This is a genomic window from Thermosynechococcus sp. PP555, assembly GCF_031583225.1.
Lineage (GTDB): Bacteria > Cyanobacteriota > Cyanobacteriia > Thermosynechococcales > Thermosynechococcaceae > Thermosynechococcus.
The window spans coordinates 2,016,559-2,073,623 of the sequence record NZ_CP134168.1; the positions used below are offsets into that span (position 1 = coordinate 2,016,559).

At 52.8% G+C, this 57,065-nt stretch carries 55 protein-coding genes (2 of these 55 only partly in view); 32 read left to right on the top strand and 23 right to left on the bottom strand.

Annotated features, from left to right (window positions below; genetic code table 11):
* Positions 1 to 700, top strand: partial view of a DICT sensory domain-containing protein gene (locus tag RHH27_RS09940; protein WP_302678183.1) — the end only. It extends 1,226 nt beyond the left edge of the window; the window shows 700 of its 1,926 coding nt (coding positions 1,227–1,926); its start codon lies beyond the left edge, outside the window; the stop codon is at positions 698 to 700.
* Positions 701 to 748: 48 nt separating this feature from the next.
* A complete protein-coding gene (locus tag RHH27_RS09945; RefSeq protein ID WP_302678184.1) occupies positions 749 to 1,474 on the top strand; it encodes a segregation/condensation protein A in 726 nt (241 codons plus the stop codon).
* On the opposite strand, the gene RHH27_RS09950 is transcribed toward RHH27_RS09945, so the two are convergent.
* Both RHH27_RS09950 and RHH27_RS09955 read right to left on the bottom strand, forming a co-directional pair.
* On the bottom strand, positions 1,471 to 2,322 hold the full coding sequence (locus tag RHH27_RS09950; RefSeq protein ID WP_302678185.1) for an inositol monophosphatase family protein: 852 nt from the start codon (positions 2,320 to 2,322) through the stop codon (positions 1,471 to 1,473). The two genes, RHH27_RS09945 and RHH27_RS09950, sit on opposite strands and share 4 nt — an antisense overlap.
* Positions 2,323 to 2,328: 6 nt before the next feature.
* The gene (locus tag RHH27_RS09955; RefSeq protein WP_225901556.1) at positions 2,329 to 2,721 is read right to left on the bottom strand and encodes a 2Fe-2S iron-sulfur cluster binding domain-containing protein; all 393 of its coding nucleotides are present in this window, start codon (positions 2,719 to 2,721) and stop codon (positions 2,329 to 2,331) included.
* A 141-nt stretch (positions 2,722 to 2,862) separates the two neighbouring features.
* On the opposite strand from RHH27_RS09955, the gene RHH27_RS09960 reads away from it, so the two are divergent.
* Positions 2,863 to 3,411: a DUF1269 domain-containing protein gene (locus RHH27_RS09960; protein ID WP_206200010.1), complete on the top strand. Its 549-nt coding sequence runs from the start codon at positions 2,863 to 2,865 to the stop codon at positions 3,409 to 3,411.
* Between the two features lie 231 nt (positions 3,412 to 3,642).
* On the top strand, positions 3,643 to 5,415 hold the full coding sequence (locus RHH27_RS09965; RefSeq protein ID WP_302678186.1) for a hypothetical protein: 1,773 nt from the start codon (positions 3,643 to 3,645) through the stop codon (positions 5,413 to 5,415).
* Between the two features lie 6 nt (positions 5,416 to 5,421).
* On the opposite strand, the gene RHH27_RS09970 is transcribed toward RHH27_RS09965, so the two are convergent.
* Positions 5,422 to 6,255 carry a fatty acid desaturase gene (locus RHH27_RS09970; RefSeq protein ID WP_302678187.1) on the bottom strand — a complete coding sequence of 278 codons (834 nt, stop codon included), beginning with the start codon at positions 6,253 to 6,255 and terminating at the stop codon, positions 5,422 to 5,424.
* 701 nt (positions 6,256 to 6,956) lie between these two features.
* Between RHH27_RS09970 and RHH27_RS09975 the strand changes: the two genes are divergently transcribed.
* From RHH27_RS09975 to ntcA, 4 genes are all read left to right on the top strand, one after another.
* Positions 6,957 to 9,683, top strand: coding sequence for an MGH1-like glycoside hydrolase domain-containing protein (locus RHH27_RS09975; RefSeq protein ID WP_302678188.1), 2,727 nt, complete (start codon positions 6,957 to 6,959; stop codon positions 9,681 to 9,683).
* A gap of 373 nt (positions 9,684 to 10,056) precedes the next feature.
* Positions 10,057 to 10,716 carry a hypothetical protein gene (locus RHH27_RS09980; RefSeq protein ID WP_302678189.1) on the top strand — a complete coding sequence of 220 codons (660 nt, stop codon included), beginning with the start codon at positions 10,057 to 10,059 and terminating at the stop codon, positions 10,714 to 10,716.
* 6 nt (positions 10,717 to 10,722) lie between these two features.
* Complete coding sequence (locus RHH27_RS09985; RefSeq protein WP_302678190.1) at positions 10,723 to 11,367, top strand: DUF2834 domain-containing protein; 645 nt, start codon at positions 10,723 to 10,725, stop codon at positions 11,365 to 11,367.
* Positions 11,368 to 11,541: 174 nt separating this feature from the next.
* A complete protein-coding gene (gene ntcA, locus RHH27_RS09990; protein ID WP_190278317.1) occupies positions 11,542 to 12,207 on the top strand; it encodes a global nitrogen regulator NtcA in 666 nt (221 codons plus the stop codon).
* On the opposite strand, the gene RHH27_RS09995 is transcribed toward ntcA, so the two are convergent.
* The gene (locus tag RHH27_RS09995; RefSeq protein WP_302678191.1) at positions 12,204 to 13,820 is read right to left on the bottom strand and encodes a cyclic peptide export ABC transporter; all 1,617 of its coding nucleotides are present in this window, start codon (positions 13,818 to 13,820) and stop codon (positions 12,204 to 12,206) included. The two genes, ntcA and RHH27_RS09995, sit on opposite strands and share 4 nt — an antisense overlap.
* Entirely contained in the window at positions 13,817 to 14,062 is a 246-nt protein-coding gene (psb35, locus tag RHH27_RS10000) for a photosystem II assembly protein Psb35 (RefSeq protein WP_315862889.1), read from the bottom strand. Before psb35 ends, RHH27_RS09995 begins: the two co-directional genes overlap by 4 nt.
* A 144-nt stretch (positions 14,063 to 14,206) precedes the next feature.
* Here psb35 and RHH27_RS10005 point away from each other — a divergent pair, with 144 nt between their 5' ends.
* Both RHH27_RS10005 and hemC read left to right on the top strand, forming a co-directional pair.
* Complete coding sequence (locus RHH27_RS10005) at positions 14,207 to 15,550, top strand: TIGR03279 family radical SAM protein (RefSeq protein ID WP_302678192.1); 1,344 nt, start codon at positions 14,207 to 14,209, stop codon at positions 15,548 to 15,550.
* Between the two features lie 64 nt (positions 15,551 to 15,614).
* Positions 15,615 to 16,577, top strand: coding sequence for a hydroxymethylbilane synthase (hemC, locus tag RHH27_RS10010; RefSeq protein ID WP_302678193.1), 963 nt, complete (start codon positions 15,615 to 15,617; stop codon positions 16,575 to 16,577).
* A gap of 7 nt (positions 16,578 to 16,584) precedes the next feature.
* On the opposite strand, the gene RHH27_RS10015 is transcribed toward hemC, so the two are convergent.
* The 3 genes from RHH27_RS10015 to accD all read right to left on the bottom strand — a co-directional run bounded on the left by RHH27_RS10015 (position 16,585) and on the right by accD (position 23,866).
* Positions 16,585 to 20,796, bottom strand: a complete 4,212-nt coding sequence (locus RHH27_RS10015; protein ID WP_302678194.1) for a CHAT domain-containing protein — start codon at positions 20,794 to 20,796, stop codon at positions 16,585 to 16,587.
* A gap of 167 nt (positions 20,797 to 20,963) precedes the next feature.
* Complete coding sequence (locus RHH27_RS10020) at positions 20,964 to 22,823, bottom strand: serine/threonine phosphatase (RefSeq protein ID WP_206200020.1); 1,860 nt, start codon at positions 22,821 to 22,823, stop codon at positions 20,964 to 20,966.
* Between the two features lie 119 nt (positions 22,824 to 22,942).
* The gene (gene accD, locus RHH27_RS10025) at positions 22,943 to 23,866 is read right to left on the bottom strand and encodes an acetyl-CoA carboxylase, carboxyltransferase subunit beta (protein ID WP_206200021.1); all 924 of its coding nucleotides are present in this window, start codon (positions 23,864 to 23,866) and stop codon (positions 22,943 to 22,945) included.
* A gap of 235 nt (positions 23,867 to 24,101) precedes the next feature.
* Between accD and rseP the strand changes: the two genes are divergently transcribed.
* The 5 genes from rseP to RHH27_RS10050 all read left to right on the top strand — a co-directional run bounded on the left by rseP (position 24,102) and on the right by RHH27_RS10050 (position 28,656).
* Complete coding sequence (gene rseP, locus RHH27_RS10030; protein WP_206200022.1) at positions 24,102 to 25,208, top strand: RIP metalloprotease RseP; 1,107 nt, start codon at positions 24,102 to 24,104, stop codon at positions 25,206 to 25,208.
* Between the two features lie 8 nt (positions 25,209 to 25,216).
* Complete coding sequence (gene nth, locus RHH27_RS10035; protein ID WP_206200023.1) at positions 25,217 to 25,885, top strand: endonuclease III; 669 nt, start codon at positions 25,217 to 25,219, stop codon at positions 25,883 to 25,885.
* A gap of 10 nt (positions 25,886 to 25,895) precedes the next feature.
* Positions 25,896 to 26,525 (top strand): Uma2 family endonuclease, encoded by a 630-nt coding sequence (locus RHH27_RS10040; RefSeq protein WP_302678195.1) that lies wholly within the window; start codon positions 25,896 to 25,898, stop codon positions 26,523 to 26,525.
* Positions 26,522 to 27,280 (top strand): hydroxyacylglutathione hydrolase, encoded by a 759-nt coding sequence (gene gloB / locus RHH27_RS10045; RefSeq protein WP_302679161.1) that lies wholly within the window; start codon positions 26,522 to 26,524, stop codon positions 27,278 to 27,280. Before RHH27_RS10040 ends, gloB begins: the two co-directional genes overlap by 4 nt.
* Positions 27,281 to 27,342: 62 nt before the next feature.
* Positions 27,343 to 28,656: a hypothetical protein gene (locus tag RHH27_RS10050; RefSeq protein ID WP_302678196.1), complete on the top strand. Its 1,314-nt coding sequence runs from the start codon at positions 27,343 to 27,345 to the stop codon at positions 28,654 to 28,656.
* Here RHH27_RS10050 and RHH27_RS10055 read toward each other — a convergent pair.
* Genes RHH27_RS10055 through RHH27_RS10070 form a run of 4 tightly spaced genes read right to left on the bottom strand, consistent with a single transcriptional unit; the run spans position 28,653 to position 33,119 of the window.
* Complete coding sequence (locus tag RHH27_RS10055) at positions 28,653 to 30,221, bottom strand: serine protease (RefSeq protein WP_302678197.1); 1,569 nt, start codon at positions 30,219 to 30,221, stop codon at positions 28,653 to 28,655. The genes RHH27_RS10050 and RHH27_RS10055 overlap by 4 nt on opposite strands.
* A gap of 53 nt (positions 30,222 to 30,274) precedes the next feature.
* Entirely contained in the window at positions 30,275 to 31,156 is an 882-nt protein-coding gene (locus RHH27_RS10060) for a 3'(2'),5'-bisphosphate nucleotidase CysQ (RefSeq protein ID WP_225901558.1), read from the bottom strand.
* Complete coding sequence (locus RHH27_RS10065; protein ID WP_206200028.1) at positions 31,153 to 31,686, bottom strand: GIY-YIG nuclease family protein; 534 nt, start codon at positions 31,684 to 31,686, stop codon at positions 31,153 to 31,155. The genes RHH27_RS10060 and RHH27_RS10065 overlap by 4 nt, the downstream gene beginning before the upstream one ends.
* On the bottom strand, positions 31,683 to 33,119 hold the full coding sequence (locus RHH27_RS10070) for a cache domain-containing protein (RefSeq protein ID WP_302678198.1): 1,437 nt from the start codon (positions 33,117 to 33,119) through the stop codon (positions 31,683 to 31,685). The genes RHH27_RS10065 and RHH27_RS10070 overlap by 4 nt, the downstream gene beginning before the upstream one ends.
* 78 nt (positions 33,120 to 33,197) lie before the next feature.
* On the opposite strand from RHH27_RS10070, the gene rodA reads away from it, so the two are divergent.
* The 4 genes from rodA (at position 33,198) to RHH27_RS10090 (ending at position 35,784) form a co-directional block, all read left to right on the top strand.
* Positions 33,198 to 34,472, top strand: coding sequence for a rod shape-determining protein RodA (rodA, locus tag RHH27_RS10075; RefSeq protein WP_302678199.1), 1,275 nt, complete (start codon positions 33,198 to 33,200; stop codon positions 34,470 to 34,472).
* Between the two features lie 54 nt (positions 34,473 to 34,526).
* On the top strand, positions 34,527 to 34,694 hold the full coding sequence (locus RHH27_RS10080; protein ID WP_302677708.1) for a DUF3285 domain-containing protein: 168 nt from the start codon (positions 34,527 to 34,529) through the stop codon (positions 34,692 to 34,694).
* A 20-nt stretch (positions 34,695 to 34,714) separates the two neighbouring features.
* On the top strand, positions 34,715 to 35,203 hold the full coding sequence (gene ybeY / locus RHH27_RS10085) for an rRNA maturation RNase YbeY (RefSeq protein WP_206200032.1): 489 nt from the start codon (positions 34,715 to 34,717) through the stop codon (positions 35,201 to 35,203).
* A 128-nt stretch (positions 35,204 to 35,331) separates the two neighbouring features.
* Complete coding sequence (locus tag RHH27_RS10090; protein WP_302678200.1) at positions 35,332 to 35,784, top strand: diacylglycerol kinase family protein; 453 nt, start codon at positions 35,332 to 35,334, stop codon at positions 35,782 to 35,784.
* A 23-nt stretch (positions 35,785 to 35,807) separates the two neighbouring features.
* Here the strand turns inward: RHH27_RS10090 and ychF are convergent, their stop codons facing one another.
* The 5 genes from ychF to RHH27_RS10115 form a co-directional block, all read right to left on the bottom strand.
* The gene (gene ychF, locus RHH27_RS10095) at positions 35,808 to 36,899 is read right to left on the bottom strand and encodes a redox-regulated ATPase YchF (protein ID WP_206200034.1); all 1,092 of its coding nucleotides are present in this window, start codon (positions 36,897 to 36,899) and stop codon (positions 35,808 to 35,810) included.
* Positions 36,900 to 37,134: 235 nt separating this feature from the next.
* Positions 37,135 to 38,550: a type I glutamate--ammonia ligase gene (gene glnA / locus RHH27_RS10100; RefSeq protein WP_206200035.1), complete on the bottom strand. Its 1,416-nt coding sequence runs from the start codon at positions 38,548 to 38,550 to the stop codon at positions 37,135 to 37,137.
* Positions 38,551 to 38,659: 109 nt separating this feature from the next.
* Entirely contained in the window at positions 38,660 to 39,157 is a 498-nt protein-coding gene (locus RHH27_RS10105) for a DUF2085 domain-containing protein (protein ID WP_206200036.1), read from the bottom strand.
* A gap of 168 nt (positions 39,158 to 39,325) precedes the next feature.
* Entirely contained in the window at positions 39,326 to 40,684 is a 1,359-nt protein-coding gene (locus tag RHH27_RS10110; RefSeq protein WP_206200037.1) for a glycosyltransferase family 1 protein, read from the bottom strand.
* Positions 40,685 to 40,743: 59 nt separating this feature from the next.
* The gene (locus RHH27_RS10115; RefSeq protein ID WP_149819063.1) at positions 40,744 to 41,820 is read right to left on the bottom strand and encodes a glycosyltransferase family 4 protein; all 1,077 of its coding nucleotides are present in this window, start codon (positions 41,818 to 41,820) and stop codon (positions 40,744 to 40,746) included.
* A gap of 343 nt (positions 41,821 to 42,163) precedes the next feature.
* Here RHH27_RS10115 and RHH27_RS10120 point away from each other — a divergent pair, with 343 nt between their 5' ends.
* Genes RHH27_RS10120 through RHH27_RS10150 form a run of 7 tightly spaced genes read left to right on the top strand, consistent with a single transcriptional unit; the run spans position 42,164 to position 45,396 of the window.
* Positions 42,164 to 43,033: a branched-chain amino acid ABC transporter permease gene (locus tag RHH27_RS10120; protein ID WP_206200038.1), complete on the top strand. Its 870-nt coding sequence runs from the start codon at positions 42,164 to 42,166 to the stop codon at positions 43,031 to 43,033.
* Positions 43,017 to 43,562, top strand: coding sequence for a D-glycero-beta-D-manno-heptose 1-phosphate adenylyltransferase (gene rfaE2, locus RHH27_RS10125; RefSeq protein WP_302678201.1), 546 nt, complete (start codon positions 43,017 to 43,019; stop codon positions 43,560 to 43,562). Before RHH27_RS10120 ends, rfaE2 begins: the two co-directional genes overlap by 17 nt.
* Positions 43,538 to 44,245 (top strand): GUN4 domain-containing protein, encoded by a 708-nt coding sequence (locus tag RHH27_RS10130; protein ID WP_206200039.1) that lies wholly within the window; start codon positions 43,538 to 43,540, stop codon positions 44,243 to 44,245. The genes rfaE2 and RHH27_RS10130 overlap by 25 nt, the downstream gene beginning before the upstream one ends.
* Positions 44,246 to 44,290: 45 nt before the next feature.
* A complete protein-coding gene (locus tag RHH27_RS10135) occupies positions 44,291 to 44,686 on the top strand; it encodes a Spy/CpxP family protein refolding chaperone (protein WP_302678202.1) in 396 nt (131 codons plus the stop codon).
* Between the two features lie 4 nt (positions 44,687 to 44,690).
* Entirely contained in the window at positions 44,691 to 44,849 is a 159-nt protein-coding gene (locus RHH27_RS10140) for a hypothetical protein (RefSeq protein WP_302677699.1), read from the top strand.
* On the top strand, positions 44,803 to 44,970 hold the full coding sequence (locus RHH27_RS10145) for a hypothetical protein (RefSeq protein ID WP_302677698.1): 168 nt from the start codon (positions 44,803 to 44,805) through the stop codon (positions 44,968 to 44,970). Before RHH27_RS10140 ends, RHH27_RS10145 begins: the two co-directional genes overlap by 47 nt.
* A complete protein-coding gene (locus RHH27_RS10150; RefSeq protein ID WP_206200042.1) occupies positions 44,971 to 45,396 on the top strand; it encodes a hypothetical protein in 426 nt (141 codons plus the stop codon).
* Here RHH27_RS10150 and RHH27_RS10155 read toward each other — a convergent pair.
* Positions 45,314 to 45,616, bottom strand: coding sequence for a carbon dioxide-concentrating mechanism protein CcmK (locus RHH27_RS10155; RefSeq protein ID WP_206201682.1), 303 nt, complete (start codon positions 45,614 to 45,616; stop codon positions 45,314 to 45,316). The two genes, RHH27_RS10150 and RHH27_RS10155, sit on opposite strands and share 83 nt — an antisense overlap.
* A 96-nt stretch (positions 45,617 to 45,712) precedes the next feature.
* Here RHH27_RS10155 and cofH point away from each other — a divergent pair, with 96 nt between their 5' ends.
* From cofH to RHH27_RS10180, 5 genes are all read left to right on the top strand, one after another.
* On the top strand, positions 45,713 to 46,894 hold the full coding sequence (gene cofH / locus RHH27_RS10160) for a 7,8-didemethyl-8-hydroxy-5-deazariboflavin synthase subunit CofH (RefSeq protein WP_302678203.1): 1,182 nt from the start codon (positions 45,713 to 45,715) through the stop codon (positions 46,892 to 46,894).
* Positions 46,891 to 48,519 carry a DUF3352 domain-containing protein gene (locus RHH27_RS10165; protein WP_302678204.1) on the top strand — a complete coding sequence of 543 codons (1,629 nt, stop codon included), beginning with the start codon at positions 46,891 to 46,893 and terminating at the stop codon, positions 48,517 to 48,519. The genes cofH and RHH27_RS10165 overlap by 4 nt, the downstream gene beginning before the upstream one ends.
* 58 nt (positions 48,520 to 48,577) lie before the next feature.
* Positions 48,578 to 49,492 carry a pentapeptide repeat-containing protein gene (locus tag RHH27_RS10170; RefSeq protein WP_302677693.1) on the top strand — a complete coding sequence of 305 codons (915 nt, stop codon included), beginning with the start codon at positions 48,578 to 48,580 and terminating at the stop codon, positions 49,490 to 49,492.
* A 57-nt stretch (positions 49,493 to 49,549) separates the two neighbouring features.
* Positions 49,550 to 50,635: a 3-isopropylmalate dehydrogenase gene (gene leuB, locus RHH27_RS10175; protein WP_206200046.1), complete on the top strand. Its 1,086-nt coding sequence runs from the start codon at positions 49,550 to 49,552 to the stop codon at positions 50,633 to 50,635.
* Positions 50,636 to 50,761: 126 nt separating this feature from the next.
* Positions 50,762 to 51,292, top strand: a complete 531-nt coding sequence (locus RHH27_RS10180; protein WP_149819084.1) for a YqhA family protein — start codon at positions 50,762 to 50,764, stop codon at positions 51,290 to 51,292.
* A gap of 29 nt (positions 51,293 to 51,321) precedes the next feature.
* On the opposite strand, the gene RHH27_RS10185 is transcribed toward RHH27_RS10180, so the two are convergent.
* The 3 genes from RHH27_RS10185 to RHH27_RS10195 all read right to left on the bottom strand — a co-directional run bounded on the left by RHH27_RS10185 (position 51,322) and on the right by RHH27_RS10195 (position 54,358).
* Positions 51,322 to 53,460 carry an EAL domain-containing protein gene (locus tag RHH27_RS10185; RefSeq protein WP_310742731.1) on the bottom strand — a complete coding sequence of 713 codons (2,139 nt, stop codon included), beginning with the start codon at positions 53,458 to 53,460 and terminating at the stop codon, positions 51,322 to 51,324.
* Positions 53,461 to 53,600: 140 nt separating this feature from the next.
* Entirely contained in the window at positions 53,601 to 53,915 is a 315-nt protein-coding gene (locus RHH27_RS10190; protein WP_310742732.1) for a hypothetical protein, read from the bottom strand.
* 311 nt (positions 53,916 to 54,226) lie between these two features.
* Positions 54,227 to 54,358: a hypothetical protein gene (locus RHH27_RS10195; protein ID WP_310742733.1), complete on the bottom strand. Its 132-nt coding sequence runs from the start codon at positions 54,356 to 54,358 to the stop codon at positions 54,227 to 54,229.
* Positions 54,359 to 54,477: 119 nt separating this feature from the next.
* Between RHH27_RS10195 and nrdR the strand changes: the two genes are divergently transcribed.
* Complete coding sequence (gene nrdR / locus RHH27_RS10200) at positions 54,478 to 54,966, top strand: transcriptional regulator NrdR (RefSeq protein ID WP_206200049.1); 489 nt, start codon at positions 54,478 to 54,480, stop codon at positions 54,964 to 54,966.
* Here the strand turns inward: nrdR and RHH27_RS10205 are convergent.
* Together RHH27_RS10205 and RHH27_RS10210 are read right to left on the bottom strand one after the other, a co-directional pair.
* Positions 54,963 to 56,159, bottom strand: coding sequence for a GNAT family N-acetyltransferase (locus tag RHH27_RS10205; protein ID WP_310742734.1), 1,197 nt, complete (start codon positions 56,157 to 56,159; stop codon positions 54,963 to 54,965). The two genes, nrdR and RHH27_RS10205, sit on opposite strands and share 4 nt — an antisense overlap.
* Positions 56,160 to 56,203: 44 nt before the next feature.
* Positions 56,204 to 57,065 carry the 3' portion of a pentapeptide repeat-containing protein gene (locus RHH27_RS10210; protein WP_206200051.1) on the bottom strand. 131 nt of this gene lie beyond the right edge of the window, so only the last 862 of its 993 coding nucleotides appear in the window; its start codon lies beyond the right edge, outside the window; its stop codon occupies positions 56,204 to 56,206.

The window sequence follows — 57,065 nt, forward strand, 5'->3', positions numbered from 1 at the left end:
TCGCACCCGCAGTAATCTGATTGCAATTACGGGTCATGAACTGCGCACGCCCCTTTCGACTATTCAAGTCTGCCTCGAAAGTCTAGCGAGTGAACCCGATATGGATTCAGAACTGCGGCAGGTGATGTTGAGTACGGCTCTCGCTGATGCTGAACGCATGCGGAAACTGATTCAGGACTTCCTTACCCTCTCGCAGTTGGAAAGTGGCCGGGTGCAGTGGCGACCGGAACCCCTCCCCCTCCAAGAACTGGTGGATCTAGCCCTCAGTAGTCTGCGCACCCCCAAGGATCAACTACCGACCATTCGCACAGTCTTGCCCAAGGAATTGCCCTTGATCCGAGCAGATGGCGAATGGCTAGTGGAGGTGCTCTCGAAGCTACTCGATAATGCCTGCAAGTTTACGGAACAGTCGGGTCAGGTTTCCATTGCTGCCAAGCCTCGTCCCGATGGTCTATTGGAAGTGACGGTTGCCGATACGGGGCGCGGTATTGAGCCGGATCGCTTGGAAACGATTTTTGATCGCTTTTATCAGGAGGAGGGAGCACTGCGGCGCTCTACGGGTGGGACGGGCTTGGGTCTCGCGATCTGTCGCCAGATCATTACCAATTTGGGGGGGCAAATTTGGGCGGAGTCGGCGGGGCGCGATCGCGGTAGTGAGTTTCACTTTACGATTCCCATTGCTGAGCCTTTTTCTGGATAGGGGCTGCCAAGCCTCCTAAGATAGACAACAACGAGTGGTCAGCCAACCATGAGCCAATCCTTTGCCGATACCGCGATTGACATTTTGATTGACTTGGCTGAGCGGGGGGAAATTGACCCTTGGGATATTCAAGTGATTGAGGTCTTCGATCGCTGTTTGGCGGAGTTGACACGGCGGGGGGAACCCAATCTCAGTGAATCAGGGCAGGCCTTTTTGTATGCAGCGATGCTGGTGCTCCTGAAGAGCGATCGCCTAGTTGCAGTTGCTGAACCGATGCCCGAGGAAACAGAATTCGCAGAACCGCCAGAGATCAGTGAAAACCAGTCCTTTGTGGTCTTGCCCCATGCCCTAGAGCAGCATTTGCATCGTCGCCCCGTGGCTCCCCCCCAACAACGGCGCCGCGTCACCCTTGAGGAATTGATTGCCCACCTGAAAACCATGGCAGTTCAGAACGACCGTGCAAAGGTGCTGCGGCCGCATCAACCGCGGCGGCGTCGCCGTCCCACAACCCTCAAGGCAATTACCCAACTGGCGCACCAAGAAAACCTGACGGAGATAGCTAACGAAGTAGAAAGTCTCCTCGGAGAAATGGCTCCCGAAGGGACATGGCTAGACTTCCAAGAGCTACTGCGGCGCAAACCCGATCCTGTGGGGGTCTTTTGGGCGCTGCTATTCCTCACTGCCCAGTCTAAGGTGGATCTCCAACAAACCAATTTCTATCAACCCCTACAGGTACGGACGTGTTTAGCTGAAGCGATACGCCTAGAGGCCTAACCTCCCTTTGGCAGAAACGAAAAGCCCAAGGGTTTTACCCGCAGGAGTGCCTCACTCAGGGCAGTGTGGAGATACCCATTCGTCGCTAAAATCCGCCCTGATGTCAGTTGAAAAGGGGATTGATCGTAGGCAGTGACGACGCCCCCAGCTTCACGAACCAGAACCACACCAGCCGCTAAGTCCCAAGGGGACAGACCCCGTTCCCAATAACCATCAAGGCGACCACAGGCAATGTAGGCCAAGTCAATGGCTGCCGCGCCACCCCGCCGTACCCCTTGGCTGAGATGGGTCAGGTAGCAAAATTCCGCATAGTTGTTGTCTTCGGTTTCACGGCGATCGTAGGCAAAGCCCGTGACCAAAAGGCTATGACTCAGTTCTGCGGTGGTGGAAACCTGAATGGGCTGGCGATCGCGGGTGGCACCGAGGCCTGTAGCAGCGCGAAACAGTTCGCGATGAAAGGGATCATAGACGACACCAATGTGGGGTTCTCCCTCTACTAAGAGAGCTACTGACACCGCACTAAAAGGGTATTGATGGGCATAGTTGGTGGTGCCATCCAGAGGATCAATCGCCCACAGAAATGGATTATCCTTCAGTCCCAAAAGACCCGATTCCTCCGCGAGCACCGCATGGTCTGGACAATGGCGATGAATGACATCCAGTACCGCTGCTTCTGACTGGCGATCGGCCACCGTGACGAGGTCACCAGAGCGCCCCTTTTCCTCAATCTCACTCAGTTTGCCCCAATAGTGCTGCAGGACAGCGCCCCCCGCCAAGGCTGCCTCCGTGGCAATTTCTAAATAGCGCTGCCGCTCACTCGCCGGCAGTGGGCAACTCACAGCTGTCATGGATCACTAGTCCTCATCGAGGGGTAGCCCCAGCTGTACCCGTCCCTTGCCAAAGTAGCGGCCAAATTGCAGCTCATAGACCTCATCTTCATCTTGGGTTTCTACCTCAAGGTCAGAGCGGGCATAGCTGACACACAAGAGGGCATAGCCTTGGGCTTGCAGGGCGGGGGAGAGTCCCATGGCTTCAGGTTGATAGACATGGCCAGAGAGAATGCGCACGGCACAGGTAGTACAGGCACCGTTACGACAGGAAAAGGGCAACTCAAGGCCTTGGCTCTCAGCGTATTGCAGGATATAGCGATCGCTCGGAACAGTAATTGTGTACGTCCGCGTGGGGGGATCCCCCGGCTTGAGGGGACGCACGTGAATGGTCACAGTGTAGGTTTGTGGCGTGCTCATGGTCTCGCTATCTTACCGTGAAAAGGGCTGTCAAAGACCTTGCTTCGTCCCTTAGCTACAATACCGCAATCCCAACCTGCTAATGACAATGCTAGGGTAGGAGCGGTTCTATGACCCACATTCGTAGGGAGACCTAAAGTTATGAGTACCTTAGTGGTCATTGCGTTTGATGATGAGTACAAGGCGAACGAAGTATTAATCCAGCTATTAAAACTCCAGCGTGAGCATCTCATTGACCTTGAGGACGCGGCTGTTGTCGTGCGCACCAAAGATGGCAAGGTTAAAATCAACCAGACTCAGGATTTGACCCTCCAGGGGGCCCTTGGCGGTGGCTTTTGGGGGCTGCTCATTGGTCTATTGTTCTTCAATCCCCTCTTGGGCTGGGCTGCGGGTCTTGTGGCCGGGGCGATTTCCGGCAAATTTACCGATATTGGCATTGACGATAATTTCATCAAGGAATTGGGACAAACCATTGCCCCCGGCAGCTCGGCCATCTTTACGTTGGTGCGTCAAGCCACACCCGACAAAGTCCTTGAGGAAATTGCTCCCTTTGGCGGTAAAGTCCTGCGCACCTCCCTGTCAAAAGAGGATGAAGCCAAGTTGCAAGAAGCCCTTAACCGAGGCAATCTGGCCTCCCAATCGCCTGCCCCGAGCGAAGCGACAACCCCCAGTGAAACGGCGAACAGTTAGTTTGTTGAGTTTGTCTTGGGTCTAGCTCTCGCTCTAAATTGATTAGGATAATTTTGAAAGGCTCGGCCATTCCCTAGGTACAGCCCTTTTCCCAAGGATGGAACCTAGGCAACACTGCGCAAGTGAGTGTCGGGAACATTTCAGTTCCTTAACGCCTAAGAAAAGGGCTGTCACTGGGCATTGTGCTCACAGTTAGGGATGCCAATAGGGAGTGTTGGGGAGTGGGAGACGGTGCAGGATCAAACTAAATCAACCGCAGTGATCGCGATCTTAAAACGCTTTGGTGGGCGATCGCGCCAACTCAATCGTCTAGTCCCCCTTGTCCAAAAGCAGTGGTATGCCTGCTTACCTTGGTTGCAACACTGGCAAGTGGTGGCCAGCCTCTCCCTCCTCACCTCCGTCGGGATTTCCGGGCTATCCCTGTGGCTGCTGCTGCGGCAACCGACGACTCCCGGCAATTGTGATTTTGTCCTTTGGCCTTTGGCATCGGCCTCCTTTCGCCTCTACTGCGCCCAACAAGCGGCGGAGCGACACACCCTTGAAGATTTGCTCCATGCCATTGATCTCATTGATGACTTGCCTCGCGATCATCCCCTTGCCCCTGAGATTAATCGCCGCCTAGAAGCGTGGTCAGATCAGGTTTTGGCCTTGGCAGAGGTAGCCTTTCATGAGGGGCAATTACATCGGGCGATCGCCTTTGCGCGGTGGATTCCTCGGGATGTCCAAGCCTATACCAAGGTGGAAGAACGCATTCAACGCTGGCAGGAAATTTGGCAAGAGGGGGAGAGCATCTACCAGCGCGCCGAAGCCGCCCTAAAAAACCTCGAATGGCGAGAAGCTTTTCAAATCTCGCTCCAGTTGCAATTTGTTGCCTGTCGTTATTGGGCACAGGATCAGTTTGGCGCCTTTAATGAGCGGATTATCCGTGCCCAACGGGAAGATCGGCAGTTGGATGAAGCCCGTGCCCTCGTGGCACAGGGGGGAGCCGATAACTTGGCCGCTGCCATTGCAATTGTGCGGCGAATTCCCCCCACCAGTGATATTTATCCCGGTGCGCGGCGATTGCTCAATGAGTTGGGTGAACAGTTACTTGCATCAGCAGTGGCGGCTCTGAATCGCTATGACCCCCAAGAGGCAAGGCGCATTGCTGGTTTAATTCCCCGTGATGTCAGGAGTGCCCGCAGCGCTGAGGATGTAGCCAAGCTAGCCGCAGCGGAAGAATTTGCTCAAGCGGGGATGGGACAGGACATTGATCGAGCCATTGCCCAAGCGCGGACGATTACGGCAGAACGCCCCCTCTACTTTGAAGCCCAGCAGGCCATTCGGCGCTGGCAAACAGATTTGCAGGTACTGCGAACCCTCGCAGAAGCGCAAGCCATTGCCCGTGGCGGCACGCTGGATCACCTCTACCTTGCCCTCAACCGCCTCAACATTCCTTTGGCGGACGCGAGTCCCTACCGCCAAGACCAAATCCGCGATCAGCGACGGCTGTGGCAACGTCAAATCGAGATTGCTGAGGATCAACCCCTGATCGATCAGGCCAACGCCCTTGCCCGCCAAGGCACCCCTGAAGCCCTGCTGCAAGCCCGCCAACTCCTTGAGCGAATTCGTCCCCAGCGTGCCCTCTATGAAACGGCTCAAAATCGCCTCAAAGAACTCTTTCCCCCCGTGGCAACTGCAGCAGTGAGCTGGCAGCTTGATCCGGAGATGGCTCGCCTGAATGAAGCCCAGCGCCGTGCTCGAGGGGGGCGCGATCGCGACTTTGCTGCTGCCATTGCCATTGCCCAAGAAATCTCCCCCAACTCCAGTGTCTATGCCACCGCCAACCAGTTGATTGTGCAGTGGGGCAATAATATCTTGGAGCAGGCGCGCTATTGGGTGGGGCGGGACAACCAGCAGGCGATCGCCACCGCCGAACTCATCCCCCCCACGCATCCCCTCTACCCAGAGGCGAGGGAATTGATCCGCATTTGGCAAGAGGCGGAACTCCAGTACCCCTTTTAAGGGCTGTTACTGATTCGTGGGGACTTCCACGAGCCGCACCTTTTGAGCCAGACCAATCGCTTGCAATGCCCGAATCGTGATCCACGTAATATCAAATTCCCACCATTGCAGACCGTGACGTGCCGAATGGGGGTAGGTGTGGTGATTGTTGTGCCAGCCTTCGCCAAACGTCAGCAGGGCAACCCACCAACAATTTGTGGAGCGATCGCCCGATTCAAAGGTGTGGTAGCCAAATTTATGGGTGGCACTATTGACAAACCACGTGAGGTGATACACCAGCACAAGGCGGACAAAGATACCCCAGACCACAAAGGGCAGTCCCCCCCACAGATACAGCAAGACCCCTAAAACCACTTGAATGGGCACAAAGTACTGATTCAAAAAGCGATACACCGGATCAGTGTTAATGTCCTTGGTGAGGCGTTCTACCTCTGCCTTGGCGGGCACTTCTTGGAGCATCCAACCCATGTGCGACCACCAAAACCCCTTTTGGGAATTGTGCTGATCCAGTTCTTGATCGGAGTGGAGGTGGTGATTACGGTGCAGGCCAACCCATTCAATAATTCCACCCTCACAGGCCAAGCTGCCGCAAAAGCCAAAAAAGTATTCCAGCCATTTCGGGCACTGGAAACTGCGATGGGTGATCAGGCGATGCCAGCCTAGGGTGATGCCAAGGCCTCCAGACACCCAATAGAGAACAACACACAACAGCACAGCCGGCCAGGAAAACAGCCCCGGTACCAATGCCAGCAACGCTCCCAAATGCACAATGCCCATAAAAAAAATCACCCCCCAATTGGGACGCAGGGGGCGCGCAGGCAACGAAGAAACAGATGTCATAAAACTCTCGAACACATTGACAAACTCAAAGTGGAGTTGAGCCCTGTAGGCTGCTCCCTTAGAGCAAAGATGGTTACGACTGCTTTTTACCTAGATGCCTAGAGAAATGGCTTCCTAAACAATCTACGTTTAACGAGCAAACAACTAACCCTTACTTTCATCATAGCAGAGATTGGAGAAGACTTGACCTCCTCCCCGGCCTGAAAGCCGCAGATTCCTACAACGGGGATGACTGCGCAATCGTTTCGGCGGGTTCTAACCGCTGCTTGTATCTTGCCGGCATGCCCTGCCGTAGGCCACCTTGGGTTTCAGTGGCAATACCATGATTAGGATGCCGCCGCCATCCGCACTATCCTTCGCCGCCGGCATAAATACCGGGGCTTGCCGCGCATCAGGTCAAGCAAAATCTGGGTCGGGTACTACCTCTTTCACGAAGACGCTCAACACTGCGACAACTCCTACTGTAGCGGATTGGATTCCTAGATGTCCCCCTAGTTCAGGAAAGGGCTATATCTGCCCTAGCAGATTACTAAACCTTAATGTTTCCTTTCTTGGAATTTAGGATATTTTGCTTATACTCAAAATCTATGAGCTTAAGCTCTTTATTTCTTTTCATTTTTTTATTTATAAGAGTTTTCGCTTAAGTTCATATAAGTTTGTAAGCCTTTATGGAATTTTTGAGATAACAAGCGAGGTTAAAAATGGTTTCTCCTGTCAATCCTGAACTGGAACGACTCAATCAAGTTCATGGCCAAGCCAACCCTTGGAAATTTTGGGGACCTTACTTGAGCGAGCGGCAGTGGGGCACTGTACGGGAAGACTATTCCACCGACGGCAATGCTTGGGAGTATTTTTCCCATGATCAAGCGCGATCGCGCGCCTACCGTTGGGGTGAAGATGGCCTCGGTGGCATTTGTGATGCACAGCAACGGCTTTGTTTTGCCTTGGCTCTTTGGAATGGCAACGATCCAATTCTCAAGGAACGGCTTTTTGGCTTAACCAACAATGAAGGCAATCATGGGGAGGACGTTAAAGAGTATTACTTTTACCTCGACAGTACGCCCACCCATTCCTACATGAAATACCTCTACAAGTATCCCCAAGCTGCCTATCCCTACATTGATCTGGTGATGACCAACCGCCACCGCAGCCGCTTTGAAATGGAGTATGAACTCTTGGATACAGGGGTCTTTGAGGGCGATCGCTACTTTGATGTCTTCATCGAATATGCCAAAGCGGCTCCCAATGACATTTTGATTCAAATCAGCATTCACAATCGCGGCAACGAAGCTGCCCATTTGCACGTTCTGCCCACCCTCTGGTACCGCAATACGTGGAGTTGGACACCGGACAAGGTTCTCGCCAAACCAGAACTGAAGCAAATGGATGCGACACTGGTACGGGCACGCCATGGGGAGCTAGGAGAGTATGAATTTGTGAGCGATCGCCCGGTGCCCTTCCTCTTCACCGAGAATGAAACCAACTTTGAGCGGCTCTTTGGCCAGCCCAATGCCTCGCCCTACGTTAAGGATGCCTTTCACCGCTACCTGATCAATGGTGAGCAAAATGCCGTCAACCCCGACAAAGTCGGCACCAAGGTGGCTGCCCACTATCAAGTCACAGTTGCCGCCCAAGGGGTTGAGATCATTCAACTACGCCTAGCATCTGCCAAAAGTAGCCCCCTCAGCTTTGGCAATGCCTTTAGCGATCGCCTCAACCAAGCCCGCACCGAAGCGGATCTCTTCTTTGATCACCTCATCCCCAGTGACTGCACGGCTGATCAGCGCAATGTGGTTCGTCAAGCCTTTGCCGGCATGATGTGGACAAAGCAGTACTACTACTACCCTGTCAAGCAGTGGCTGGAAGATAAAGCGCTGCCCCCCGATGTGGAAGAGCGCATCGTTACCCGCAACAAATCGTGGTTCCACCTTGAAAGCGCCGACATTATCTCCATGCCCGACAAGTGGGAATATCCTTGGTTTGCCGCTTGGGACTTGGCCTTCCACTGCTCGCCCTTAGCTCTGATGGATATCGACTTCGCCAAAGAGCAGCTTAAGCTGATGGTGAATGAACTGTATCTGCACCCCAACGGTCAAATTCCCGCCTACGAATGGAACTTTGGTGATGTGAATCCGCCTGTGCATGGGATTGCCACGTGGCAAATCTATCTCTTGGACAAAGCCATGAAAAAAGGCGAAGGCGATTTGGCTTTCCTTGAGAGTGTCTTCCACAAGCTCATGCTCAACTTTACGTGGTGGGTCAACCGCAAAGATTCCCTCGGCAACAACGTCATGGAGGGTGGCTTCCTTGGTTTAGACAATATTGGCGTCTTTGATCGCAGTGCGCCCCTACCCACGGGTGGTGTTCTTGAGCAGGCGGATGGTACGGCTTGGGTGGCAATGTTTGCCCTCGATATGCTCTCTATGGCGCTGGAGCTAGCACAGCACAATCCCGTTTATGAGGATATTGCCTGCAAATTCTATGAGCACTTCGTTTACATTGCCGGAGCGATGGATCGCATTGGTGTCCAGAAAGATGAACTCTGGGATGACAAAGATGGCTTTTACTATGACCTGCTGCGGCTGCCCGATGGTCGTGCCCAGCGCCTGAAGGTACGCTCGATGGTGGGATTGCTGCCCCTGTGTGCCACTGCCATTTTCTCGGAAGAGTTGCTGGACTCCCTACCCACCTTTAGGGAACGCATTGCTGCCTTTAATGCCCGCCACCCTGAGCTTTTGGCCAACATTAACCCCATCGATCGCCCGGGTGTAAAAAAACGGCGGTTGCTCTCGCCCGTCAACGAGGCCAAACTACGGCGGATTCTCACCCGCATGTTGGATGAGAGTGAATTCCTCAGTGACTATGGCATCCGTGCCCTCTCCCGCTACCACTACGATCACCCCTATATTTTCCAACTCGGCCGCGAGGCCTATCGCGTTAGCTATGAACCCGGTGAATCCACCACCGGCCTCTTTGGCGGTAACTCCAACTGGCGTGGCCCCATTTGGATGCCCGTGAATGCCCTTTTGGTGCAAGCCCTCCGCAAAATGTATGGCTATTACGGCAACGAGTTTACGGTGGAATGCCCCACCGGTTCAGGCCGCTGGCTCAACCTCTGGGAGGTCTCGGCAGAAATTGCCCGCCGCTTGGCCAGTATCTTCCTCAAGGATGAATCGGGGCGGCGACCGGTCTATGGTGGCACCGAAAAATTCCAAAGCAATCCCCACTGGTGTGATCTAATTCTGTTTTATGAATACTTCCATGGGGATAATGGCGCAGGACTAGGTGCGAGTCACCAAACCGGCTGGACGGGTCTGATTGCACGGATCATCATGGCACTCAATGTTCTCGACGCCGATGAGGTACTGGAGAAAGGACACTTGGCTGTGGTCTCGAAACGCTTAGCGGAGTTGGTCAGCGCCAGCTAGCATCTGATTAAGGCTGAAGCGTATTGTGATAGGGGGGCGATCGCCCCGCCCTTTTTTAGGTCAAGACTTGGCCACCCCCACAAAAATCTAAAACTCGGTAATCCTAGCTGATTTTAGTTCTATTAAATTTGCCAACGCACAAGTAAATTTCCGTGAAATTACTGGCAAAAAAGTACCCCTTGTCTCCTACCTTGATAAATAGACAGGAGGAATGAACTGACTTTTGTCTGAAGTGAGTTTTTACTGCTGCTAAAATTTGCTGCAGTAAGTGTAATGTTTACATTTTGCAATACAGCAGGAGACATGTTAAGCTGATTTACAAAAGTTTACATTCCGCCTGTGTTCCACATTGGCTGCATTTGAGGTTCAGACTATGTCGCTCACACCCATGACCCGCTATTACATTCGCCGTCTCCTTGCAAAGCGTGCTGAATCCCTTGGGTTGACCGTAAGTGGTGCCGAAAGTGACAGTCAAGCCTTTGCCGATCAATTGGCACGCCTAGAATCCTTGGCGGCAACTAAGTTGGCAGAAATTGATCTCATTGTGCGGATGCACCAAACCCTGAGCCGCAACGGCCAAACCTACAATAGCTACCTCGCCAATCTGGAACAAAAACTCTTTGCCCTCATGGGTCTGGGGGGACAGCCTCGCGAAGAACTGACAGACATTACCCTGCCGCAGCTTGAAGAAACAAAAGGCGCCGCAGCAAAAGTCCTCACCTTGGCGGAAGTGCTAGAACACTTTAACAAAATTGGCGATATCGCCCAGAAATACCTTGGCAAGATGATTGTGGCCAACTATTGGCGGGGGACTCGTCCCTACAGCAGTTGGTTTGCTGACTTTACAGTGACTAATGATGGTCGTGTGGTTTGTCAATCCTACCAGTCCAGCCGCGATGTGTTTCTCAGTGAGGAGCAGCTAGAGCACTTGCAAGGTTGGCTAGAGGCCTTTATCCGCCAGTGCCAGCGAGTGCTGCCGCAATTTACGAAGCAACTGCAAAAAGCGGGGGTACCCGAAACGGTTTTAGCTTAGGGCGGTATGCGGATTTTCTTTGCGGCTCTGTGGCTGGGATTGATTGTCTATAGCTTTGGTTTTGCCCCCCCCGATCAACCGCAAACACTGACACTTATTCAACGGCTAGCAACGGGAGACTGGCAAGGCATTAACCCCCTCATTGTCAGTCTTTTTAATTTGATGGGCGTCTGGCCACTGATTTATACCGCATTACTGGTGGTGGATGGTCAAGAACAGCGATTTCCCGCGTGGCCATTTGCGGCTTTTAGTTTTGCCGTGGGTGCGTTTGCCCTGTTACCTTACTTCATCCTGCGCCAGCCAGCACCGATCTTTAGCGGAGAACTCAATCGGGGGGTACGCCTTTGGGAATCACGGCTCACTGCCGTTGTCATTGGTTTATTGGCTGTGGGCTTTCTTGGCTATGGCTTGGTTGGCGGTAATTGGCCAGACTTTTGGCAGCAGTGGCAAACCAGCCGCTTTATTCATGTGATGAGCCTAGACTTTTGCCTCCTGTCGTTGCTCTTGCCGGTGCTACTAGTGGATGACTGGCAACGGCGAGGACTGGAAAAGTCACCGTGGCGCTGGTGGAGCCTTGTCCCCCTCTTGGGAGCATTAGGGTACTTGCTTTTGCGTCCGCCCTTAATTCTCTCGAAAAAAAGTGTGGCATGATACAAAAAAATGCCCCTGAATTGGTTTTACTAATCTGTCAATGCTGAACTCTTCACCCAGAGCAAGATTCGCTGGCGTTGAGAGAGTTGCATTGTTGGGGGGATATCAATGCCGACAGCACCCTATGCGATCGCCACACCACCAGTTAAACCACCTTGGATTGACACACGACTCATGAATAAAGATCAACCCTTAGCACCCGTCTTTCGCCACATGGCCAGTGGCCTGTTTCCATCCACCACTGAAACTTACGAACGCGGCAAAACCATTTTCTTTCCGGGAGATCCAGCGGAAAAGGTCTATTTTCTCCTCAAGGGGGCAGTGAAGCTCTCACGGGTGTATGAAGCGGGCGAGGAAATTACGGTGGCACTGCTGCGGGAAAATACCGTATTTGGGGTGCTGTCCCTGATTACGGGCACCCGCTCCGATCGCTTTTACCATGCGGTGGCGTTTACGAATGTGGAGCTATTGGCCGTTCCCATCGAACAGGTGGAAAAGGCGATGCACGAGGATCCCGATTTGCCGATGTTTATGATTCAGGGGCTGTCATCGCGGATCCTGCAAACGGAGATGATGATCGAGACCCTTGCCCACCGCGATATGGGATCCCGCTTGGTGAGCTTTTTGCTGATTCTTTGCCGTGATTTTGGGATTCCCACGAGTGCGGGAGTCACTGTGGATTTGAAGCTTTCCCATCAGGCGATCGCCGAGGCCATTGGTTCGACACGGGTAACCGTAACTCGCCTTCTCGGGGAACTTCGGGATCAAAAAATGATCTCAATTCACAAAAAGAAAATCACGGTGCATAACCCCTTGATGCTCAGTCAGCAGTTTACCTAGGTCACGAGTTGGCCATAGTCGAGTTTGATCAGGCGATCGGCCACGTCAAAGTAGCGATCGTCATGGCTAATCACAAACACCGTTTTGCCCTGAGCCTTTAGCTCGGGTAGGAGTTGGCGGTAGAAAATCTCCCGAAACACAGGATCTTGATCCGCTGCCCATTCATCAAAGAGGTAGGCGGGGCGATCGTCGAGATAGGCCATCAACAACCCCAAACGCTTGCGCTCCCCTTGGGAAAGAGATGTCGTAGAGAAGCGGTTACCTTCTAGGCAAACTTTGTGGCTCAAGCGCAATTTTTCGAGGTAACTTGGCACTTCTGCAAGGCGTTCGGGGCACTCAATGCCCAACAGTGACTCAAAAAGATAAAAGTCACTAAAAACAGTGGCAAAGTGTTGGCGATACCATTCGTAGTCCTCAGGCTGCAAACAGTGATCATCCACCCAAATTTCTCCCTGATCGGGAATGTACAGGCCAGTAATAATTTTTGCTAGGGTGGATTTACCGCTGCCATTGCCACCGACAATAAAAAGGAGTTCCCCAGCCTGCACGGTCAAACTCAAAGGGCCGAGGGTAAAGGTCGCAGGTTCATCCTCGTGGCCACTGCGGTACTGATGACAGATCTGCCGCAGAGAGAGGGTTTTCCAGCCAAGGGGAGGGAGTTCGCCTGTATCGTTGAGGTTTTGGTGCGGATCTCCAAGGCTGAGTTGCAAAGATTCCACTTTTTTCAGGGCAACCCTAGCACGGCTAAAGACAGGAATCGCATCAATCAGCTGCTGCATCGGCAGCATGAGGTAAATGATCGTCAGAACATACCCTGAGAGAACTGTGGGTGTGGCTCCTAGCAAATGGGGCAGCGTAAAGAGAAAGAAGCCAATGGTGACAAACAGCAGCAACTGCCCCCAACTGGCAGCAATGGCAAAGACCATGTACCCTAGCTCGTTTTGCTGCCGGGTTTTCTGAGCCGTGGGTTCCAATTCCCGATAAAAGAAGGCCAACCGCCGTTGCCGATTGAGCTTGAGTTCTTTGTTGCCCTCGGTGAGTGTCCGAAAGTGTTGAAAAAGGTGATCCTGTTGCTGCCGTGCCCGCTCTAGGAATTTGCGTGCTCTGCCCGCTAGAAACAAGTAGCTGCCAGTACCAACGACAATCAAGCCCACAAGGGCAAAAAAGAGGGGCGGCGACAACCAACCCATGTAAATCAGGCAGCCAATAACAATGGCAATGGCATTAAAAAGATTGGGCAGGACGGAAAAGGAACGGGAAACGGCATCCACGTCCTCTGTCAGCGTCGCAAGGAGTTGCGGATTGCCAATGGCTTCTAACTGGCGTAGGGGTGAAGCGAGAATCTGGCGGCTGAGGAAGAGGCGCATTTCATAAACCGCCTGTTGGGCAGCCCGCACCAGGAGCACTTGAGAGCTAAAGTGGGTCAGCAGTAGGAGGGTTCCGAGGAGAATAAATCCCCAAGGTAAGAGGCGCTGGAGGGCAGGGGTTTTCTGCAGGGCGGCATTCATCAGGGCAATGAGCGCAGCCGTACTGCCACCGTTGAGAAGTCCAGCGATCGCTGCCGCAACAATCGTCGGCCAAGCTGCCCGTAAAAGAATCCGAAAGAGCTTCACGAATCTGTTGTCTCATCAGGGGTGGGATTGGACTCAGACTCTTCGAGATTCAACTTGGGAATAAAACTGGGGCGATCGGCATTTTCCCAACCGGGGGGACGCTTCGAGTTGTACCATGCAATGAGGCCAATGCTCACGGCCGCCACAAGACCCAGCAGCAATACCCCATAAAAGGGGACAAAGTTACCTGCACCAACGGTAAAGCTAATCCCCAATGACCCCATCATCGTCCTCGTTAACATTTTTTAGAAATATGTAGAACACCACTATATCAACCCTATGGTTGCTTTGAGAATCCTGAGAGTTGGAAGCGGCTGTGCTGCCTAAGGTACAGTACAAGATAAAGAAGTTTTGCTGACTGTCCCCCCTCTTTTCAACAATCAACCATGAGCGATCGCGCCCTTCGCCCGGCTGTTGTGGCTGCTGTGGAACCCGGCTCCATTGCCGCTGAGTTGGGATTTGAACCCGGTGATGCGTTGGTGGCCATTAATGGCGATCGCCCCCGCGATTTGATTGATTATCGGTTTCTCTGTGCCGAGGAATACCTCACCCTAGAAGTGCTAGGGAAAGACGGCCAAACCTATGTTCTCGAAATTGAAAAAGACATTGATCAAGATTTAGGACTGGAGTTTACCACCGCCCTCTTCGATGGGTTGATGCAGTGCAACAATCGCTGCCCCTTTTGTTTTATTGATCAGCAGCCCCCCGGCAAACGGGAAAGCCTCTACGCCAAAGATGACGACTACCGCCTCAGTTTCCTCTACGGCAGCTACATTACCCTGACGAACCTGCTTCCCTCAGAATGGCAGCGCATTGCCCGCTTGCGCCTTTCCCCCCTCTATGTCTCTGTCCATGCCACAGTAGCCAGTGTTCGCCAACGCCTACTGAAAAATCCACGGGCGGGGGAAATTCTGCAACAGATGCGCTGGTTTCAAGAGCAACGGCTGCAACTCCATGCCCAAGTGGTTGTCTGTCCGGGGATTAATGACGGCGAGTGCCTCGAGCAAACACTGCGGGATTTAGCCCAGTTCTATGATCCTGAATGGCCAACCGTGCTTTCAGTGGCAGTGGTGCCGGTGGGGCTGACTCGCTTTCGCCCTGCTGAGGATGAACTGATTCCCGTCACCCCTGATCACGCCCAAGCGGTGATTCAACGGGTACAGGCACTCCAACAGCGGTTTGAACAGCAGTGGCAAACCCCCTTTGCTTGGCTAGCAGATGAATGGTTCTTGATTGCCGGATCGCCCTTACCCCCCGCCGCCCACTATCAGGACTATCCGCAACTCAGTAATGGTGTGGGAACGATTCGCCTGTTTTTAGAAGAGTTTGAGCTTCACGCCCAACAGCTTCCCCAACGCTTACCGCAGCCGCGTCATCTGAGTTGGGTGGTGGGTAATACCGTGGAACAGGCCTTTGCACCCTTGGTGGCTCGCCTTAACCAAATTGAGAACCTGCGCCTTGATCTCTATGCCCTTGCTAGCGACTATTGGGGACAGCAGATGTCCGTGACAGGGCTATTAACCGGCCATGATTTGATCTATCACCTGAAGGGCAAACCCTTGGGCGATCGCCTGCTTCTGCCCAGTCTGATGCTCAAGCACGATGAACCCGTTTTTCTCGATGATGTGTCTTTAGCCACTGTAGAGGAAGCGCTAGGGGTCCCCATTCAAGTGGTCTCTGGTGGCGCGGCAGCGATTATTGCTGCTTGTACTCACCCCGAAAATGCCTGATCTTGCCCCTTGGGATCCCCGCAACCTATAATGGCTGGATGCTGTCCGCTGCACACTCAACCCTATGATTGCCACCTCCTCCCGCCCGGTTCGCATTGGTTCCCGCAAAAGTCAACTGGCGCTTGTGCAAACGGAATGGGTACAGGCGCAGTTACAAGCCCATCATCGCGATCGCGCCTTTGAGGTGGTGACCATGACCACCCAAGGAGACAATATCCTTGATGTCGCCCTTGCCAAAATTGGCGATAAAGGCCTCTTTACCAAAGAGCTAGAACTTTCAATGCTGCGGGGTGAGACCGATTTGGCCGTTCACTCCCTCAAGGACTTACCCACCAAGTTGCCCGCTGGTTTAGTTTTAGGCGCGATTACTGAGCGGGAAGACCCAGCAGATGCCCTTGTTTTAGGTGCAAAATGGACAGGACACACCATTGATACCCTACCTGAAGGCACGGTCATTGGTACTTCGTCACTGCGTCGCTTGGCACAGTTGCGCCACCACTACCCCCATCTCACGTTTAAGGATGTGCGGGGCAATCTAAATACTCGCTTGGCCAAATTAGATGCTGGGGAATACGATGCCTTGATTTTGGCGGTAGCTGGCCTGCGGCGTTTGGGCTTTGGCGATCGCATTAGCCAAGTCTTACCCGCAACAGTGTCCCTCTATGCTGTCGGTCAGGGTGCCTTGGGCATTGAATGCCGCGCCGACGATCCCGACATTTTAGCCTTGGTCAAGACCCTTGAACATCCAGAAACAGCAGCCCGTTGCTTAGCAGAGCGAGCCTTCCTGCGGCAATTGGAAGGGGGCTGTCAAGTGCCCATTGGGGTGCATACGGTGATTGAAAATGGTCAACTCACCCTCACAGGATTGGTCGCCAGTCTCGATGGCCAACGCCTTGTCAAAGACAGTCTTACAGGGGAGCCTGCCAGTGCAGAAGAACTAGGGACGCGCCTTGCTTTGAAGCTGCGGGAACAGGGAGCCTCAGAGATTTTGGAAGAGATTTTTGCTACTGCCCGTCTCGAGCGTTAGTTTATCCCTACCATGGAACCCCTACCATGGTAAAGGCAGCCCAGTAGTAGGGATGATCGAGGGAACGACGACCAGCCCCTTGGTTAACTTCTGGGGGTAACGGAATGCGGCCACGAATTGTTTGCAGTTCATTGTCTTGGATGCGAATATTGCCGCCCAGCATTGCTAGCTGCGCTTGCCGTAGCGCCTCGGCCTTAATGGGTACCGTATTTAACAAATCGTAGAAAGTAGTCATCAGCGCCAACGTCCCCTCATCGCTGACATACCACAAACTGGCCAGCACCGACTTCGCCCCCGCCTGTACCGCCAGACCTGCAAACCCCAGTTCTGCATCCAAATCTCCAACCGCCGTGCGGCAGGCACTGAGGGTCAACAATTCTGCTTGGGGACGGTTAAGCTGTAAGCCTTGGAACTGCAAAAGATTCAATCGCCCATCCCTAAAAGCAATGTAGGAATTTTCTGCAGCCCCCGGTTGAAACTCAGCGTGAGTGGCCAAATGGATCACAGGATAGATTCCTTGACGGCGCTGTTGTCTAAAATTAGCAATTGTAAAGGCCTCATTGAGAAAGGCTTGGCCTCCTCCTAGGTTTTTAACAATCTGCGCCACCTCTAGGGTCGCCATCGGCAAGGGGGACTGATCTGGGAATTCCGATGCCCCCATTGCTAAGATGGGTTCCCGTTGAATACTGCGGTAGCGAATATCTATGAGCCTTATACTGGGAACCAGCGCCGTACTAAATTGCTCTACAAGAAAGTTTTGACCATCATGGAGCGCTGCCAAGGGAAGGCTACGCATACCACTGTCTAGAACAAAGACCAGTGTATCAATGCCCTGGGCATTCAAGTTAGCACGCAAGGGGGCAATCAACCATTGGTAAAGCTGTTGTGCCGCCGGTAGATAAGTACGGGTATTGATCAGGCGTGGATCACGCACCCTGTTAGTCAAAGTATCCACTGTTTTCAATAACTGTTCACGTCCCACGTTCTGTAGGGGTGTATAAAGCGGCTTCCCCTCTGGGGTAACCAAGATGAGATCAAATTGGTCAGGCCGGGCTAGGGTATAAATGACCGCTGGCTTTTTACCTGTTTGCTTGGCAATTTCATTGAGGGCTGCCTGTAAATCCTCAAGGGAGAAATCTTGCCTATCACAAGTACGTTGTAGGTAACTGCTGACTTCTTGACAGCCCCGTAGATCGAGTAACGCCAGCGCACCCTCAATGTTATTGCTAGCTAGGGCAGTCTCGATATCTCTAGTCAAGAGAATTTCAGGGGGAGCGGTAGGTACTTTAAGGGGATCGGAGATGGCTGGTGTAGGGGGTTCTAAGAGAGGATTGATTTTTTCAGAAGGAACGAAGCTCCTATCGGCAAGATTTTTACCTGTATTTTCAAAACGAATATTTCCGACCTCCACAAGACCTAAAAGTGTTGTGGGTACAGGAATAATCGATCCCTCGGCTTGAATTGCCCCTGCAGTTCCATTCTTTTCGGAATTGCCCACTAAAAATGGAGTAGCATTGTTGATAAGGATATTCACTGAGTCACCCCATATCGTGGTAGGTACACCATTGGAAACAAACGTACCCAAGCCACGCAGTGAATTTTGCGCATAAATATCAACACTGCCCGCCCCAGCATTAATCCAGTTGAAAACTAGATTGCCGCCCCTTAGGTTGACATCCCCACCACCAGTCGTCAAATGGCCCAGCGTTAAGTTGCCGCTGGGTATTGTCTGGAGGTTAGTGAATAGATCAGGCAGTGTTAAATCATCATCATCATCCGGAATTGGATCAATCGTACCTCTAGAGGTTGGAATAGGGAAATCACCAGTCCAAGCTAAGAAGTTACCACCGTTGGTGAAGATATCACCCGTCGTAATCGTAGGCGCAAACAGTGTAACATTGCCACCACTGCCAGCTGTATTGATATTACCTATTGTTAAAGCACCCCTGTAGGCAACAGCAGCCAAATCACCGCCGTGAGTCGTAATATTGCCAGTTGTTATGTCAGTTATGGAATCAAGATAAACAAAACCACCGTTGCTGTTGATATTGCCAGTTGAAATACCCCCGCTTCTTGAAAAGACTGCGATCGCTCCGCCTGCACTGATTAGGTTGCCGAGAGTGATGTCATTAAAAGCAACTACGCCGATAGTACCACTACTTTGAGTTACTTGCAAATTACCAGCAGTAATATTAAGTACAGAGTCTAGACTAATATCTGAACTAGTGGTGACATTGTTCAGCTGAATATCACCAAGAGCATTGATGCTTAGACTTGCAGTGTTGATTGTTCCTAAAACTACGGTTTGACCTGTTGAGTCAATATTCAAAGAATGATTGCCGTTGATATTGCCATTGAATGTAATATTTTTCCCTGAAAAGCTCGTTGAGTTCAGTAGAGCTGTGTTACCACTGAATTGAATGCTGCCTGCAGATGCATTAACTAAACCTCCAAGGGAAATCGTACCCCCACTACTCTGTAGATTAATACTTCCACCTGATGTACTGAGAACATTGCCACTAGAAGGAAGGAATATATTGCCACTAGCTTGGAGGGTGATATTGGCGCCATTAGTTTGTATGGGAGCATTGGCACTAATGTTTGCTGCACTGATATTAATTGGATTATTGAAGGATGATTGATTTTGAATCACTCCCTCTGCTTGTAATACCAAGCTCCCCTGAAGCGAGATGGGGTAGCCGATGATGATATCATTATCAGCCTGTAGCGTGAGTGAGTTTGTCGAGCTGCTGGAAATTGAGGTTTCTACATAGATATTCCCAGTAGTTAGCGCCGTACTGTCTGTTGTTATGACAACGTCTGTGGAATTGAGTGCTGATAACAGCGTTCCTATAGTTAACACAGAAATTGGATAAGAGTTTGATAGTGCTTTAAAGGGCGAAGAGGAAGTAATGTTGACATCATACATGCTGTCAGTGATGTATATGTTTGTCGGATCAAGTAATAATGTTCCTGTGTTACCATTTAGGGCAGTGGTATCGACTGTGCCTTGAAAATCTAGAAACTGTTTGCCAGAAACTTCGACAAAGCCGCCATCTCCCCCAAGCGCACCGCCACGGCTACTGATCTGGCCATAGAAACGTGTGTTGTGCTCTGCCCAATTGATAATTGTGCCCCCGTTACCCTGATGGGTGGCATCAGCATTCAAAAGAGTACCGGCATTAACAAAAAGGTTTTGCGCATTGAAGCTACTGCCTAGCCGGCCAGTTCCTGTTGTTCCCCCTAAATAGTCACCACCAATGAGAATTGTGCCGCCCCCTGTATTACCCGCAGCATTCAGTTGGGCATTAATCAGAGCAATATTACTGCCTTGGCCAGCAATGGTGATTTTACCCCCGGCGCTGGTGGTATGACTCACATCAATCGTGCCGCCAATGACTGCTGTATTTGTGGTTAGGGGAATCTTGGTACTGTCGTGAACCAAATGAATCGTGCCATCTGGATTTTGAATCACGCTATTGACGGCAGGATAGCCATTACCCCCTGTGAGTAACGTCGGGAGATCAATTGGCTGAATAATGCCTGCGGCGGGTAATCGCTCTTTGGGAATCTCTAGACTGAGGAGCATGCCCTCTTGGGAAATGCGCACCAGACCTGATTCAGGTACCGCCACAACATTGACCGTGCCCCCTGCTGCGCCAAGGGTACCTGTATTGATCACCTGATGCGCCATCAGGGTCAGGGATTGACCAGCATTGACCCTAAGATTGCCTTCATTAATTAGGATGCCTCTATTGGCAAATTCAAAGCCAATCGGGGAGCCATTGAGTTGGCTGTAGGTGTTTGAACCATTGAGATCAAAGAGGCCATTGCCAAAGTGAACGCGCTGGGCTGTCGAGGCATGGAATGCCGCTGGTAGATTCAACTGCGCATTCGGACCAAAAACAATACCTGCAGGATTCAGGAGGTAGAGATGACTGTTTCCGCCTGTAACTTGCAGCACGCCGTTGATATAACTAGCACTGCCACCATTGACGCCAGCAAGAATGTTGCGAATTTGCGGGGTAGAAAGAAAGTTGGCGGTTTGCCCCTGCTGGACATTGAAATCACGAAACAGGTGAAAGAGGTTTTGGCCATCGGCAGAACGTTGTCCGCCACCAATGTTGAACTGATGGTTGACGGTTTCTACGGTGGTGCCAGTGGCATTGGGAGCGGGGGTAATTTCAGCAAGGGCGGGTGTACCAAGAAAAGAGGTCAAGCTAGTCAGGATCACCCAGCTGTAGGGCAACACTTTTGTTAAGCATCGAGAATTCATATGACGTTATGTAAAAAACTTGCTAATGAGGATAGTTTTATCCTCAGGGACTATTTTAAGTGCGATCAAGGCAATGTACCACTTGGTAAAGTGTCTGCTGGAGATACTGTCTAAAATAGGGCGTTAAGAACAGAGCGCAATTTGAAGCGGAGGGCGATCGCCGTCAAGTTATCGTGGCCATTGACTTGATTTCCAATATCAATGAGTTTATGAAGCGACTGATTGAGGGGGAGACTAAAATCCAGCATTGGCAGCAAATGGCTAATAATGTGGGTTTCGAGGCAGCGGTTATCGGAAAGGCCATCGGAGCAAAGCAGAATCAGGGTGTCTTCTTCGATGTCCAAGTCTATAACCTCAGGGGCAATGGCTTCATTGCTGCGGGGGCCAAGGGCTTGGGTGAGTTGATAGGCATCGGGACGACCGTAGGCAATTTCAGGCTCTACCCCTTGTTGAATCAGGCGTTGACCGACTTCGTGATCAATGGTGAGTTGTTGCAGTCCTTGGCGTTTGGTGAAGCGGTAAATGCGACTATCACCGACATGGCCAAGGCGTAGGTGGTAGTTATGCAGTAGAGCCATGACAAGCGTGGTCCCCATGCGACCACTGCCGGTTTTCCCTTTTTGATCATTAGTGGCAAAAATGACTTCATTGGCACGGTAAATAGCGTTGCGTACTTCCTCCGCACTCGGCAGTTCTCCCTGCCACGGCCAAGTCTGCTCGAAGTATTCATGAACAGTTTTAGTGGCAAGGGAACTGGCAATTTCACCTTCTGCATGCCCCCCCATGCCGTCACAGAGCACGTATAGTCCCTGAACATCCAACTGCTGCCCCTGGGGGGTGAGACGCACTTGCTGCCGATGATCAATCAGGTAAAAATCCTCGTTGTGGTGGCGATCGCGCCCGGTGTCTGTCTGGGCAGCAACATCCACTTGAACCAGTTGCCGCGGTAAGAGGGCAGTGGGTGCATCCTCAATAGCGGTATGGTCCTCTTCTGGTGATTCTGATGAGAGGGTGATGTCTGGCAGTTCATTAATCAAGTCACCCGTACTTTCACCTGTCTCCTCCTCAAAGTCTGGCAGGGGTTCACTGCGCAGGGTGGAGGCGAGAGAGTCGAGCAACATCTGAATTTCTGAGATTTTCTCCAGAGGAGCCGTGCTCAAGGAGACCAAGAGCGGCATAAAAACGGCTTGACGACGACTAGAGGCATGGCGAAATAACTCTTCCCAAACAGTAACGAGGCTGGGGGGTGGCGTGGGTCGCTCAAAGGTTTTCACTAAGGGAAAGGTGAAGTCCAGTTGATGCAGCCGCAATTGATCGTCAGGGTTGACGGCTAAATTCCTAACTGTGAGCAAGGAATAATGGCAGTGCCACGGTTCTAGAGTCTTCCACAGCTCAATCATGTCCTCTAGGTACTGGAAAATTTGCTCATCGGAAATGTTGTCGTCTTGCCAGACATCTTGCAGAGGGCGCGCTGTGTGATTGTAGTCGAGAATAATGCCGTGGCAGTAGTTGGCCGGTAAGTTGCTTGTGGAAACGGTATCTAGCCACGCATCGTGAATGGCTGGAATGGTTTCGGGATAGACAAGGTGCAAGGCAAGGTAGGCGATCGCCACCGCACTGAGGTCAGGGTATTGAGCTTGCAAATGGGGAATGACCACACTGGGGTCAAGAATATTTAGCCCCTGTGCCCAATCCTGAGCCGTTTCGCGGAGGGCTTCTAAGAGCGTCGGTTTCTCAGGCTGTAGATCCTGCACCAGTTGGGGCAAATCACAGGCGTAACGGTGATCCCAGCGTTGGTAGCGGTGCTGGGGGTCAAAAAAGACAGCGGCATTGGGAGGATTGGTGTCCTGCTCAAACACAGTTCCCTCAGAGTTACGGTTGGAGACAGCCAAAATGGGGTGATCGGTATAGGCAGGATAGAGAACGCCCCACCAAAGTTTGAGGTTTTGATCAGTTTGAGCGGTAGGCATTAGAGCAGGTGAGCCAGCAAAGACAGCACAGTGACGACCACCCCTTGTGGTGTGGGAGCGGTATCCCCTATTGTATAGCGATCGCCCTAGGACAACCCTTGATCTGGGGGTTGCTGCTGTTATTCCTCAGCCATTGCCATCACAGGAAATGATTTGGGCAGCAGGGTCGAGGAAACATGACGCGTCACCGGTTGATGTAAACGAATTAACTGTGCCAAAGTTGACTTCAGGTGAGTCCGCGGCACAATCACATCCACAAAGCCGCATTTCTGGACAAATTCGGCGGTTTGGAAGTCATCGGGGAGTTTTTCCCGCAGCGTTTGCTCAATAACCCGCCGCCCCGCAAAGGCGATCGTTGCTTTTGGCTCGGCAATAATAATATCCCCTAACATGGCAAAGCTAGCCGTCACGCCCCCAGCAGTGGGATGGGTCAAGACGGGGATATATAGCAGACCTGCACTGCGATGCCGTTCGAGAGCAGCAGCTGTTTTCGCCATTTGCACCAAGCTGAGCATTCCTTCTTGCATGCGGGCACCGCCAGAGGCACAGACAATCACAAGGGGAATCTGCTCCCAAGTGGCCCGTTCAATCAGGCGGGTGATTTTCTCGCCGACCACGCTGCCCATGCTACCGCCCATGAAGGCAAAGTCCATCACCCCCAAGGCAACTGGCAGACCCTCGAGTTGGCCGAGGCCGGTTTGCACGGCATCCTTGAGACCGGTTTTCTCTTGATATTCCCGCAGGCGATCGCTATAGGGCTTGCGATCCTTGAATTGTAAGGGGTCACAACTGACCAAATTTTCATCGAGGGGGCGCCATGTGTGGGGGTCAATCAGTTGTTGGATACGCTCACTACTGCTGACGCGATGGTGATGGCCGCACTCTGGGCACACCAGTTGATGGCTATGCAGATCCTTGCTGTAGATCATGACGCCACAGGCTTCGCACTTTGTCCAGAGACCATCGGCGATCTCCCGCTCTGGCTGCATGGGGGTCAAGGCGGTTTCTTTACGGCGATTTGCAAACCAATCAAATAAAGACATTGTAGAAAATTCCCTTTAACGTTGAGGTCTCAAATAGCACGTTTGTATGGGTCTCTCTCAGGAGCGTCCACTAAGAATAATTACTTATCATCCCACTTTGTTGCATTTTTGCAATATATCGCACAAGTTTGAGAAATGATGCAAGGGGCTGTGGCGAGATCACCGATCCAAGGGGAAGTTCGGTGTCACAATAAAAGTGAGTTAACAATTCGCAGCGTAGCACTGGGTTGAATCTATGTCCATGGTTGCAGTCGTGGTGGCGATCGCCATCCTAGGAATCTTGATTTTTGTCCATGAGTGGGGGCACTTTATCGCTGCCCGCAGCCAAGGCATTCATGTCAACCGCTTTTCCATCGGCTTTGGCCCCATCCTCTGGAAGTTTCAAGGCAAGAATACCGAGTATGCCCTGCGCCTGATTCCCCTAGGGGGCTATGTGGGATTCCCAGACGATGACCCCAATAGCAGCGTTCCCGCCAACGATCCCAATCTCCTGAGCAACCGGCCGATTTTGGATCGCGCCATTGTCATCAGCGCGGGGGTGATTGCCAACTTGGTCTTTGCCTATTTGCTACTGCTGGTGCAAGTGGGCGTCATGGGGATTAGTCAGGCCACCTACTATGAGGGTGTCCTCATTCCCGCCCTTGTCCCGGAAAGTAGCCTTGTGGCCACCAAAGCGGGCATTCAGCCGGGGGACTTGGTGTTAGCGGTGGATGGCCAACCCTTGGGTGCCGATGCCAATAGCTTACCAAACCTGATGCGAGCCATTCAGCAGCATCCGCAGCAACCCCTGACACTGACGATTCAACGTCAAGGGCACATCCAAGAGATTACCGTCACGCCAGAAGTGAGTGAGGATGGTCAAGCCCGGATTGGCGTTCAATTAGCCCCCCATGCCGACATTCACCGTGAACACACCTTAAACCCGATTAAATTAGTCACGGCGGCCGCGGCGGAGTTTCAGCGGGTGATTGTGCTGACCCTAGAGGGGTTTCGCGAACTTTTCCAGCATTTTGATCAAGCGGCTCAACAGGTCTCTGGACCGGTGGCGATCGTAGCGATGGGCGCGGATATTGCCCGCTCCAATGCTGAACAGCTCTTTACCTTTACCGCCTTGATCAGTATTAACCTTGCAATTATTAATATTCTGCCCTTTCCAGCCCTTGACGGCGGTCAACTGCTCTTTTTACTGGTGGAAGCGCTGCGGGGTCGTCCCTTACCCAATCGCATTCAAGAGGGCGTCATGCAAACGGGGCTGGTGTTGCTCCTTGGACTGGGGATGTTCCTCATCGTGCGGGACACCGTGAACCTCACGGGCTTGGGCTGGGTGCAGCAACTCTTTTAAGTCCACCTATGGCTATTACCCGTCGCCTCTCCGCCAAGCAACAACGGGCCTTGGAAATTCTCACCCGCCTCAAACGCCTCTATCCGGATGCCACCTGTAGCCTCAACTTTGCCAATCCGCTGCAACTGCTGGTAGCCACGATTCTCTCTGCCCAATGTACGGATGAGCGGGTGAATCAAGTCACACCGGCGCTGTTTGCTCGCTATCGCGATGCCGAGGACTTTGCCATGGCTGATTTGGCTGAGCTAGAACAGTACATCAAGTCCACTGGTTTTTATCGCAACAAAGCCCGCCATATCCAAGGCGCCTGCCGCCGCATTGTCGAAGTCTATGGGGGTCAAGTGCCCAAGGTGATGGAAGATTTGCTTTCACTGCCGGGGGTAGCTCGCAAAACAGCCAATGTGGTTCTTGCCCATGGCTATGGCATTTTGGGGGGAGTGACGGTGGATACCCATGTGAAGCGGCTGAGCCGGCGGCTGGGGCTGACCCAAGAAACGGATCCCGTGAAAATTGAGCGGGACTTAATGCGCCTGATTCCCCAGCCCGATTGGGAAAACTGGTCAATTCGCTTGATTTACCATGGCCGCGCCGTTTGCCAAGCGCGCCAACCCCAGTGCGAAGGCTGTGAACTGATTGATTTGTGTGCCACAGGTGGGAAGCTGATACCAAAGTCATAGGGGATTTGCCATGAAAACCCTAACCACAACTACGGGCGAACAGCGTGTCACGCTCCACGGCCTCACTTGGCAGCAGTACCAAGAGATTCTTAATGCCCTGCCGCAAACCCGTGCTGCCCACTTGATATTTGATCGCGGAATCCTTGAAATTACGATGCCCCTTGAAGAGCATGAGTTTGCCAGTGAGCTAATGGGTCTATTTTTGCGCATTCTGGTGGTGGAAACAGGACTGCGGCTGCGATCGCTGCGCTCAACAACCCTGTGGCGACCGGATCTGAAGCGAGGAGCAGAACCAGATAATGCCTATTACATCCACCATCAACCACAGGTGGCTGGCCGCAGCATTGATCTGAGCATTGATCCACCGCCTGATTTAGTGATTGAGGTGGACATGACCCATACCGATATCGATAAAAACCAGCTGTATGCGGCCTTGGGGGTACCGGAGCTATGGCGGTACAATGGTCGGGAATGGCAAATTTTCCAGTTGTGGGACGGATGCTATCAGGGGTGCGATCGCTCCCCTTTGTTTCCATGGGTGCCCAAGGAATGCCTTTATCGCTTCTTGGCAGAGGCCAAAATGGATGAGGTAGAGGCAGAGAAAAATTGGCGACGCTGGGTACAGGAACAACGGCCATGATGATTTATCGCCTCAATGCCCTTACAGATAACTACATTTTTTTGCTCCATGATCGGCAAACGGGGACAGCGGCAGTGGTGGATCCGGCAGAGCCAGAACCTGTTCTTGCCAAATTAGCGGAATTGGGAGCAACACTGACGGCAATCTTCAATACCCACCACCACTGGGATCATGTGGGGGCCAATCGTGCCCTGCGATCGCGCTTCCCCAATATCGAAGTCTATGGCAGCCGCGAAGATCAAGGCCGCATTCCAGAGCAAACGGTTTTTCTTAGTGCCGGCGATCGCGTGCCCTTTGGCGAACATGCTTTTGAGGTGCTGTTTGTTCCCGGCCATACCCGCGGTCACATTGCCTACTATGAGCCAGCAACGGGCGATCTGTTTTGCGGTGATACCCTCTTTGGCGGTGGCTGTGGTCGTCTTTTTGAGGGGACACCGGCACAGATGTTGGAGTCTTTGAATCAACTGCGGCAATTGCCGGAGCAAACGCGGGTCTGGTGCGCCCACGAATATACCCAAAAGAACCTCAGCTTTGCCCTGACAGTGGATGCCAATAATCCTGCCCTGCAAGAGCGCTATGCTCAAGTCTGTCGCGATCGCACCCAAGGAAAAAGCACGATTCCCAGTACGATTGGCGTTGAAAAGGCAACGAATCCTTTTTTACGCTGTGAAGTCAACACCATTCAAGCAGCAGTGGGGGCAACCACCCCCCTCCAAACCTTTACACGGTTGCGGGGTAAACGGGATCAATACTAGGTGCCTATTGAGCACCTCAGAACGCTAATCTAGTTTTATATTCCTCTACCCCCAAAGCTGCGATGGCAGTTTCCTATCAGAGTCGCTTCTTGAGCTTTTGGCAACAGCAATGGCACCGTTGGCAGCAACACTGGCAACGCCAACTATGGCAAATTGAAAGCAGCCTCAGTGGCACGCTGCAGGTGATTGGCGCCATTCTGGCACAGGTTTGGCAGCGGGGACTCCCCCAACTCATGGGCAGCGTCTCTCGAATGCGTCAACGCCTCCTAGCGCAACCCACAGCGGCACCCTCTGCCGATGAAGCACTGCTAACCGTGATGTCTGCCCTCTCCCTGACGAAAGGGGAGGATGACTCTTGGGTGGTGGCGATCGCCCCCATTGCCCGTCCACTTCCTTGGTGGCAGCGCTGGATTGCTACTGTGCAACGCTGGTTTCAACCCCAGTCCAAGACGTTACCACCACAGGATGCACCTTTGGCACAGCGGCAGCCCTTTTACCTTGCCTGCGATCGTGCCGCAAAATCCCTATTGCTTGTGGATGAGGCTGCCCGTCCCTTGAAAATCTTCACCGCCACAGAACAGCGGCAAATTGAGCAACGCATTGCCTATGCCTTGGCAGTGTACTATCAGCACCTTCGGCAGTGGTATCGGCGACGGCATCACTGGCTCTGGGGTTGGCAGCAGCGATCGCTCAAAGCAGGCTCTAACCCACCGTCCTGTTTGGTGGGCAATTTTCTAGGGCAACTTCAGTTAACAGGTGCTAGTGAAGGGGATTTAGTCCTACCCCCAGTGTCTCCCCTAGCCGCTGTCTTCCATTGGTTGCGATCGCGCCTTCCCTTCGGCCGCAAAAATACGCTGTCCCAAGTGCGGGTGCAGGGGATTGCCACCCTTCTAGAAACCCAGCAGATGGTGCTCATCGGCAGCGATAACGAGATTCTTTATACCCTCACCCCTGCCCAACAGGCGCAAGTTCTGGCTTGGATTGAACGCCATCTCAACCCCTTCAAGCTGCCCTTCCCAGACTGGCTGAGTCAACTCTCCTATTGGCTAGGGGGATTCCAACCTCCAGTGGTGGCAGCCGTAAATTCACCGCTATTGGCGGCTACGGATCCTTTGCCAGTCTTTTCTCCCGTGGAGACCCTTCTTAGCCTAGGCAGTCGCTCTGATTCCCTAGCCCATTCGCCACCCTCGGAAACTGCGGCCACCAGTGTCCCTCCAAATCCAGAGCAGTTAATTCTTGATGTGGATGCTGCCCTGATTGGCTATGAACTCCACTGGCTTGAACGCCTCCTGCTGTGGTGCGATCGCCTGTTTCTCTGGATTGAAGAACACCTGATTCGTTTCGGTCGTTGGCTCTTGCAGCAGTGGCAACGCTAGCGGTTCTCAATCTGACGAATTGCCTCCATCATTTCGTTGTAGGACTGCATATTCCCCTGTTGGCGATAGAGTTCAGCGGCTTGGCGCAGATCCGGTAGGCTCGCTTTGGGGTTCTGTTCAAGGAGATACGTTACACCCCGCACCGCAAAGGGGATGGGATCTTTGGGGGTAAGTTGCGTCAAGGCTGTCCAACTGGGGCGACTGAGGGCATAGTCTCCCATGAGAAAAGCCGCAATTCCCCGCAGCAAATGATAGTCGGTGCTCTTGGGATTGGCGGTAATGAGACGATCAAACACGGGGATACTGCGGCGAAAATCGCCACTGAGAAACAACGCCAAGGATTGAATCATTTGCAGATCGCTGTTGTTGGGACTGAGGGCAAGGGCGCGATCGCTATCCGCAACGGCAGTACCAAAGTTGCCGAGGAGCAAATTCAAAAAGCTACGGATGCCATAGGCTTCGGTGTACTGGGGATTGAGGGCGATCGCCTTGGCAATGTCCTGCTGAATCGTGCCGGGGCGTTCAGCCATATTGCGGACAAACGTATCCAGCATGGGGGTGGGCGGGTGGGGGGGAAAGGCATCCTTGAGAATAGGGTTGCCTTGGGTCAGACGACTCAGGTACTTGGTTCCCAGTTCTTCACCGAGCTGATTAAAGTCTTGGTGAGGCACAAGGGCAAACATTTGCGCCACGGCCCGTCCCAGATAGGCTTCACTGTAGTTAGGATTAAGGGCGATCGCCTGGCTATAGTTGTCAATGGCGGCGGCAAAATTCTTGCGTTGGAAGTGCTCCTCAGCGGCGAGGAAATAGTCCGCTGCCTTCAGGGGGGTCGGGGCAGGCAGAGCCGTGGTTTCCCGCGACGGTGTGGTCAAACTCAAGTAGGTATTGATGGGAATGCCGAGATTAAAGCCGCGTTTCACAAAGACAGTACTGGAGCCACTGCCCTCCTGCACAAGGGTAGAAGCAATATCGGCACTGCCATGAACCCCAATTAAACGGCCATTTTCATCGAGGACAGGGCCGCCACTCATCCCCGGCAAGGTGGGATTGCTATAGACCAAGGCATAGCCATCTTGAATCGGACGCGAGGCATTGGCCGTCAACCGCCCCTCGGTAAATTGGTAAATGCCCCCCAGAATCGAGGCCTCCTGAGCAGGAAAACCAGCCACAAAAACGGGCATGCCCTCCACTGCCTCTACGGAGTTTCCCAGTGTGGCAAGGGTGTAATCGCGGTTGCTTTCAATTTCCAGCGTGGCCAGATCAACACCGGGCAAGGGACGAATGGAGTTGGGTTGCATGGCATAGCGCTGACCATCAACCGTTTTCACCGTGTACTGGCCGGCCTTTTCAACCACATGGTAGGCGGTGAGGATAACGTAGGTACTGCCCTTGCGCTGCAATAGGATACCTGAGCCATGGCTGTTGGTACCTTCAATGAGCACAGTGATATTTTTGGCAATGCGGGCAACTTCTGTAACGCTCACCCCTTGAGCCGGAAAAGGCTGAGCAATATGGACGGTGGCGATCGCCATTCCTACCAATGACCAACTGTGCCAGCGCCCCATCGGGATGCCTCCAAGCAGACTCTAGCCCCACGATAGCCTATTTCTCAGAGATGCTAGGTAGAGCCAAGGGACAGTTGAACGGCGGTAATCGCCTCCACCAAGGGCGATCGCAAGGCAGCGATATACTCTGGCCAGCCAATGAGAATTGGTTGCTGATGGGCAAGGGTCTGTCCCTGTAACCCCGTAGCATCAAAGCGCAAGGGATTTCCCTGCAAGTCGGTGCACACCAAACCTGCTGCCGTTGCTAAAGCCAAGGGGGCGGTGGTGTCCCAGAGCTTCACCCGCTGATTTAAGTAGAGGTAGAGTCCCGCCCGTCCCAAAATCACTTCAATCACCTTGAGGCCAAAACTGCCCAGAAAGCGAAATTCCACTTGGGGCAACACCCGATGAATTGCATCGCCGTAGGTGCGGTAGTCGCGATAGCCAATCATGATCGGGCAATGGTCTTCACTAGGAGAGGGCGGGCAAACCGGTAATAGGGGGACAGGGGGACCACCACTGCTCATCTGAAAGAGTCCCCAATCTTTACCGCCATAGTAGAGGTGATCCAGATTGGGAGCATAGATCCAACCCGCCACTGGACTGTAGTGCGCCAGCAGGCCCACCATGAGGGCGTAACCTTGGCGATGGTGAATCAGATCATCCGTGCCATCAAGGGGATCGATCAGCCAGTAGCGGCTTTTCGGTTCTTGAAAGACTGCTTGGGAGTCAGCATTTTCTTCGCTGATGATGCCATCCTCAGGAAACCAAGCGCGAAATTTTTGACTCAAGAGCCGATCCAAAAAGCGATCAATACTCGTAGCGAAGTCTTGGCGTCCCTTTTCAATGACCTCAAAGGGTTGCTGTGCCAGTTGCCGTGCCCGCTGCCCCGCTTGGCGCAGGAGTTGATTGATTTGCCAGATTTGGCTAGAGGTCAGGGGGGGAGAAGTCATCATTTGAGGTTCAGCCGTCCACTTTCCTTTAGTTTGGCGTTAAAGACCAGCGGCTCCTGTAGCGATCGCTGCTTTAGCTGTTCCAGAATTGCTGCTTCAACCCGCCGCGCCACCTGTTTCAGCAGTTTCGGTTGCGTCAATGGATCGGCACTTGCCCATGCAGTGCGTTCGGCCTCGGTCATTTGCTCCCTGACATCAATGGCATTTTCCCACTGGGGGCGATCGCGATCATTGCCGAGGGGGACGGTCCCCAATTCCGCTAGCCACTGTTGTTTTACCGCTTCTAGCCACGGGCGATCGGGACGTTCGATGGCGATCGCCTTATAGCCACGACACTGCTGGGGACAACGCACAAGGTGTTGCAGCAAACTCAGTCGCATATCCCGCGAATAGCCAATGTATTGCACGCTGCCAGTGGCATCAAAAATGGCATAGAGACCGATCGCCCCCTTAAGATCCGGTGCTACCCGGCCTGCATCATCAATGTAGGGATGGAAGGGCAATTCAGCCAAAGTCGGCGCAGGAAAGCTCATGTTGGCAGGGGTGGCTCATCTTTGCGTGCTTCACCCTCAGTATGCCCTATCTGTGGATGTGTGGCAGGAGTGGGAGATTGGGTATGGGCACGTTGGCGCAGTTGTTGTGCCCGTTGGCGCAGTTCTTGAAAGTAGTCGGTGCTGGTAATTTCGGCAACGGATTTCTTTCGCTTTTCTTGGTCAATTTCGATTTTTAGTTCACTCAGTTCCTCCTTCAGTTGATCTTGGCGCTGCTCTACCGCCTGTGCCATGTCCAAAAAGACTTGGGCAAGTTCTGCCATGTCATCACTCCCTTGAGCATAGTGCCTGAGAACTCTGGGATTAAACTCGTTAAACTGGTCATGCTTGAGGGCGTGGGCAGCACTGACAAGGGCACGAATCGGCTTAGTAATCGAACGAGCCACAATCAGGGAAATGAGAATGACCCCAACACCAACAAAGAAAAGACTGAGGAAACCTTGGGTCGCCAACCGCTCTAAGGGCGCTAGAAACTCGCTCAACCGTACACTGACCACAACAACGCCCTGATGACGGGTCAGGGGCGCATAGGCATAGATATAATCGGCATCGCCTCCGGAAGAACGACTGGCGAGGAGAGCACCGACCTCTTTTGATTTGGCCTTGAGAAAGACATTGCGCAAGGTGTAGCTGCGATCTGCCACTGTGGGAATGGGTTGAGGTGATGTCAAGAGAAAATATTGGTCGCGAATCTCGGGGGGGAGTGGTTCAATGCTATGCAAATTCAGGTAAGGATTTGTGGTGCTCAGAATCAGACCGTGATCATCAATGAGAAAAGATTCACCGTGAATATCGGGCACTAGGTAGGTCACGATGTCTTTGACTGCGGTCGCTTGTAGAGGTAGTAGAACTGCTCCCAATCGTTCATTATTGCTATCAATAATCGTTTGGAAGACAACAAACAGGGGTTGCTCAGTGATCGCGCTATTGATTTTGACCCGAGAAATGAAGTAGTCTGCTGTTGCCGACTGCTGCCAGAGGGGGGTGTTCTTGTAGTCTAGCCCCAGACGGGTACGCCGTGTCCCTGCGATCGCTTGGCCATCACGGTTGAGGAGAATCACCTGATAATAGGCTGGGTTCAGGTTCTTGACATCTTCGAGGAAGTTATTCATCGTCGCTTGCTCGATGGCACTATGGCTCCCACGCCTCAGGAAATACTGTACGTCACTGTCATTGGCTACCAAGAGAGCATCATTGAGGGCATCCTGAAACAGCTGATCAAGGGAACGGGCTTTGCTGATCGCCAGCAGTTGCAGGGCATCAATTTCCCAACGCTTCATCATTTCAGCGCTTTCAGTTTGGTTGTAGAGCACCACCATCCCCATCGGTAATAGGGAAATCAGCAGCATCACCAGCAGCAGCCGCCCCGAAATTGACCACAAAAGCCTTGACCAACCCTGTCGCCACCGAAGCATGGATCCACTCAAGCTAGAATGGGAATCTTGATCAAACCACCACTGTTCCAGCCTAGTGCGAACGAAGGATATTGGGCGATGTTTTGGACAACTCGGCTATGGCAACGCCGCTGGTCTGCTTGGCTCCACCCTTGGCGGGGGATGGATTGGCTCCTTTTAATTGCCGTATGGCTGATTACGCTGTTGGGGGCAGTGGCCATTCACAGTGCCGAGCTGCACATTGGCGAAAAGGATGGCTTCCAACATCTGGCGATCGCGAGCGTGGGGACGATTTTGCTTTTCCTACTGGCACGGGTGCCGACATCGGTCTTTATCTCAGTCCATTGGTGGGTCTATGGTATCAGTTGTGCCCTCCTACTAGCTGTAAGCTTATTTGGTGTTGAAGCTAACGGTGCCCAAAGTTGGCTGCCCATTGCGGGCTTTAACCTCCAGCCTTCAGAATTTGCTAAAATCTCGATCATCCTCAGCCAAGCTGCCCTACTCCAGCGGGTGCCTGCCAATGGCCTCAGCGGCATTCTACGGGTGTTTGCGGTAACGGTCTTGCCCCTAGGGTTGATCTTATCGGAACCTGATCTGGGGACCTCCCTTGTTTTTGGCGCCATCACCTTGGGCATGCTCTATTGGGCCAATGCCCGTTTGGGCTGGATTGTGCTCATGCTCTCCCCTTTGGTGGCGGCGATTCTCTTTGCCCTACCCCTGCCCTATGAACTGAATTTGGTGCTGTGGTTTTTGTGGACATTAGGGATGGGGGTTGTGGCATGGCAAAACCTGCCCTTGGGGTGGATTGGGGCGATCGGCGGCATTGTTTTGAACCTTTCAGGTGCCGGTCTAGGACAGTTGCTGTGGAGTGTGCTGAAGGACTATCAAAAGGATCGCCTCTTAATGTTTTTAGATCCCGATAAGGACCCCTTGGGGGCGGGCTATCACCTGATTCAGTCCCGCATTGCCATTGGTGCCGGTGGACTGTGGGGGCGAGGTCTGTTTCACGGGACACAGACACAGTTGGGGTTTATCCCTGAGCAGCACACGGACTTTATTTTTTCCGTCATCGGTGAGGAATTAGGCTTTTTGGGGGGGCTGCTGGTTTTGGGACTGTTTTGGTTGATTGGCCTGCGGCTATTGCAAATTGCCAATAGTGCCCGCAATGATTTCGGCTCGCTGCTGGCGATCGGTCTTTTTGCCATGTTGATGTTCCAAGCGGTGGTCAATATCGGCATGACCATGAACCTATTTCCTGTGACGGGCATTCCCTTGCCTTTCCTCAGCTATGGCCGTTCTGCCCTTTTGGCAACCTATATTGGTTTGGGGCTCGTGCAATCAGTGGCCAATCATCGCCCGCGATCGCGCTACTGAAGTCAAGCACCCTTTGTTAAAATTCATGAAGATTGCCAATAGCAGTGAAATCCCATGAGCGAGTCCCCAGAACCCACGTCCTCCCCTGTCGAGCAGCCCAGTTATGTCAAATTGGCCATGCGGAACATGGTGCGCAAGGGGGGCAAATCTCTGATCCATTTTGCCCTCACGAGTATCGGTCTGTTGGCGTTGTTGGTGGGCTTGTCCTACCTCACCCGCTAGTGAGAACACAGCAAAAACAAATGACGGTTACCGTCTATCTAGAACTTCACGATCCTTCCCTGAGCAATGAGGTGGCAGAACTTCCTTGGCAAGTGTGGTTTCGCACGTGGATTGCCATGGTTGAACCAAACCAAGGTAAGGCCTATGAGGTAACACTGCGTTTGACGACGGATGCTGAAATTCAGGTACTTAATCATCAGTATCGCGATCGCGACACCCCTACGGATGTACTCGCCTTTGCCACCCGCGATGACGCTCTGCCGCTGCCCCTAGAGGAACCTGAATACCTTGGCGACATCATTATTTCTGGCGACACTGCCCGAAAGCAAGCCAGGGAAAGGGGGTATTCTCTATCCATAGAAGTGACTTGGCTGGCTTGCCATGGCCTACTCCATCTTTTGGGCTGGGATCATCCCGATGAGACGCAATTGGCACGGATGCTGGCTCAGCAGGCTGAGTGTCTTAGGGCAGTGGGTCTTACCCCTCCCTATTCTCCCGATAATCCATAGGAACGAAATCCCAAAGGATGTGCTTAAATGGGAGGCGTTAACAGCCAAATTTTTTGAAAAACTTTTTAAGGCGTATGGAATCCAGCGTCAACACTTAAAGACCAATGTTTGGTGTGATGGGTAACGTTATGACACAAAAAGTTCTTGCCACCTACGCTGAGAAAACATCAGGGATAACCATACTGCGACAGCGCTCCTACCGTGTGGCGCCCTCTTTACTGAATAGTTTCCGTTATGCATGGGCGGGGGTGGTCTATACCTTTCAGACTCAGCGCAATTTTCGGATTCACACCGCAGTTGGTCTTAGCGCGATCGCCCTCAGTGGTTTGCTAAAACTTCCCCCCGTTGAGGTGGCAGTGATTTTGCTCACGATTGGGATGGTCATGGGGCTAGAGCTGCTGAATACGGCTCTTGAAGCGGTGGTGGATCTCACCGTTGGCAAGGAATATCACGAGCTTGCCCGCATTGCCAAAGATTGTGCCGCTGGTGCGGTTCTGCTCAGTGCGATCGCAGCGGTGGGGGTGGCGATGGCCATAATTGTGCCCCCCTTGGTTTACCCCATTGTGGGAACGTTGCTATAAACTTGTCATCCAATCAGGAGGGGCTAAACATTAAAGCGGAAGAGCATCACATCCCCCTCCTGCACAACGTAGTCTTTGCCTTCACTGCGGACTAGGCCTTTTTCCTTAGCCACCGTCATGGACTGGCAGGCCACTAGGTCTGTGTAGCTCACCGTCTCAGCGCGAATAAAACCCCGCTCAAAGTCACTGTGAATAACGCCTGCGGCTTGGGGGGCTTTGGCACCGGCGGGAATCGTCCACGCTCGAGTTTCCTTAGGCCCTGTAGTAAAAAAGGTTTGCAGACCCAGCAACTTGTAGGTTGAGCGAATCAGCGATCGCAAGCCCCCTTCACTGACGCCAAGACTGGCGAGATACTCGGCGCGATCGCCCTCGGGCAAATCCACAAGTTCAGCCTCCACCTGAGCCGAGACAATCACCACCTCCGCCCCCTCCCGCTGGGCAATCTCCTGAACCGCCCTTGTCCATTCATTGCCAGTGGCCAAATCCTGCTCAGCCACATTAGCGGCATAGATCACGGGCTTACGGGTGAGCAATCCCAGAAAGCGAATGGCGGCTTCTTCGTCCTCCGTCAGTTGACACAGACGAGCCGGCTGCCCCTCATTGAGCACGCTAAGGAGCTTTTCAAGAGCCGTGAGTTCAATCTGTGCCTCTTTTTGCGATCGCGCTGCCTTACGGGTACGTTCAATACGCTTTTCGATTTGCGCTAAATCCGCCAGTGCCAACTCTAAGTTAATGACCGCAATATCCTCGACAGGATTGACGCGACCTGCCACGTGGACAATATCCTCATCTTCAAAGCAGCGCACCACGTGCACAATGGCATCCACCTCGCGAATATTTGCCAAGAACTGGTTGCCCAATCCTTCCCCTTTACTGGCTCCCTTCACCAAACCCGCAATATCCACAAACTCCACCCGCGTCGGCACGATCTGCGCTGATTGGGAAATTTTTGCCAATACCTCCAGCCGTTCATCGGGGACGGCCACCACACCGACATTGGGTTCAATCGTACAAAACGGAAAATTGGCCGCCTCGGCCTTAGCATTGGCCACAAGGGCATTAAACAGCGTTGATTTGCCCACATTCGGTAGGCCGACAATTCCCGCGCGTAGCATCAGACCCTACAACCTCATTCTTAAGGAAAGATTTTTCCCAAACATGACACTCAAAAATGGGAATATTAATTTTTAATAACACCCCAACTTATCAGAAATTCCAGCCCTAGGCAACTACGGGCACACTCAAAACCGCTGTCAGAGAAGAATCGGCAGCAAAAATAAAAGAGGCAACCCTTGATGAGTGCCTCTAAGTGCTATATCCCTAAATGCAAGGCTCTAGCGATTCACTGCCCTAGGCATCAAAGTAGAGGGTGAATTCATAGGGGTGAGGACGCAGGGACATGGGAATCACTTCTGTGTCCAGCTTGTACTGAATCCAGTTGAGGATAAAGTCTTCGCTAAAGACACCGCCCGCTGTGAGGAAGCTATGATCCTTTTGCAGGTTTTCCAGAGCCGCCATGAGTGAACCGGGGGTGGAGGGAATTTTGGCCAGTTCTTCGGGGCTGAGGTCATAGATATCAACATCCAAGGGGCTACCCGGATCAATTTGATTCTTGATGCCATCAATCCCTGCACACAGCATCGCCGCAAAGGCAAGGTAGGGGTTACTTGTGGCATCGGGGCAACGAAACTCTAGGCGCTTCGCTTTGGGATTGGCACCAGTGAGAGGAATCCGCACAGAGGCAGAGCGGTTGCCTTGGGAATAGGCAAGGTTCACGGGGGCTTCAAAGCCGGGAACCAGTCGTTTGTAGGAGTTCGTTGTCGGGTTGGTAAAGGCCAACAGCGCTGGAGCGTGCTTGAGAAGACCACCAATGTACCAGAGGGCAATTTGGCTCAAATTGGCGTAGCCCTCGCCCCAGAACAGGGGCTGACCATCTTTCCAAATCGACTGGTGGGTGTGCATCCCCGAACCATTGTCGTTGAAGACAGGCTTGGGCATAAAGGTTGCCACTTTGCCATGCTTGCGGGCAACATTCTTGACACAGTACTTATAGGTCATCAGCCAGTCGGCGGCTTGAATGAGGGTGCCAAAGCGGAAACCCAGCTCGCACTGACCGGCTGTGGCCACTTCGTGGTGATGTTTTTCAATGGGTACACCGCACTTGGCCATCGTCAAGAGCATTTCTGTGCGCAGGTCTTGCAGCGTATCTGTGGGCGCAACGGGGAAGTAGCCCTCTTTGCTACGGATTTTGTAGCCGAGGTTGCCCCCTTCTTCTTCGCGGCCAGTGTTCCAAAGACCTTCAATACTATCAACGTAGTAGTAGCCAGACTTTTGGTTTTGGTCGTAGCGAACGTCATCGAAAATAAAGAACTCGGCTTCGGGGCCAAAGTAAGCCGTATCGCCAATGCCGGTGGCTTTTAGGTACTCAATGGCACGGGTGGCAATGGAGCGCGGGCAGCGATCGTAGAGTTCTCCGGTGCGCGGATCTTTGATGGTGCAAATCATGCTCAGGGTGGGTTCTTTCATGAAGGGGTCTTCCCACGCCGTATCCGGATCCGGCACCATCACCATGTCGGATTCGTTGATCGCTTTCCAACCGCGAATACTGGAGCCGTCGAAGGGCACACCCTCGGTAAATGAACGTTCGTCAATTTGGCTCTTGTGAACCGTCAGGTGTTGCCACGTGCCGGGCATGTCAATAAATTTCAAGTCGATGAGCTCGTACTTGCTGTTGATCAAATTCAAGATTTCTTGGGGCGTTGCCATGTATAGGTTACTCCTTCTGTATTGGGCGCACCACAGCGACAATCTATGGTAGAAAGTTGCCCCAGTTAATTTTTGTATCGGAGGCTACCAAAATTTCGGTGTTTGCTCCCTAGCGGGAGGTAGCAAGGCGCTGTTTGGGATATAACAGGGGCATGATCAGTAATCCCAAGCCCAGTCCCGCGATCGCCCCAAAGGGAAAGACAATCCAATTGGAATAGCCCCAGACGCCATAGTGTTGCAGTGCCCACTCAAGGGGATAAAACAGCATTAACAACACCGCCACTAAAAAGCCCCCCAGACCATACTGCGGCAGCCAGTACCACTCGCGGGCAGTGGTGGAACGCTCAATCCACCAACGGGTGAGGAGAACGCCCAAAAGGGTGCCATAGCAGCGCATGCACACCGCCATTTTCCAAGGGGGAGCGAGCATCAAGCCCATTTCTGGCTGTGGACATACATGATTGCCCATCGTGTAGATAATGTGGGCAATTTTAGGCAAGAAAAGAAAATGACTAGCGGCCAAGAAAGGCGCAAACAAAGGACCTAGAATCAGTGCCGCCAGAATGACATCAGGCCATAGAGGAGAAAGCGATCGCCACCGCACCATTGGATGTTAGAAATGATACAAAATGATAAACAACCCCCTAGAATTTAACAAATTGTTCACAGCAAGGGCAATCAGTAATTGGGCAGAGCGGCGAGATAGAGATGATCCCTCCACACGGGAATGCTGCTTAATCTTGTCCTCAACCACTCTGCCACGTCATTAAGAAGCTTAGGAGGCTAAGGCAGCTTTGGTCACGGTTGTCAGTGGGGCTGTGTTCTTAACCGTCTCTAAGCGCGGTGAATTCCCCATGAGGGAGGCAGCAAAGAGTTGCCGGTACAGTTGCCCCATCTGGAGGGCGATCGCTTCCCAGTTGAAGAGGGCTTGCACCCGCTCGCGGCCATTTTCCCCAAGGGTACGCGCCCAAGCTGGATTAGCCAAGATACGCTGAATGGCCTTGGCCAAGGCAGGAGCATCCTGAGGCGGCACCAGTAGCCCTGTTTTTTCGGGAATCACCGTGAATTGCAGACCCCCAACCGCAGAGGCAATCACCGGCGTGCCACAGGCCATGGCTTCAATGGCCACCAAGCCAAAGGGTTCATAGTAGCTGGGCACAACGCAGACATTGGCAGCACTGTAGTAAACCGCCAAGCGCTCATGGTCAATTTGCCCGACAAAGGTCACGCGATCGCCCAAGTTGTACTCCTGCACTAATCCTTCAATGCGCCGCCGTTCGGCACCATCACTGCGCTGCGGATCACTCCCCCCCACAAGCAGTAACCGCCCTTGGGGTACCTGAGCCATCGCTGCCACCAGCGTTTCAATCCCTTTGCGGCGATCAAAGCGACCCACATAGAGCACAATCGGCTCATCGGCAGGCAAATTCAGTTGGGCACGGGCATCGGCCACGGGGTAAAAGAGATGCAAATTCGTGCCACAGGGAATCAGACGTGTTTGCCCTGCCTTGGAGACCCAACGCCGTAGGTAGGCTTCCTCTTGGGGGCTAGTCACAATCACACAGTCGGCATTTTCAAGGATGGCTTTTTCCACCATGAGGCGGGTTTCATCCCGTTGGGCTTGCTCAGAAGCCACTTGATATTTCACCACCCCCAAGGAATGGTAGGTGTGCAGCCATTGGAAATTCAACTCCTGACGCAACTGCCAACCCACCCAGCCAGAGAGCCAGTAATTGGTGTGGATCAGGGGATAGCCATATTTGGCATGGTAAGCCTTGAAGGCTTCGACAAACTTCGGCAAGGTCTCAAAGAGTTTCTCACGCGGAATATAGGTCAAAGGCCCTGCCTCGAGGCGAATGGTGCGACAGTGGGGACTGTGCTCAATGACATCGGGGTCATCGGGATGGATTTTGCGGGTAAACATATCCACGTGCCACCCGGCTGCCGCGAGGGCTTCCCCCAATTGCCGTACATAGATATTTTGACCACCGGCGGATTCATGGCCGACATCAGCGGCGGGATCCCCATGCACAGAAATCAAGGCAATGGGTTGACGGGCAGGCACCTGCGGTTGGGGCATGGCAAACGCCCGAGGAAGTGTATTTTTTGCTGTACGGGTTGATAATGCTTGCATAAATACACCTTTTGAATAACGGTCAAAAAAACACTTTTGCACAGGGTTCAGGGATACACTTAACTGGCCAGCAGTTCAATCGTCCCCCTACGATGTCCATTATGGACAAAGGTGTCGGCGAGAACGGTATCATAAACTGCTTCATACTCGCTCACCATCCGTTCAACACTGAACCGCTGCCAAACATAGTCTCGACAGGCCATGCGATCCAGTTGCGGCACTTGGGCAACAGCCGCCACACATTCGTCAACGGAGTGACACAGAAAACCGGTTTTGCCGTGCTCAATCACTTCAGGCGCTGCCCCCTTGGCGATCGCCACCACTGGTGTACCGGCTGCCATGGACTCAATCATCACTAGGCCAAAGGGTTCCTGCCACGTAATCGGAAAGAGCATGGCGATCGCTCCACCTAGGAGAGCATTTTTGGTTGGATGATCTGCTTCGCCGATAAATTGGATCAATTCACCATCAATGTGGGGTTCAATCAATTCCTTGAAGTAGTCGCGATCCACCCGATCCACTTTGCCGGCCATCCGCAGGGGGATGCCCACTCGCTTAGCAATTTCAATGGCATGGTGAGGGCCTTTTTCCGGCGAGAGCCGTCCCAAGAAGGCCAAATAGGGTGGATCGCTGGGCTGGGAATAGAAGTGATGGGTTTCCACGGCAATGGCGTTATAGACCGTGGCAATGTAGTTCAAATCCCGTAGTTGCCGCTGGGAATGGGAAATACTGACATAGTTTTGGTTGCGATATTGGCTGAAAATGCGCTCATTATCCGTCGTAAAGCGACCATGGAGCGTGTGAACAACGGGTGTTTTCACCAGGCTGGCGTAGGGTAAAGCCGTATAGCCCACATGGGAATGGATGACATCAAATTCATTGGCGCGACTAAAGACTTCTCCCAGTTGCAGGGCTTCATAGACGGCATATTCCTGCACATTGGGATCGAGGCGAATGGCGTGGGGATAGGTAGAAACCAATTTGGCTTGGGTAATAGAATCGCCACTGGCAAACAGCGTGACCTCGTGCCCTCGCTTGACTAACTCTTCTGTGAGCAGACTCACCACCAACTCCACACCCCCGTAGGCTGGCGGCGGTACCCGTTCCCACAGGGGAGCGATTTGAGCAATGCGCATACAAGCCTCCTCGAACAATACGGTTGGTCACCGCTGCCTTGATGCTAATCGCGCGATTGACTCAGCAGCATGGCTGCCTCAACGGTACGCAATCTCACTGAAAAAGACCAAGGGGGTAAATCCCTACCTGAAACTTCGGGAATCCGTACTATTATTTGTTATTGTCGCTACATTTTGGCAGTATAAATCAAGATATAATCTTGGGTTTGGCTTGAAGCTTTCGAGATAGAACTCACTTTTTCCAGTGAGAGAAAATGCTCTCGTCTAAACACCCCACTGATCGCTATTCTATGAGCAGGTGCTGCCCCTTTCACGTTTTCTCAAATTTTAGTCGCAATCGTTCATGGATATTCAACTGATTCAACTCTTTGTTAACGGATTGGCGGTGGGCAGTATTATTGCCCTCGCAGCAGTGGGTTTGACGCTCACATTTGGGATTTTGCGCCTGCCCAATTTTGCCCACGGCGACTTTATGACGGCGGGAGCCTACCTAACGCTGGTGGCTAATGCAACAGGACTGGATATTTGGCTCTCAATGGCGATCGGTGGCTTGGGAACGGCAGGGTTAATGCTCCTGAGTGAGAAGCTCCTGTGGCAGCCAATGCGCGATCGCCGCGCAACTTCCACAACACTGATTATTATTTCCATTGGTCTGTCGTTTCTGCTGCGCAATGCCGTGATTCTCATCTGGGGCAGTGAAAACCAAACCTATCGGCTGCCAGTGATGCCTGCCCTTGATTTTTGGGGCGTGAAAATTATTTACGCGAAGGTGATTGTCATGATTTTGGCAGTGGTGGCGATCGCTACTGTGCACTTAATCCTGCAACGCACCAAGGTGGGCAAAGCCATGCGAGCGGTGGCAGATGATTTAGATTTAGCGCGGGTTTCGGGGATTGATGTTGAGTGGGTGGTGCTGTGTACTTGGCTGTTGGCGGGGGTGCTCACGGGGGTGGCCGGGGGTCTCTATGGCCTGATTACGGCTGTGCGGCCGACGATGGGGTGGTTTTTGATCTTACCCCTCTTTGCCAGTGTGATTCTCGGTGGCATTGGCAATCCCTACGGGGCGATCGCTGGCGCCCTGATTATTGGCGTGGCTCAGGAGATGAGTACCCTGATGATTCCTTCTGAATACAAGCTGGCCGTTGCCCTAGTGATCATGATGGCGGTGCTTTTAGTACGTCCCCAAGGGCTATTTCGTGGCACACTCAGTTAGTGTTCTTAGGAGAAGTCCCCTGAACCTTTACACCCTTGAAGCCCTTGTGGCTACGATCAATGCTGCGCCCCAAGACTGGCGCCCCTTGGTGTTTACCAATGGCTGTTTTGACCTGATCCATGCGGGTCATGTGCGCTATCTGGCGGCAGCCCGTGCCCTGGGTAAACGCTTGGTGGTGGGGTTGAATAGCGATCGCTCGGTGGCAACTCTAAAGCCAAAACGGCCAATTATTCCCGAACAGCAGCGGGCAGAGGTGCTTGCTAGTTTACGATCAGTAGATGCGGTGCTGCTATTTAGCGATCGCACTGCCACGACCCTAATCGAGGTTCTCCAACCGGAGATCTACGTCAAGGGGGGCGATTACCAACTGGAGACCCTACCGGAAGCGGCGGCTGTGCAGCGCTATGGTGGTCGCATTGAACTCATTCAAGTAGAGGTTCCCAGTTCGACAACGGCGATCGTCCAACGCATTTTAGAGTTGCATGGGGAGGAGTCACCGGGCGCATGGTTACCACAGAACCAGCCTTAGCCGATTTACGGGAGCAGTTGTACAACGGCAACGAAAAATCCCAACTGGCCGCCATGACCACCCTGAGTACAGCAGGCAGTGACGGCTATCACCTCTTGCAGGAATTCCTCAAAGACAGTGCCACCTTTTCCCCCCCACCCGCCCCTTGGATTCGCGGTCAGGCCTATCGTCTTCTATTCCACAGCCCAGAAGCCTCTGTGCAAGCCTTTTTGCAACAACACTATCCCCAAGGGGTGATCCCGCTGCGCTCCGATCGCGGGGTGGACTATCGAGAACTGGCTGAACTCCTAGTGGCCGAAAAATTTGAAGCCGCCGATCGCCTAACCAGCCAAAAGCTCTGTGAACTGGCAGGCCCGATGGCACAAAAACGCCGCTGGCTGTATTTCACCGAGGTGGAGCAGTTGCCAATTGTGGATTTGCAAACCATTGATCAGCTATGGCTGGCCTTTTCCCTAGGCCGCTTTGGCTATTCGGTGCAACGGCAACTGTGGCTAGGCTGCGGTCAAAACTGGGATCGGCTGTGGGAGAAAATTGGCTGGCGGCAGGGCAAGCGGTGGCCGCGCTATCCGAATGAATTTATCTGGGACTTGAGTGCCCCGCGCGGCCATTTACCCCTGACCAATCAACTGCGGGGTGTACAGGTGATCAACGCTCTTCTCAATCATCCCGCTTGGACAACCTAGAATAGGGGTAGCAACAAGCGTAGCAGCAGTGGTGAGGTGGCAGCGATGAAAAAGAATATTCAGCGATTCATGGGGGCGATCGCCTTGATTATTGGCATCAGTGGCACAGTCATTCCACCTCAGGTGATGGCTCAAACCAGTGGCGGCCTATTGACCGCTGAGCAAATGAAAAAACTCAATCTCAGTGTTGAGCAAAAACAGGCGGTGCTGCGCCTTACCCTGCGCACCAACGATCGCATCCTGAGAATTTTGGATCGTGACCAACAGCGCATCTTTCGCAATGCCATCAAACAGGGGAAATCTACCGGTGAAGCCATGGACGCCGTTTCATTGCGCCCTGATCAAAAGACACAACTCTCGAAGGTGATGCAGGATACCCGCGTCGAAATGCTGACAATTCTCACCCCTGAGCAAGTGAAGCAACTGCAAGGATCCCGCTAGCGTTATGAACGTTTTTGTCCTCTGTACCGGTCGCTGCGGTTCGGTCACGTTTGCCAAAGCTTCCACCTTCATCACCAATTTCAGCAGTGCCCATGAGTCGCGGACATTCCTGCTCGGTGAGGCGCGTTTGGCCTACCCCGATCGCCACATTAGAAGTGGATAATCGCCTTTCTTGGTTTTTGGGACGACTCGATCAAACCTATGGCGATCGCGCCTACGACGTTCACCTGCGGCGGGATGACCTCAGTGTTGCCCGCAGCTACCGCCAGCGCTATGGCATCTAGATGATGAAAGCATACCGCGAGGGCATCTTGCTCAACTTGCCAGCCAATGCTGACCCCTTAGAGGTGTGTTTGGACGATTGCCATACGGTGAATAGCAACATTGAACTCTTTCTGCGGGACAAAACCCACAAAATGACGATTGATTTAGCGGACATTCAAACCGCTTTTCCTCAGTTTTGGGAATGGATTGGTGCTGAAGGGGATCTAGAGGCTGCCCTAGGTTGTTTTCAAACAAAGCATAATGCGGCTTACTTTATTCCAGCTACCGCCATTGATAGCCTAGTACGGTCAGTGCGACGGCTCCTACCTCAGCCGCCCATTCAAAACACCTTAAAAAAACACCTTAAAGTAGAAAATCCTCGGGTGGCTGCTGCGGGACTACAATCGGTAAAACCGGTTCGAGATTGCCATCGGGACGGCCAATAATCTGATGGGAAATGACCTCGTGGCCACTGAGCGATCGCGCTGCTCGAACTGCTGCATTCACGTCCGCCACCTCTCCCCGAATCACCACTGTCCAATAACCCGCACCAATCCCCTCACAACTGACAAGGGTAACCTGAGCCGCTTTGACCAAGGTATCGGCCACAGCAAGGGCTGCCGGGTACCCCAAGACCTGCACCATGCCCACCGCTTCTGCTGCCATTGCCATTCCCCCTTCCACGTCTCCCATATTTTAGAAAAGGGCTGTGCTTAAGCTGAAGAAAGAGTGACCTAATGTCCTAAAGGTGGAGTAGATTCGATGCAGACCATAGGGGCGATCTCTGAGCTAGAGGCGGCTCTTGCTAACAATGGCATTTCTGCCCAACAAGCCCTCACCCTTTTGACAGCCGCTCTTCCCTTAGCCGCAAGCAGTGATCCTCAAGAACCATTGCCCCCCCTCCTCAGGGCACTACAAACCGCGAGCGATCGCCTGCGCCAACAACAGGTAGGCGACACCGTCACCTATGTGATCAACCGCAACATCAACTTCACGAATATCTGCGAGCAACACTGTGGCTTTTGTGCCTTTCGTCGCGATGCCACCGCTGCCGATGCCTACTGGCTCGACATTGACACGATCCTGAGCAAAGTGGCTGATGCAGTTGCCCAAGGGGCGACAGAAATCTGTATGCAGGGGGGACTCAATCCAGCCGCTAAAGAATGTGGCTCCAGTTTGCGCTATTACCAATCCCTCGTGCGGGACATTAAAACGGCCTTTCCTGAAATCCATCTCCACGCCTTTTCGCCCCAAGAAATTCAATTCATTGCCCGCGAGGATGGCCTCTCCTATGCCCAAGTGATTGATGTTCTGCATCAGACTGGGGTGGACTCCATGCCCGGTACCGCTGCGGAGGTGTTGGTGGATCGGGTGCGCTCAAAAATCTGTCCTGAGAAAATGAACACCGCGACATGGCTAGAGATTGTTGAAACCGCCCATCGTTTGGGGGTATGGACAACCAGCACAATGCTCTGCGGTCACATTGAAACGCCAGCGGATCAGGTGGCTCACCTACAACACCTACAGCAACTTCAGCAAAGGGCTTTGGAACACGACTATCCCGCGCGAATTACCGAGTTTATTCTGCTGCCCTATGTGGGGGAACTTGCCCCCAAGGCAATGCGACAATGGGTAGGACACCCGCAACCGCAGTTATTACCCACACTTGTCCTCACGGCAGTGGCACGGTTGTTTTTAGGGCGATGGATTCCGAACCATCAGCCTAGTTGGGTCAAACTGGGTCTTGAGGGGGCAACCATGGCCCTGAATTGGGGCTGTAATGATTTGGGGGGAACACTGATGGAAGAACACATTACCTCAGTGGCTGGAGCGCAGGGGGGCACGGGCGTTAGTCCAGCAGATCTGGTGGCCGCAATTGGCTCCTTAGGGCGAACCCCATGTCAGCGCACCACACTTTACCATCCCGTTGGAGAGTTGCGATGACCACGGAATCTCAGCCTTCGGTTCAGTCTCCCCGTCGGTTCCGCCCTTGGCTGGTGGGTGGTATTGCTGTGGTTATTGTCGGGGCAGCCGCCGCTGCGGGGGTCTTCCTGTGGCAACGGTTTAGTCAACGTCCGATCGCGCCCGGAATGGCGATCGCCCCCAATAGCGCCCTACTGACCCTCACTTTACCCACGGATCCCAAGCCTTGGGAAGCCCTTGCCAAAAGTGGCCTGTTACAAGCCCAACCTTGGTTGAACCCCAGCTATGATCCGCTCTCGCCAGAGGGGGTGAATTTGGCGCAACTGGATTACCTCAAGGATGTGCGCCCGTTTATTGGTGACCAAGCCACAGTGGTCTTGTTGCCCATTACCCCAGAGTCCGTCAGAGAATTGCCGGTACCGCCCCACGTTTGGATTGTGCCGACCCTAAATGTACCGATGGGGGAGCAACTGCTGCAAAGCGTCATTGGCGAGCCGATCACAGAAATCAACGGCGTGAAAATCTTCAAGGCCAAGGGGATTCTCCCTGACCCCGATAGCGGCGCGATCGCCCTTATTACGCATGAGAATCAGGCCTACATCATTTGGAGTCAGCACCAGAGCGCCCTGCAACAAGTCATTGCCACCGCCCAAGCCAACAACGGCATTGGCAGCCAGCCCACCTATCAACAGGCAGTGAAAGGGTTATCGGATCATCGCCCTTTGGTGGAACTTTATTTGAACCTACCCGCCTTTTTAGCCAGTCAGATGGCCGCCCCTGAAGGAAGTCTGCCTGAACCGCCGCGGGAACTGCAAGGGATGGTGCTCACCGCAGACATGACCCCTGAGCAAATTGAACTGGAGGCAGTGACGTGGCGTTCGCAACCGGATCAAGCCCTTGTCAGTGAAGGTGACAGCCGTGAACTGAGCCGTCTGGTGCCAGAGACCACCTTGGCCTTTTACAGTACGGGTTCCTTTCGGAATTTATGGCAGAACACCCCTGTCTTTGTTCAAGAAACAATTGCCAATACGGTTAAAGATCTCACAGGCCTTGATTGGCAACAGGCCTTTGTGCCTTGGATGGATGGTGAATTTGCTGCCGCCTTTGTGCCCGTTCCCGCCCTAGGCAATGCCCCTAGTTTGCTCTTTCTGAGTCAGACCAGCGATCGCCCCCAAGCCAGTCAAACCCTGAGCCAGCTCGATAGCCAAATTCGCGATCGCCTACGGTGGCAAGTACAACAAACCGCCCCTGAACCGCAACCCCTCACCACTTGGCGCATTCCTCCAGGCCTGCCGGTGGGGCAGCATGGCTGGCTAAATGACCAGACCCTCTTTTTGGGACTTGGCCCGTTGATGGATATGCGTACCCCCCCTACGCGCTCCTTGGCTGACTCTCCCCTCTATCGTGCAGTGCTTCCCCATCCCAAGGGCACCCAGTTTTACCTCAATTTGAGTGATTTGGCGCCGTTGCAAAATAACTTGCTGTTGCCACAGTTAGCCCCTGAAATCGCGCGATCGCTCCAACCCTTTGCTGCCCTAGGCATTACCAGTCAGGTGCGAGATAATCAGTTTACCCACTACATGGCTCGAATTCGCCTAAAACCCCTCTCACCACCGGAGGTTCAGCCAACGCCGGGGGAACCCTAAAACTAGACGCAGATTTGCTACTGAAGGACATGACTGAATTACTGTGGAACCAGATGTTTTGCTGAAACGATATAGTGTGGGCGATCGCGACTTTGCCGGGGTACGCTTGCGCCGTGCTAACCTGAGTCGGTGTATTTTGACGGGCATTGATCTTTCCCGTGCCGATCTCACCGATGCTGCCCTACAGAGCACGAACCTGCAAGGGGCTGATTTGCGGGGGGCAATTCTCACTGGCGTGAATCTTAGTCAGGCGGATTTGCGGGGGGCGGATCTGCGGGGCGTGATTTTAATCAGTGCCGATCTCCGCTGGGTGTCGTTGCGCAAGGCCAACCTAACGGGGGCGGATCTCAGCCGTGCCAACCTTGCCAATGCCGATCTCAGTGAAGCCAACCTCACCGGTGCCCAACTGAGTGAAGCGATTTTGCGGGATGCTAATTTGACCCTCACGGATCTTACCCTTGCTGAGCTAGAACGTGCCAACCTCACCCGTGCCAACTTAACGGAAGCCTACCTGCGGGGCGCTGATCTTGCGGATGCCGTCTTGCGGGAAAGTCAACTGGTACAGGCCAATTTGCGCGGTGCCAACCTCAGTGCCACCAATCTGTACCAAGCCAATTTAGAGCGAGCCGTCCTGATTGGGGCGAATCTGCGTCGTGCCCGTCTTGAGGAAGCCCATTTGCGGGAAGTGGCCTTCAAAGAAGCCAACTTACGCCATGCCTGTTTGGACAAAGCCAATCTTGTTGGTGCCGATTTACGGGGAGTGAGCCTTGCCCAAGCACTGTTGCGGGGAGCCGATCTCAGTTCCGCGATTCTCATTGGTGCCAACTTAATGGGGGCGAATCTCAGCGGTGCCGATCTGCGGGGAGCCAATCTCATTGAAGCGATTCTTACCGGTGCCAGCCTCAATGGCGTTGATCTCAGTGCTGTGGATATGAGCGAGGCGATTTTGCCGGATGGCTATCTCTCGGAATAGCCTCAAGGGAAGACCGCTGCTGGTGTAGATTAGAAGATCGGTGATTTTGAGACAGGCATGGCAACCACGTATCGCATTGCTGTTTTGGCCGGGGATGGTATTGGTCCAGAAATTACGGCTGTTGCCCTCGATGTGTTACAGGCGATCGCCCCTCGCTTTGAATTGGCCTTTGACTTTATTCCTGCCCTTGTGGGCGGCTCTGCCATTGATGCTGTGGGGGAACCCTTGCCAGCAGCAACGCTGGAAACCTGTCGGCAAAGTGATGCCGTGCTTTTAGCCGCCATTGGCGGAACGCAGTGGGATAGCTTACCCCGTCATCTGCGCCCGGAAACGGGATTACTTGCCCTTCGCGCTGGTCTGGGTTTATTTGCTAACTTACGCCCCGCCAAGATTTTTCCGCAGCTGCTTCATGCCTCGTCCCTCAAGCCGGAAGTGATTGCCGGCGTGGATCTCATGGTGGTGCGTGAACTGACTGGCGGCATTTACTTTGGTCAACCGCGCGGTATTTTCACCACGGAAACGGGTGAGCAGCGGGGGGTGAATACGATGGCCTACACCGCCACGGAAATTGATCGCATTGGCCACGTGGCCTTTGAAACGGCTCGCAAACGGCAGGGCAAACTCTGCTCGGTGGATAAAGCCAATGTCCTTGAAGTTTCCCAACTGTGGCGCGATCGCCTGACTGCGCTTAGCGCTGAATATCCCGATGTGGAACTCAGCCACCTCTATGTGGACAATGCCGCAATGCAACTGGTGCGTGCCCCGAAACAGTTTGACACAATTGTCACCAGTAACTTATTTGGTGATATTCTCTCCGATATTGCTGCCATGCTCACGGGCAGTATTGGTATGCTTCCCTCCGCCAGCCTAGGGGAATCCGGGCCGGGTCTGTTTGAACCGGTTCATGGCTCGGCGCCCGACATTGCCGGCCAAGACAAAGCGAATCCCTTGGCAATGGTACTCAGTGCGGCCATGATGCTGCGTTATGGCCTCAACCAACCAGCAGCAGCGCAAGCGATCGAAGAAGCGATTACTGCTGTTTTAGATCAAGGCTACCGCACTGGCGATTTAATGGCTGAGGGCTGTACGCTGGTGGGCTGTCGCGAAATGGGCAACCTCTTGATTAAAGAATTATCCCAATAGGCTCCTACTCCTTTGCTAGTAATCTTCAACTACTAACCCCTAGCTATTACTCCCCCAACATTTCCCACCTTCTTTGATTGGCGAGTGCCTCTGCTAGGATGTTAGGAGCTTTTGGTGCTCTTGGTAATGCGAAGGTTATCCCAACTGGAGAGGCTTGTTGAGCCTTTTCTCTGGTATTTCCGTCTTTTTGTCATTATTCCCGTCATTTTTAGCCTACTCAGTACCTTTGCTCTATTTATTCTCGGCAGTCATGAAATTCTTTTAGGGCTGGGCATCCAATTTCGCAATTATGGGGATTCCACAATTTATATCAAAACCCTTGGCTACATCATCACGGGTATTGATTTGTATTTAATTGGCATTATTTTGTTGCTGTTTGCCCTCGGTATCTATGAACTGTTTATTTCTAAAATTGATGCGGGTCTGGCTCGCGATCGCGCCACTGATGTTTCCCTGATGCAGGCTCAGAGCTTAGATCAGCTTAAGGATAAACTGCTAAAAACAATCGTCATGGCTCTAGTGGTGACTTTCTTTAAGCAACTGATTGCCTTCAATGTCAAAACGCCCCTTGACCTACTCTATCTGGCCACCGCAATTCTGATTATTGCCATCAGCACATACTTGATGTACCGCGTCAGTTCAGAAGCCCATCACTAGATGCTTAGGGTTTCCAAGAAATGGTGTTTCTAAGTAGCATGAATCTGCGCCAACAGGGCATCCACCTGCTCAATACTCAGGGGTTGCGAGAAATAATAGCCCTGGGCATAGTCACAGCCCAGTTCCCGCAGTCGCGTCACTTGATAGGGATGCTCCACCCCTTCGGCAATCACTTCGAGTTCTAGCCCCTTGGCAAGGCTGACAATGGCATCAATGACGAGGTGTTTTTGGCTAGTTTCGGTGATCAGCTTCACAAAGCTGCGATCCACTTTGAGGATGTCAATGGGAAGATTGGTCAAGTAGCACAGGGAAGAATAACCCGTGCCAAAGTCATCGAGGCTGAGCTTGATGTCTTGAGCCTTGAGTTTAAGTAATATGTCGCGCACCTGATCGGGCTGATCAATGCCTACACTTTCGGTCATTTCGAGGTGCAGGCAATGGGGGGGAATCTGGGTTTGCGCCAAGGCGGCTGAGATTTGCTCCAAAAGGGCAGGGTACATCAGTTGCCGATTCGATAAATTCACATTCACAGCAAGCTGAGCCTGGGGAAATGCCTCATGCCAGTGCTGAAGATCGCGGCAAGCCCGCCAGATCACCCAATCGCCAATGGGCAAAATCAGTCCCGTTTCCTCAGCAAGGGGAATGAAGCGATCGGGCAGTAATAAACCTTGGGTGGGATGTTGCCAGCGAATCAGGGCTTCAAAACCGTAGAGACGATTATCACTAAGACGATAGATGGGCTGATAAAAGAGGGTAAATTCATCCCGCTCAATAGCTTGGCGCAACCCCACTTCAAGGGAGAGGCGATCGCGCGCCATCAAATGCATTTCTTCACTAAAGACTTGATAGCGATTGCCCCCCGCCAGCTTGGCACGATACATGGCAATATCGGCATTGCGCAAGTAGTTTTCTGCTTTTTCAATGTGGGACGATCGCGTGGCCACGCCGATACTCACCCGCAGCGTAATTGGTTGATCTTTGACCATAAAGGGTTTATCGAGTTCACAGCGAATGCGATCGCACACCCCCAAAGCATCGTTGTTGTCACGAATATCATCCAGCAAAATCACAAACTCATCGCCGCCAATACGAGCCACGGTGTCATCGGGGCGCACAATTCGGGTGAGGCGATTGGCCAATTCAATCAAAATCAAGTCACCGCAACTGTGGCCAAGGCTGTCGTTAATGACCTTGAACCGATCAATGTCAATGAACAAAATGGCAAACTTGTAGTCGGGACGACGCCGACCATGGCGAGCCGCCTGTTCAATGCGGTCAAAGAGGAGCGTGCGATTGGCTAGCCCCGTCAGCGAGTCATGGAGGGCATCATGGAGCAACTGCCTCTCTGCAAAGTAATGCTCAGTCAAGTCGGTTAAAGAACCGGCAAAGCGTATGGCATTGCCATGGGTATCCCGCAGCACCAGCCCCCGTGCCAACGCCCAGCGATAAGAGCCGTTGCGATGTTGAATGCGAAACTCTTGGTGAAAATGGGGGGTTTGGCCGCGCACATGGAGCATTAAATTCAATTTGACCCGCTCAACATCTTGGGGGTGTATCCGCTTGAGCCAATCGTCAATGTGGTTGCCAATTTCGTGATCCTGATAGCCGAGAATATTTTTCCAGCGCGAGGAATAAAACGTCTCATTGGTCGTCAAGTTCCAGTCCCAGATGCCATCATTGATGCCACGGGTGAGCAACGCGTAGCGATCGCTGGTTTCCAGCAACGCTGCTTGGGTTAACTTTATATCCGTGATGTTGTAGCCGCAGATCAGGCCTGCGCCATTGGGAAACCGCACAAAAGCCCAGATCACCTCTCGGACTTGGCCATCTGCACCATGGACAGGTACCTCCTGCCAACCGCTAGGAGCATGAATCATCCAATAGTGAATTTGCCGCTGGGTCTCTGAATCGGGAAAGCATTGACTCAAAAAGTCCTGCGACAGTAAATCTGCTATATCCCATCCCAATTGGGTCGTGACCTCTTGGTTGATGGAGTAAATCTGCCCTTCATTGTCATAGAACAGGATCAGCAGAGGTAAACGGGCACAAACCCCCCGCAGCAACTCGTAGGGGTCTGCACTGGCTGAAAAGTCAAATCCATAGCCCGCCTGCCCACCCATGATTGGCCGACCGAATTGAGGAAACAAAAACGAGGCATCGTGCTCCATAATCCTATCCTAGCTTTGGTGTTTGGGAAATAACAGCTGAAGCCAGCCAATGGCACTAGAAAGACCCCTTCCCCTTGGAGCCTCCTTCGACATCATTCGTTGCAAACCCCGCAGATTTTTGTATTTTCTAACCTGACTGGTTAAGCAATATCTAATTGTTGCCCCACCTCTGGTGAGGTATATTTTAATCCCAAAACCCAGAAAATTTGCTGAGTGATTGCCTCATATTGCTCACTAGAGAGGAGGTCTTTTTTCTGATGTAAAAGAATTAACCGACTCAACTGTTCGGTAGCGGTTGCCAACTCCTCAGCCTCGGGATAAAGACTCTCCAATACAGCGCCCAGATCCGCTTTTGCCGTAGCCACCCCTTCAGCAATCACAGGCTTGAGCATTGGCGCATACTGGCGCAGTAGATGCCGTAGGTAATAAATTTGGGAAATGGATAGGTGTAGCATAATTACTTGATGCCTGCTTTGCCAAGGGAACAATAGAAAAATTTTGGCTTCATTCAAAACCTACCACGCACCTCGGGGAAAAGGGGTTGCTTAGGCTACACTATCTTAGGGAATGTTCTAAATTTTTCTTTAATTTCTTGCTGCTTTTTTATTGATTAGACTCATCCTTTGCTCTTATCTTTATAATTCATTAACATTTTTTTATCATAGTCAATCCCTAGGGTCTTCTAGGCTTTTTTGCGGCCATTGAGGGGTCGTTGCAACGAAACTCTTTTCAGAACGATAACGGCAAGGCGGTTGGTGTTTTCAGCCTAGTGCGCAAAAAAGCCCACAATCACCAGCGGAATAAAGAGGCTTAGGGCAGCAATGAGGAGTAAATTTTCTGGCTCGACGTTAATGATCGTGGGTTGATTACGTTTCTTTTGGAGGTTTGGATCGGTCATGGCAGGATACCCGATGGATACCCCTAGCCTAACAAACGCTGTCGCAGCCCTTGCGCATGTTAATCGCTCGAAAGAATCGGCTATGATACTCTCAGGTGCCTAAATAAGCGGGGATCCCTATGCAGTGTCCCTATTGCCACCATACGGATAGTCGGGTTCTAGAGTCTCGATCGGCAGAGGGGGGGCAGAGTATTCGGCGGCGTCGAGAGTGCCTCCAATGTAGCCGTCGCTTCACCACCTACGAGCGGATTGAGTACGTTCCTATTACGGTCATTAAACGCAATGGCGATCGCGAGTCCTTTGATCGCTCAAAATTGTTGCGGGGCATCATGACCGCCTGTGGCAAAACCAACATTCCCCAACAAAAAATTGAAGCCCTCGTAGATGATATTGAGGCGGATTTGCAGTTGCGATCGCGCCGCGAAGTCACCAGCGCTGAATTGGGGGAAGCAGCACTCCAACGGCTGCGTCATCTTAGTGAAGTGGCCTATGTTCGTTTTGCTTCGGTCTATCGCCAGTTCCAAGGGATTAGTGATTTTGTTGCCGAATTAGCCCATCTCCAAGAGACCCCTGCTTCACCAGAGTTGGTGACGGCCTCCCAGTCTTAGCGCTGCTTCATCGGTAAGTCGGCATTAATTGTGTCAATGAGCCGCTGCTCCTCGTCATTGATCTGGTCAATGTAGTGATCAAAAATTTGCGCTAACTGCGGTGCATAGAAGCGGTGCAGGCTGTAGTTGGGCGTCGCTGGGAAGCCCCGCCGTTTTTTATGGCGTCCGCCCGCCCCCGGATCAAAGCGCTGAATGCCGTTGGCGATCGCCCATTCAATGGGTTCATAGTAACAGGCATTGAAGTGCAGGCAATCAATCTCCTGGGCACTGCCCCAATAGCGACCGTAGAGATTGGCTCCCTTGGTGATACAAAAGGACATGGCAATGGGACGCTGACTGCCATTGCTGGGATAGGCAGCAAAGAGCACCACGCGGTGACGATAGCGATCGCTCAGGGCTTCAAAAAACTGCCGTGTTAGATACTTGCTGCCCCACCAGCCAAATTTGTCGCAGGTATCGGCATAGAAATCGTACATCTGTCGCAACAGGCTGCGGCTGACCTCATCCCCCTGATGAACCCGAAACGTGAGATCCGCTTGAGCCACGGCCTTGCGTTCCCGCTTGATGTTGCGGCGTTGGTTGGCATTGAAGTCCGCCAAATAGTCGTCAAAGGTCTGATAGTTGCGATTTTGCCAAATGTAACTGTGGTGGAGCCACGCACGATAACCGTAGGCTTCGGCAGCGGGTTGCCATTGGGGATCGACGTAGAGAAAGTGGCAACTGGAAAAACGGTGACGCTGACAGAGGCGATCAATTTCGTGGAGCATCACCTTGGTCATCAGAGCCACATCCACTCCCTCGGCCATGAGAAAGCGATAGCCCACCGCCGGCGTAAAGGGCGCCATCCCCAGCAGCTTCGGATAATAGCGAATGCCCAACCGCGCCGCCAGCTCTGCCCATTGGTGATCAAAGACAAATTCCCCTTGACTGTGGCCTTTGACATAGAGGGGAGCGGCAGCGACCAGTTCCCGCTGACCTTGGCGATCGCGCCAAACCAAGAGATGATGGGGGAGCCAACCGGTTTGCAGCGTTGCACTGCCAGAGGCTTCAATTTGGTGCAGCCATTCCCATTCAAAGAAGGGGGTTTCTAGGGGCAACGCAAGAGCATCCCACTGCTCCTCGGGAACGCTGGCGATCGCATTCACCCACTGAATCGTTAGCTCCGGTGCCAGTGCCGCTGCAAACTCTGCCATACCCCTCAGGGAAACTGTGTCTCTGTTGTACTATAGCAAGTGCTTTAGATAAAGACACTGCCATCGGGCATTAATGCCTGCTCCAAGCAAGCCTCCAGCAACAGGGCACTACTGAGATCAGCACGTATTAGGTTGGCTTGACGTAAATTGGCACCCTTGAGATTCGTGCGGGCTAGGTAGGCATCAATGAGCCGAGCTTCTTGCAAATCCGCCCTAGTGAGATCCGTACGCCGCAAATCCGCCTTATTCAAAACCGCTTCCCGCAAGTTCACCCCTTGAGCTTGGGCATCATCAAGCCGCGCCTCAGAGAGAATCGCTTGACTTAAATCCGCTTGCGTGAGAATCGCTCCCCGCAGGTCTGCTTGAGCCAGCCGCGACTGCCGTAAGTTGCTTCCCACCAGATTCGCCTCATAGAGAATGGCACGGGTGAGAATCGCCCCCTGAAGATTGGTATTTGCCAAATTGGCTTGGGTCAGGTTGGCGGCATTAAGGTTGGCCTCCTTGAGATTGGCTCCCTTGAGGTTAGCCCGTGATAAATCCGCTCCTGCCAAATTCGTTCCTTGGAGATCGACTTGGCGGAGATCTGCACCCACCAGACTTGCCCCCTCCTGATAGTTCTCTTTGCGAAAGTTAGCACTGCGCAGACAGGAGCCAGCCAAAACCGTATGGCTTAAATTCACCTGTCGCAAGTCACTACTCAGGAAGTTGCAGTCGCGAAAAACCGCTAATGTGAGATCTGCCCCCTGCAAATTGGCGCGATCAAAAACGCAACCATGACATTGGGCATCACGAAAATGGCTATCGTTAAAAACTGCTTGGGTAAAGTTGCATCCTTCCAAGCGTGCTCCCGTCAACAGAGCATAACTAAAATCAGCACGGCCAAAATGACAGAACTGCAAGTGTGCC

Coding starts and splice junctions, on each gene's coding strand:
- RHH27_RS09945 (WP_302678184.1), top strand. CDS start 749: ATGAGCCAATCCTTTGCCGATACCGCGATTGACATTTTGATTGACTTG.
- RHH27_RS09950 (WP_302678185.1), bottom strand. CDS start 2,322: ATGACAGCTGTGAGTTGCCCACTGCCGGCGAGTGAGCGGCAGCGCTAT.
- RHH27_RS09955 (WP_225901556.1), bottom strand. CDS start 2,721: ATGAGCACGCCACAAACCTACACTGTGACCATTCACGTGCGTCCCCTC.
- RHH27_RS09960 (WP_206200010.1), top strand. CDS start 2,863: ATGAGTACCTTAGTGGTCATTGCGTTTGATGATGAGTACAAGGCGAAC.
- RHH27_RS09970 (WP_302678187.1), bottom strand. CDS start 6,255: ATGACATCTGTTTCTTCGTTGCCTGCGCGCCCCCTGCGTCCCAATTGG.
- RHH27_RS09975 (WP_302678188.1), top strand. CDS start 6,957: ATGGTTTCTCCTGTCAATCCTGAACTGGAACGACTCAATCAAGTTCAT.
- RHH27_RS09980 (WP_302678189.1), top strand. CDS start 10,057: ATGTCGCTCACACCCATGACCCGCTATTACATTCGCCGTCTCCTTGCA.
- RHH27_RS09985 (WP_302678190.1), top strand. CDS start 10,723: ATGCGGATTTTCTTTGCGGCTCTGTGGCTGGGATTGATTGTCTATAGC.
- ntcA (WP_190278317.1), top strand. CDS start 11,542: ATGAATAAAGATCAACCCTTAGCACCCGTCTTTCGCCACATGGCCAGT.
- psb35 (WP_315862889.1), bottom strand. CDS start 14,062: ATGTTAACGAGGACGATGATGGGGTCATTGGGGATTAGCTTTACCGTT.
- RHH27_RS10005 (WP_302678192.1), top strand. CDS start 14,207: ATGAGCGATCGCGCCCTTCGCCCGGCTGTTGTGGCTGCTGTGGAACCC.
- hemC (WP_302678193.1), top strand. CDS start 15,615: ATGATTGCCACCTCCTCCCGCCCGGTTCGCATTGGTTCCCGCAAAAGT.
- RHH27_RS10020 (WP_206200020.1), bottom strand. CDS start 22,823: ATGCCTACCGCTCAAACTGATCAAAACCTCAAACTTTGGTGGGGCGTT.
- accD (WP_206200021.1), bottom strand. CDS start 23,866: ATGTCTTTATTTGATTGGTTTGCAAATCGCCGTAAAGAAACCGCCTTG.
- rseP (WP_206200022.1), top strand. CDS start 24,102: ATGTCCATGGTTGCAGTCGTGGTGGCGATCGCCATCCTAGGAATCTTG.
- nth (WP_206200023.1), top strand. CDS start 25,217: ATGGCTATTACCCGTCGCCTCTCCGCCAAGCAACAACGGGCCTTGGAA.
- RHH27_RS10040 (WP_302678195.1), top strand. CDS start 25,896: ATGAAAACCCTAACCACAACTACGGGCGAACAGCGTGTCACGCTCCAC.
- gloB (WP_302679161.1), top strand. CDS start 26,522: ATGATGATTTATCGCCTCAATGCCCTTACAGATAACTACATTTTTTTG.
- RHH27_RS10050 (WP_302678196.1), top strand. CDS start 27,343: ATGGCAGTTTCCTATCAGAGTCGCTTCTTGAGCTTTTGGCAACAGCAA.
- RHH27_RS10055 (WP_302678197.1), bottom strand. CDS start 30,221: ATGGGGCGCTGGCACAGTTGGTCATTGGTAGGAATGGCGATCGCCACC.
- RHH27_RS10060 (WP_225901558.1), bottom strand. CDS start 31,156: ATGATGACTTCTCCCCCCCTGACCTCTAGCCAAATCTGGCAAATCAAT.
- RHH27_RS10065 (WP_206200028.1), bottom strand. CDS start 31,686: ATGAGCTTTCCTGCGCCGACTTTGGCTGAATTGCCCTTCCATCCCTAC.
- RHH27_RS10070 (WP_302678198.1), bottom strand. CDS start 33,119: ATGCTTCGGTGGCGACAGGGTTGGTCAAGGCTTTTGTGGTCAATTTCG.
- rodA (WP_302678199.1), top strand. CDS start 33,198: ATGTTTTGGACAACTCGGCTATGGCAACGCCGCTGGTCTGCTTGGCTC.
- RHH27_RS10080 (WP_302677708.1), top strand. CDS start 34,527: ATGAGCGAGTCCCCAGAACCCACGTCCTCCCCTGTCGAGCAGCCCAGT.
- ybeY (WP_206200032.1), top strand. CDS start 34,715: ATGACGGTTACCGTCTATCTAGAACTTCACGATCCTTCCCTGAGCAAT.
- RHH27_RS10090 (WP_302678200.1), top strand. CDS start 35,332: ATGACACAAAAAGTTCTTGCCACCTACGCTGAGAAAACATCAGGGATA.
- ychF (WP_206200034.1), bottom strand. CDS start 36,899: ATGCTACGCGCGGGAATTGTCGGCCTACCGAATGTGGGCAAATCAACG.
- glnA (WP_206200035.1), bottom strand. CDS start 38,550: ATGGCAACGCCCCAAGAAATCTTGAATTTGATCAACAGCAAGTACGAG.
- RHH27_RS10105 (WP_206200036.1), bottom strand. CDS start 39,157: ATGGTGCGGTGGCGATCGCTTTCTCCTCTATGGCCTGATGTCATTCTG.
- RHH27_RS10110 (WP_206200037.1), bottom strand. CDS start 40,684: ATGCAAGCATTATCAACCCGTACAGCAAAAAATACACTTCCTCGGGCG.
- RHH27_RS10115 (WP_149819063.1), bottom strand. CDS start 41,820: ATGCGCATTGCTCAAATCGCTCCCCTGTGGGAACGGGTACCGCCGCCA.
- RHH27_RS10120 (WP_206200038.1), top strand. CDS start 42,164: ATGGATATTCAACTGATTCAACTCTTTGTTAACGGATTGGCGGTGGGC.
- RHH27_RS10130 (WP_206200039.1), top strand. CDS start 43,538: ATGGTTACCACAGAACCAGCCTTAGCCGATTTACGGGAGCAGTTGTAC.
- RHH27_RS10135 (WP_302678202.1), top strand. CDS start 44,291: ATGAAAAAGAATATTCAGCGATTCATGGGGGCGATCGCCTTGATTATT.
- RHH27_RS10140 (WP_302677699.1), top strand. CDS start 44,691: ATGAACGTTTTTGTCCTCTGTACCGGTCGCTGCGGTTCGGTCACGTTT.
- RHH27_RS10150 (WP_206200042.1), top strand. CDS start 44,971: ATGATGAAAGCATACCGCGAGGGCATCTTGCTCAACTTGCCAGCCAAT.
- RHH27_RS10155 (WP_206201682.1), bottom strand. CDS start 45,616: ATGGCAGCAGAAGCGGTGGGCATGGTGCAGGTCTTGGGGTACCCGGCA.
- cofH (WP_302678203.1), top strand. CDS start 45,713: ATGCAGACCATAGGGGCGATCTCTGAGCTAGAGGCGGCTCTTGCTAAC.
- RHH27_RS10165 (WP_302678204.1), top strand. CDS start 46,891: ATGACCACGGAATCTCAGCCTTCGGTTCAGTCTCCCCGTCGGTTCCGC.
- leuB (WP_206200046.1), top strand. CDS start 49,550: ATGGCAACCACGTATCGCATTGCTGTTTTGGCCGGGGATGGTATTGGT.
- RHH27_RS10180 (WP_149819084.1), top strand. CDS start 50,762: ATGCGAAGGTTATCCCAACTGGAGAGGCTTGTTGAGCCTTTTCTCTGG.
- RHH27_RS10185 (WP_310742731.1), bottom strand. CDS start 53,460: ATGGAGCACGATGCCTCGTTTTTGTTTCCTCAATTCGGTCGGCCAATC.
- RHH27_RS10190 (WP_310742732.1), bottom strand. CDS start 53,915: ATGCTACACCTATCCATTTCCCAAATTTATTACCTACGGCATCTACTG.
- RHH27_RS10195 (WP_310742733.1), bottom strand. CDS start 54,358: ATGACCGATCCAAACCTCCAAAAGAAACGTAATCAACCCACGATCATT.
- nrdR (WP_206200049.1), top strand. CDS start 54,478: ATGCAGTGTCCCTATTGCCACCATACGGATAGTCGGGTTCTAGAGTCT.
- RHH27_RS10205 (WP_310742734.1), bottom strand. CDS start 56,159: ATGGCAGAGTTTGCAGCGGCACTGGCACCGGAGCTAACGATTCAGTGG.